The 57,671-nt window shown below is 68.2% G+C and carries 47 protein-coding genes and 1 other RNA gene (1 of these 48 running past the window's edge); 17 read left to right on the top strand and 31 right to left on the bottom strand.

Going from position 1 to position 57,671, the window contains the following annotated elements; genetic code table 11:
* From LW840_RS00240 to LW840_RS00220, 5 genes are all read right to left on the bottom strand, one after another.
* Positions 1-291: the 5' portion of a metalloregulator ArsR/SmtB family transcription factor gene (locus LW840_RS00240; RefSeq protein ID WP_291276213.1), read on the bottom strand. Its footprint begins 33 nt before the window's first position; the window shows 291 of its 324 coding nt (coding positions 1-291); the start codon lies at positions 289-291; its stop codon lies beyond the left edge, outside the window.
* A 238-nt stretch (positions 292-529) separates the two neighbouring features.
* The gene (locus tag LW840_RS00235) at positions 530-2,080 is read right to left on the bottom strand and encodes a sigma-54 dependent transcriptional regulator (protein ID WP_291276212.1); all 1,551 of its coding nucleotides are present in this window, start codon (positions 2,078-2,080) and stop codon (positions 530-532) included.
* A gap of 369 nt (positions 2,081-2,449) precedes the next feature.
* Positions 2,450-3,199 carry a response regulator gene (locus LW840_RS00230; RefSeq protein WP_291266157.1) on the bottom strand — a complete coding sequence of 250 codons (750 nt, stop codon included), beginning with the start codon at positions 3,197-3,199 and terminating at the stop codon, positions 2,450-2,452.
* The gene (locus LW840_RS00225; protein WP_291276211.1) at positions 3,196-5,733 is read right to left on the bottom strand and encodes an ATP-binding protein; all 2,538 of its coding nucleotides are present in this window, start codon (positions 5,731-5,733) and stop codon (positions 3,196-3,198) included. Before LW840_RS00225 ends, LW840_RS00230 begins: the two co-directional genes overlap by 4 nt.
* 100 nt (positions 5,734-5,833) lie before the next feature.
* Positions 5,834-6,448 carry a TIGR00730 family Rossman fold protein gene (locus LW840_RS00220; protein ID WP_291266155.1) on the bottom strand — a complete coding sequence of 205 codons (615 nt, stop codon included), beginning with the start codon at positions 6,446-6,448 and terminating at the stop codon, positions 5,834-5,836.
* A gap of 101 nt (positions 6,449-6,549) precedes the next feature.
* Between LW840_RS00220 and upp the strand changes: the two genes are divergently transcribed.
* Positions 6,550-7,206: a uracil phosphoribosyltransferase gene (upp, locus tag LW840_RS00215; RefSeq protein ID WP_291260896.1), complete on the top strand. Its 657-nt coding sequence runs from the start codon at positions 6,550-6,552 to the stop codon at positions 7,204-7,206.
* Positions 7,207-7,481: 275 nt separating this feature from the next.
* On the opposite strand, the gene LW840_RS00210 is transcribed toward upp, so the two are convergent.
* Positions 7,482-8,135: a DUF2225 domain-containing protein gene (locus LW840_RS00210; RefSeq protein ID WP_291268729.1), complete on the bottom strand. Its 654-nt coding sequence runs from the start codon at positions 8,133-8,135 to the stop codon at positions 7,482-7,484.
* A 268-nt stretch (positions 8,136-8,403) separates the two neighbouring features.
* On the opposite strand from LW840_RS00210, the gene LW840_RS00205 reads away from it, so the two are divergent.
* Positions 8,404-9,360 carry a hypothetical protein gene (locus tag LW840_RS00205; protein ID WP_291260894.1) on the top strand — a complete coding sequence of 319 codons (957 nt, stop codon included), beginning with the start codon at positions 8,404-8,406 and terminating at the stop codon, positions 9,358-9,360.
* A 219-nt stretch (positions 9,361-9,579) separates the two neighbouring features.
* On the opposite strand, the gene mnmE is transcribed toward LW840_RS00205, so the two are convergent.
* From mnmE to rpmH, 5 genes are all read right to left on the bottom strand, one after another.
* Positions 9,580-10,962, bottom strand: a complete 1,383-nt coding sequence (gene mnmE / locus LW840_RS00200) for a tRNA uridine-5-carboxymethylaminomethyl(34) synthesis GTPase MnmE (protein ID WP_291276210.1) — start codon at positions 10,960-10,962, stop codon at positions 9,580-9,582.
* Entirely contained in the window at positions 10,959-12,623 is a 1,665-nt protein-coding gene (gene yidC / locus LW840_RS00195; RefSeq protein ID WP_291276209.1) for a membrane protein insertase YidC, read from the bottom strand. Before yidC ends, mnmE begins: the two co-directional genes overlap by 4 nt.
* Before the next feature lie 84 nt (positions 12,624-12,707).
* Positions 12,708-12,920: a membrane protein insertion efficiency factor YidD gene (yidD, locus tag LW840_RS00190; RefSeq protein WP_291260891.1), complete on the bottom strand. Its 213-nt coding sequence runs from the start codon at positions 12,918-12,920 to the stop codon at positions 12,708-12,710.
* A 7-nt stretch (positions 12,921-12,927) separates the two neighbouring features.
* Complete coding sequence (rnpA, locus tag LW840_RS00185) at positions 12,928-13,296, bottom strand: ribonuclease P protein component (RefSeq protein WP_291260911.1); 369 nt, start codon at positions 13,294-13,296, stop codon at positions 12,928-12,930.
* On the bottom strand, positions 13,286-13,450 hold the full coding sequence (gene rpmH, locus LW840_RS00180) for a 50S ribosomal protein L34 (RefSeq protein WP_291260890.1): 165 nt from the start codon (positions 13,448-13,450) through the stop codon (positions 13,286-13,288). Before rpmH ends, rnpA begins: the two co-directional genes overlap by 11 nt.
* A 329-nt stretch (positions 13,451-13,779) precedes the next feature.
* On the opposite strand from rpmH, the gene dnaA reads away from it, so the two are divergent.
* Positions 13,780-15,198 carry a chromosomal replication initiator protein DnaA gene (gene dnaA / locus LW840_RS00175; RefSeq protein ID WP_291266151.1) on the top strand — a complete coding sequence of 473 codons (1,419 nt, stop codon included), beginning with the start codon at positions 13,780-13,782 and terminating at the stop codon, positions 15,196-15,198.
* A 233-nt stretch (positions 15,199-15,431) separates the two neighbouring features.
* A complete protein-coding gene (gene dnaN / locus LW840_RS00170; protein WP_291260888.1) occupies positions 15,432-16,544 on the top strand; it encodes a DNA polymerase III subunit beta in 1,113 nt (370 codons plus the stop codon).
* A gap of 167 nt (positions 16,545-16,711) precedes the next feature.
* Here the strand turns inward: dnaN and LW840_RS00165 are convergent, their stop codons facing one another.
* Both LW840_RS00165 and rnpB read right to left on the bottom strand, forming a co-directional pair.
* The gene (locus tag LW840_RS00165) at positions 16,712-17,611 is read right to left on the bottom strand and encodes a hypothetical protein (protein ID WP_291276208.1); all 900 of its coding nucleotides are present in this window, start codon (positions 17,609-17,611) and stop codon (positions 16,712-16,714) included.
* 28 nt (positions 17,612-17,639) lie between these two features.
* Positions 17,640-18,069: RNase P RNA component class A (rnpB, locus tag LW840_RS00160), an RNA gene on the bottom strand.
* Positions 18,070-18,297: 228 nt separating this feature from the next.
* Here rnpB and LW840_RS00155 point away from each other — a divergent pair.
* Positions 18,298-19,242, top strand: a complete 945-nt coding sequence (locus LW840_RS00155) for a helix-turn-helix domain-containing protein (protein ID WP_291276207.1) — start codon at positions 18,298-18,300, stop codon at positions 19,240-19,242.
* On the opposite strand, the gene LW840_RS00150 is transcribed toward LW840_RS00155, so the two are convergent.
* The 3 genes from LW840_RS00150 to LW840_RS00140 are packed head-to-tail and all read right to left on the bottom strand — an operon-like array spanning position 19,215 to position 22,511.
* Positions 19,215-20,912, bottom strand: coding sequence for a methyl-accepting chemotaxis protein (locus tag LW840_RS00150; protein WP_291260885.1), 1,698 nt, complete (start codon positions 20,910-20,912; stop codon positions 19,215-19,217). The two genes, LW840_RS00155 and LW840_RS00150, sit on opposite strands and share 28 nt — an antisense overlap.
* Before the next feature lie 55 nt (positions 20,913-20,967).
* Entirely contained in the window at positions 20,968-21,567 is a 600-nt protein-coding gene (gene pyrE, locus LW840_RS00145) for an orotate phosphoribosyltransferase (protein WP_291276206.1), read from the bottom strand.
* Positions 21,564-22,511 carry a serine/threonine-protein kinase gene (locus LW840_RS00140; RefSeq protein WP_291260883.1) on the bottom strand — a complete coding sequence of 316 codons (948 nt, stop codon included), beginning with the start codon at positions 22,509-22,511 and terminating at the stop codon, positions 21,564-21,566. The genes pyrE and LW840_RS00140 overlap by 4 nt, the downstream gene beginning before the upstream one ends.
* Before the next feature lie 81 nt (positions 22,512-22,592).
* On the opposite strand from LW840_RS00140, the gene LW840_RS00135 reads away from it, so the two are divergent.
* Genes LW840_RS00135 through LW840_RS00125 form a run of 3 tightly spaced genes read left to right on the top strand, consistent with a single transcriptional unit; the run spans position 22,593 to position 27,364 of the window.
* On the top strand, positions 22,593-24,002 hold the full coding sequence (locus tag LW840_RS00135; RefSeq protein WP_291260882.1) for a GWxTD domain-containing protein: 1,410 nt from the start codon (positions 22,593-22,595) through the stop codon (positions 24,000-24,002).
* A gap of 26 nt (positions 24,003-24,028) precedes the next feature.
* On the top strand, positions 24,029-26,974 hold the full coding sequence (polA, locus tag LW840_RS00130; protein WP_291276205.1) for a DNA polymerase I: 2,946 nt from the start codon (positions 24,029-24,031) through the stop codon (positions 26,972-26,974).
* Between the two features lie 12 nt (positions 26,975-26,986).
* Entirely contained in the window at positions 26,987-27,364 is a 378-nt protein-coding gene (locus LW840_RS00125) for a hypothetical protein (RefSeq protein ID WP_291268977.1), read from the top strand.
* Between the two features lie 21 nt (positions 27,365-27,385).
* On the opposite strand, the gene LW840_RS00120 is transcribed toward LW840_RS00125, so the two are convergent.
* Entirely contained in the window at positions 27,386-28,753 is a 1,368-nt protein-coding gene (locus LW840_RS00120; protein WP_291268645.1) for an MFS transporter, read from the bottom strand.
* Positions 28,754-28,864: 111 nt separating this feature from the next.
* Between LW840_RS00120 and LW840_RS00115 the strand changes: the two genes are divergently transcribed.
* Entirely contained in the window at positions 28,865-29,830 is a 966-nt protein-coding gene (locus LW840_RS00115) for a hypothetical protein (protein WP_291276204.1), read from the top strand.
* A gap of 42 nt (positions 29,831-29,872) precedes the next feature.
* On the opposite strand, the gene LW840_RS00110 is transcribed toward LW840_RS00115, so the two are convergent.
* Positions 29,873-30,211 carry a helix-turn-helix domain-containing protein gene (locus tag LW840_RS00110; RefSeq protein WP_291260877.1) on the bottom strand — a complete coding sequence of 113 codons (339 nt, stop codon included), beginning with the start codon at positions 30,209-30,211 and terminating at the stop codon, positions 29,873-29,875.
* A gap of 121 nt (positions 30,212-30,332) precedes the next feature.
* On the opposite strand from LW840_RS00110, the gene LW840_RS00105 reads away from it, so the two are divergent.
* The 6 genes from LW840_RS00105 to LW840_RS00080 all read left to right on the top strand — a co-directional run bounded on the left by LW840_RS00105 (position 30,333) and on the right by LW840_RS00080 (position 40,828).
* On the top strand, positions 30,333-31,079 hold the full coding sequence (locus LW840_RS00105) for a type 1 glutamine amidotransferase domain-containing protein (RefSeq protein ID WP_291268647.1): 747 nt from the start codon (positions 30,333-30,335) through the stop codon (positions 31,077-31,079).
* 233 nt (positions 31,080-31,312) lie between these two features.
* Positions 31,313-33,670, top strand: a complete 2,358-nt coding sequence (locus tag LW840_RS00100) for a Tex family protein (protein WP_291268648.1) — start codon at positions 31,313-31,315, stop codon at positions 33,668-33,670.
* Positions 33,671-33,735: 65 nt separating this feature from the next.
* Complete coding sequence (locus tag LW840_RS00095; RefSeq protein ID WP_291268649.1) at positions 33,736-37,038, top strand: DEAD/DEAH box helicase; 3,303 nt, start codon at positions 33,736-33,738, stop codon at positions 37,036-37,038.
* A 94-nt stretch (positions 37,039-37,132) separates the two neighbouring features.
* Positions 37,133-37,648 carry a hypothetical protein gene (locus LW840_RS00090; protein WP_291268650.1) on the top strand — a complete coding sequence of 172 codons (516 nt, stop codon included), beginning with the start codon at positions 37,133-37,135 and terminating at the stop codon, positions 37,646-37,648.
* A 190-nt stretch (positions 37,649-37,838) separates the two neighbouring features.
* Positions 37,839-39,479, top strand: a complete 1,641-nt coding sequence (locus LW840_RS00085) for a TldD/PmbA family protein (protein WP_291260872.1) — start codon at positions 37,839-37,841, stop codon at positions 39,477-39,479.
* On the top strand, positions 39,479-40,828 hold the full coding sequence (locus LW840_RS00080; RefSeq protein WP_291276203.1) for a TldD/PmbA family protein: 1,350 nt from the start codon (positions 39,479-39,481) through the stop codon (positions 40,826-40,828). Before LW840_RS00085 ends, LW840_RS00080 begins: the two co-directional genes overlap by 1 nt.
* Before the next feature lie 181 nt (positions 40,829-41,009).
* On the opposite strand, the gene LW840_RS00075 is transcribed toward LW840_RS00080, so the two are convergent.
* From LW840_RS00075 to mnmG, 10 genes are all read right to left on the bottom strand, one after another.
* A complete protein-coding gene (locus LW840_RS00075) occupies positions 41,010-42,320 on the bottom strand; it encodes a dipeptidase (protein WP_291276202.1) in 1,311 nt (436 codons plus the stop codon).
* Positions 42,321-42,601: 281 nt separating this feature from the next.
* A complete protein-coding gene (locus LW840_RS00070; protein WP_291260869.1) occupies positions 42,602-43,525 on the bottom strand; it encodes an ABC transporter permease in 924 nt (307 codons plus the stop codon).
* The gene (locus LW840_RS00065) at positions 43,525-44,568 is read right to left on the bottom strand and encodes an ABC transporter permease (RefSeq protein ID WP_291260868.1); all 1,044 of its coding nucleotides are present in this window, start codon (positions 44,566-44,568) and stop codon (positions 43,525-43,527) included. The genes LW840_RS00070 and LW840_RS00065 overlap by 1 nt, the downstream gene beginning before the upstream one ends.
* Positions 44,568-46,106, bottom strand: a complete 1,539-nt coding sequence (locus LW840_RS00060; protein ID WP_291276201.1) for an ATP-binding cassette domain-containing protein — start codon at positions 46,104-46,106, stop codon at positions 44,568-44,570. The genes LW840_RS00065 and LW840_RS00060 overlap by 1 nt, the downstream gene beginning before the upstream one ends.
* 83 nt (positions 46,107-46,189) lie before the next feature.
* Positions 46,190-47,026 (bottom strand): Nif3-like dinuclear metal center hexameric protein, encoded by an 837-nt coding sequence (locus LW840_RS00055; RefSeq protein ID WP_291260866.1) that lies wholly within the window; start codon positions 47,024-47,026, stop codon positions 46,190-46,192.
* Between the two features lie 3 nt (positions 47,027-47,029).
* Positions 47,030-48,103, bottom strand: coding sequence for a BMP family protein (locus LW840_RS00050; RefSeq protein ID WP_291276200.1), 1,074 nt, complete (start codon positions 48,101-48,103; stop codon positions 47,030-47,032).
* Between the two features lie 43 nt (positions 48,104-48,146).
* Positions 48,147-49,151 carry a ParB/RepB/Spo0J family partition protein gene (locus tag LW840_RS00045; protein WP_291276199.1) on the bottom strand — a complete coding sequence of 335 codons (1,005 nt, stop codon included), beginning with the start codon at positions 49,149-49,151 and terminating at the stop codon, positions 48,147-48,149.
* Positions 49,148-49,972 carry an AAA family ATPase gene (locus LW840_RS00040; protein ID WP_291267370.1) on the bottom strand — a complete coding sequence of 275 codons (825 nt, stop codon included), beginning with the start codon at positions 49,970-49,972 and terminating at the stop codon, positions 49,148-49,150. Before LW840_RS00040 ends, LW840_RS00045 begins: the two co-directional genes overlap by 4 nt.
* Positions 49,973-50,610: 638 nt before the next feature.
* A complete protein-coding gene (locus LW840_RS00035) occupies positions 50,611-51,339 on the bottom strand; it encodes an SIMPL domain-containing protein (RefSeq protein ID WP_291267028.1) in 729 nt (242 codons plus the stop codon).
* 354 nt (positions 51,340-51,693) lie between these two features.
* Entirely contained in the window at positions 51,694-53,661 is a 1,968-nt protein-coding gene (gene mnmG, locus LW840_RS00030) for a tRNA uridine-5-carboxymethylaminomethyl(34) synthesis enzyme MnmG (RefSeq protein ID WP_291276198.1), read from the bottom strand.
* A 120-nt stretch (positions 53,662-53,781) separates the two neighbouring features.
* Between mnmG and LW840_RS00025 the strand changes: the two genes are divergently transcribed.
* Positions 53,782-54,072: a hypothetical protein gene (locus LW840_RS00025; protein ID WP_291267030.1), complete on the top strand. Its 291-nt coding sequence runs from the start codon at positions 53,782-53,784 to the stop codon at positions 54,070-54,072.
* On the opposite strand, the gene LW840_RS00020 is transcribed toward LW840_RS00025, so the two are convergent.
* The 3 genes from LW840_RS00020 to LW840_RS00010 form a co-directional block, all read right to left on the bottom strand.
* Positions 53,997-54,365: a hypothetical protein gene (locus LW840_RS00020; protein ID WP_291267031.1), complete on the bottom strand. Its 369-nt coding sequence runs from the start codon at positions 54,363-54,365 to the stop codon at positions 53,997-53,999. The two genes, LW840_RS00025 and LW840_RS00020, sit on opposite strands and share 76 nt — an antisense overlap.
* Positions 54,366-54,376: 11 nt before the next feature.
* Positions 54,377-54,949, bottom strand: coding sequence for a hypothetical protein (locus LW840_RS00015; protein WP_291270049.1), 573 nt, complete (start codon positions 54,947-54,949; stop codon positions 54,377-54,379).
* 187 nt (positions 54,950-55,136) lie between these two features.
* Complete coding sequence (locus LW840_RS00010) at positions 55,137-56,180, bottom strand: hydrolase (protein ID WP_291267033.1); 1,044 nt, start codon at positions 56,178-56,180, stop codon at positions 55,137-55,139.
* A gap of 82 nt (positions 56,181-56,262) precedes the next feature.
* Here LW840_RS00010 and LW840_RS00005 point away from each other — a divergent pair, with 82 nt between their 5' ends.
* Positions 56,263-57,519 carry a dicarboxylate/amino acid:cation symporter gene (locus LW840_RS00005; RefSeq protein WP_291267034.1) on the top strand — a complete coding sequence of 419 codons (1,257 nt, stop codon included), beginning with the start codon at positions 56,263-56,265 and terminating at the stop codon, positions 57,517-57,519.
* Positions 57,520-57,671: the final 152 nt, after the last annotated feature.

Below are 57,671 nucleotides of genomic sequence, written 5' to 3'. Positions count from 1 at the left end.
ACGGACCCGGGCGCACATCAGGGCGCACAGCTTCGCCACCTGGCGGTCGGCTATCGCGTAGTGCACGAACAGCCCGCGCTTGCGCCGGCGCACGAACCCGAGCGTGTGCAGCAGCTGCAGGTGCTTGGACACATTGGCCTGGCCGAGCCGTGTGGACAGGACCAGCTCGTTCACGGTGTGCTCCCGCTGCATGAGCGCGCGCAGCAGCTGCAACCGGGCCGGTTCCGCGAGTGCCTTGAAACGTTCGGCCACCAAAGGGATGACTGCATCGAGCAGTGCATGCCGACCCATCACATCCTCGGCGTTATTCACATTAGCCGCCTCAAGGCGGTACCGCCGGCCACTGTTGGCCGTGGCGCAATCTATCCCCGCGGTGCCGCCGACGGGCAAGGTGGCGTGGACCGGCGTGTCGCGTGATGGCCTCCCCTGCCTGCGGTGACGCCGCCGGAAGAGGACCATGCCGCCCGATCGGCGTGATGACGTGGTGGGACGCGGGCGGGCGCGCAGATGGCGCCTCCCGCGGCACCACCTAGCGCTCGCGGTGTACTTCCCCGTTTCGCAGGTCGCGGCGCGCCAGCAGCTTCTGCAACGACTGCCGGTGCAACCCGAGCGCCCGGGCCGTGCGCGCGATGTTGCCGCCGTTGCGGGCCAGCGCGGCCGTCAGGAACGCGCGATCGAATTCGCGCAGCGCGCGCTCGCGCGCCTCCACGAACGGCAGCTCGGCCGACTGCTCGAGCAGCGTCAGGGGCATCAGCGGGCGGGGGATGCTGTTGGCGAGACTGGCCGGCAAGTCGCACACGGCGATCTCCGCGCCGTCGCACATGACGATCGCGCCTTCGATCACGTTGCGCAGTTCGCGTACGTTCCCCGGCCAGTCGTACGACATCAGGAGGTCGCGTGCATCCTCACCGATGGCCCGGGCGGGCAGGTGGTGGCGTGCCGCGAAGACATGCAGGAAGTGATTCGCGAGCAGGGGAATGTCGTCCTTGCGGTCGCGCAGTGGCGGGAGCGCCAGCGAGATCACCTTGAGCCGGTACAGCAGGTCTTCGCGGAACCGCCCATCCACCACCATGTCATCAAGCGGCCGGTTCGTGGCCGCCACGACGCGCACGTCCACGTGCGTCGATCGGGTGCCTCCCACGCGCATCACCTCGCCGTTCTCCAGCGCGCGCAGCACTTTCGCCTGTGCGAGCGGGCCGAGGTCGCCGATCTCGTCGAGAAAGAGCGTCCCTCCGTGCGCGGCTTCGAAGAGGCCGCCGCGATCCTTCACGGCTCCCGTGAAGGCACCGCGCGTGTGGCCGAACAGCTCGCTCTCCACGAGCTCCGACGGCAGCGCCGAGCAGTTGAGCGCTACGAAGGGCTTGTTGCGCCGGCCACTTTCGTCGTGGAGCGCGCGCGCGACGAGCTCCTTGCCCGTCCCGCTCTCGCCCGTCACCAGCACCGTCACGTCGGTGCGCCCCACGCGCGAGATCAGGCGAAAAACGTCCCGCATGATCGGCGTGGTGCCATACATGCCGCGGAACATCGGCGCCGCCTGCGGCGCGCCCGGCACCGGTACCGCCGCCTCGCGAACCAGCGCCATTGTGCCCAGCCGCCGGAGAAAGGCCACGGCCTCGTGTGCATCGACCGGTCGCGCCAGGTAGTCACTCGCCCCGTGCTCGGAGGCCTGCTGCGGTGCCGAGGACAGCCCGGGCACCGCGAGGAGCGCCGTGAGCACCTCGGGGTGACGGTCGTGCATGGCGTCGAGCAGCGCGAAGCCGCCGTTATCGGCCAGCTGCTGGTCGCAGACCACCAGATCCACCTGCGCGCGGGCGACCATGTCCACTACGCCGGGCGCACCGGACGCCCTCAACACTTCGGTACCCTCGCCTTCGAACGCGGTGCGCAGCGCATCCTGCGCCGCACTGTCCGGGGAGACGACGAGGATGCGCAGGATGCGCCGGGAAGCCGCGGCCGCGGTGGCGGCGGCAGGCGAGGTGTCGTGATCGCGGCCACCGACGTGACGCGAGGGGCCGGGGATGGCGCGGGCGAGAGCGTGTGACGCGGCGATCTCGTTGCGGTACAGAGCGACGTGGCTCATGTGCGGACCTGGTGAGATGCTGACAAGCGTCGGGCATCGTGAGGGGACTGCGGCAAATCACATGGGAAAAACAGAAAAGGCGCGGTGCCGGCGCTCGGAGAGCGGGGGCTGCGCGCCTTCGACTGACCGGGACCCGAGTCCCGTCCGCCAAGGTGGGATCAGCGAGTGATCCCTATGTGGGTGGTGCCTGTACTTCCCGACCAACGGCGACCCGCACACTGCGGCGTGCACCGTTACGTCCGGCAATAGGAAGGTTGCGCAGCTGGACCGGCCCCGCAAGAGGGGTTTCCGTGTGGAACATCACGCGGCGCACCCAATGTGGATTGCGTGTGCATAACGACACCGCGAGGTGTTCTGCGCCGGAACGCCTCACACATGCTTCAGCAACAGTTCGAGACGCTGCCGCAAGTCCCCCAGCGTCTTCGACTTGAATGCCCCCTTGGTTTCCTCCAGCACGGTGATCGTCTCTTCCACGGCCGCCTGCAGCTGTGCACCGCGCGGACAGTTGATGAGTTGGCAGGGATGCGCCTCGGAGGTGGATGTGCCGGCAAGCGCCCGCCCGAGCTGTTCCAGGTCGGTGAGTGACCCCATCACGTTGCGAAGGGTGAGCGCCAGGAACGTGTCCACGCCGGCGCGAGGCTCGCTCATGGGCCGCACCGGCAGTGCAGACGACACGCGCGACTCTGCGGGTTCGATCTGCTCCCGATAGGCGCGCAGCCGCGTCTCGGCGCTCTGCATGGCCTGATACGAGCGGAAGCGCGCGACGGCGCCCGAGACCCGCTTGAGCAGATCCGGGAAGTGCACCGGCTTCACGAGATAGGCCGCCACGGGCAGCTCGATCGAGGCCACCGCCGAGCGCACACTGGGGAACCCCGTGATGATGATGATGGGCAGCCCGCCACTCATGTGGGCCACCTGCTGCACCAGGTCAAGGTCGGCATTGCCCGGCATCTCGAGATCCGTGATGAGGAGGTCGTAGGGCGCCGCCGCGATCGCCTGCAGCGCCCCTTCGGCGTCCTCCACCGTATCCACGTGAAACCCCTCACCCCGCAGCAATTCGGCCGTCGAGGTGAGAAAGGTGGGTTCATCGTCGGCAATCAGAATGCGACCACGACTCATCGCAGCGCTCCAGTGTCCAGGGGAGTCATGGGCAAACGCACCTCGAATTCCGTACCGCCGCCCGCGCGATCGTGCACGGCGATGGTGCCGCCGACCGCCAGAACGGACTGACGCACGAGTGCCAGTCCGATTCCCATACCAGCGGTCTTCACGGTTCGATCCTTGGTGCTGAAGAAGGGGTCGAAGATGCGGTCGCGGATGGCAGGCGGCACACCCGGCCCTTCGTCGGCCACGCGCAGGACGCAGCTCTCCCCCTCCTGCACCGCGCAGACGGTCACGGTGCCGTGGGCGGGCGACACCTCCACGGCATTCTGCACCAGGTTGTACAGTGTCTGCCGAAGCAGCGCATCGGGGACCGGCACGAGTGATGGCGCCTGCGACACGTCCATTTTGATGTGCACGGGCCGGCCGCGGTTCACCTGTTCGAGAAAGCTCACCGCGTCGCTGACCGCGAGAATGACGGAGGATTGCGTCGCGGTGGACTGATCAGGGCGGTAGGTCTCGTACAATTGCCGCGTCACCGCGGCAATGCGGGCGATCTCGCGTTCGATCGCCCCCACGAACCGGTAGTGGGGGTGGGTCTCGGGAATCGACCCGCGAAGAAGCAGAAAGGCGTTCTGGATGCCGGCCAGGGGATTGTTGATCTCGTGCGCCACGCGCGCGGCGAGCCGCCCCATGGTCGTGAGCGCACTGATCTCGCGCAACGACTCCTCAGCGCGCTTGCGAATGGTGAGGTCGCGCCCTTCGGCAATCACGCGGTGAGCACCCGTGTTGCTGTCGTTCAGCGGCTTGAGCGAAAAGTCCATCGTGACGGCGCGTTCGCGACCCGCGGTCAGCTCCACCTCGAAGCGCTGGATCTCGCCACCGCAGGCGCGCCCGAAGCGTTCCTGCACCCGCTCCGCCGTATCGGCGTCGCCATCCCACCAGGGCGCGTGCCAGAACGGGACCCCCGCCAGCTGCGCCGGCGGCATTGCCGCGAGCTCACCCGCAGCCCGATTGGCCTCCAGCACCATGCCATTGGCATCGAGCAGGAGCTGCACCTGAAAGGCCGTGTCGAACACGGTACGAAAGCGCTGGCTCTCCTCGAAGCGCTGCAGCCAGATGCGCCGGTGGAGCCACAGGGTGGTCGTGAGCAGCATCGACACCGTGAGGCCGAGCGCCAGGACCACTTCCGGCAGGGGCGAGTGCGGCGCGTCCACCGGCTCGACAATGTCGATCGCGAGGGCGCGCGCGCCGATCTGCAGCGGCGCCGTGAAACGCGGCCCGGCAGTCGCGGTGCGCCCCACCTCGAACAGCGTTGTATCGGCCGCGCGTACGCGCACCCACACATCACGCGCCACCTCGTTCACGAATGGCCGCACGAGCGCCACGTCGTCGAGCAATCCCACCACCGCCGTGGTGCCGCGAAAGGCGGAGGGCACGGGCACCCACAGGGCCAGCGGCCATGGTCCGGGGGAGAGTGTGGTGCTGTACCGCCGGACAGGCGTCTCCCCGCGCAACTGTTGCGATCGCACGTGGGTGCGCACGGCATCCAGCACGCGCGACGGCAGGGTGTCGGCCGACGTCGAGCGCAGCACGGTCCCGGCGGAGTCCACCCACAGGATATGCCGCAATCCTTCGGTGCCCTCCACCATGCGCCGCAGCCCCGCGTGCCACATCGCGTCGTCCACCGTGCGCAGTTCACCCAGATAGGCGGCCGCGCTCGCGAGAGTCCGCTCAATGGAGCGGTACTGGCGCTGCAGCCCCCGGTCCACCGCCTGGGCGGTGATGGCGCTGCGGTCGCGCACCTGGGCCTGCTCGCGCGCAACCAGCACCTGCCAGAGTACGAGTACCACCAACGCCGAAGACACGCCCACCAGCGCCGGCAGCCAGCGCGGCGGGGCGTGGCCACCGCTTTCGCGTTGCGGGAGACGTTCCAGCAGCGCCACACCCAGCGCAAGCGCTGCCAGCAACCCATGCAGCGAGCCCGCCAGCGGTTCCAAGCCGGTGTCGATCAACAACCCGGCCAGCTGCGCCAGAAACAGCACGCCGGCCAAGGCCACCTGTGATGACGCCAGGGCGCCGGCAAGCAGTGCGGCCTGTTCACCGGGGCGGGCACCGGTGAGCAGCAGCATCCCCGCTGCGTACAGCAGAAAGAGAATGCCGATCGAAATGGGGATGCTCCCCACCGCCACGTCGACACCATCGGGCTGTCGCTGCAGCACCAGCCCGTCCAGCGGCGTGGGCACGCCACGCATGACGAGCGCGATCGTGATCACCGAGAGGACCACGCACAACACCGCGAGCACACGCGCGATCTTCCGGCGGCCGGCGAGCAGGGCCAGCATGGCACCAGCCGCGGCGGGGATGAGCGCCACGCCGCCTACGCGGGCGGGAGCGAAGGTGGAGAGCGGATGCACCAGCCAGTGGACGCCGAGGATCCATCCCAGCAGCCCCGGCACCACGAGCAGCAGCGCCGTGTACGCCAGCCAGCGCGAAAGCGGCACCAGGCGCGATCCCGTCAGCAACCACTCCGTGGAGCGAGACGCGTGCATGCCCTCGATTCTCGGCGTTCGGCCATGGCAACGCTAGGTGCAGCCCGCGGGCTGCGCACGGCGTGGCCTCAGTCGCGCGGCGCGGCGCGGCGGCGCGGCCTCATGTATCGCGGATACTCAACCAGCGCCGTACGTGGGGGGGGTCAAAGGAGGTCAGGCGATCGAGCAGGTGGGCCGGATCGTCGTGGCGCACGAGCCACTCCGCGGGCGCCCCGCGCAGAAAGCCCTCCTGGTCGAGACGCGCGACCAGCGACAGCAACGGCTCCCAGAACTGGCGCGTGTCGAGCAGCCCCAGCGGCTTGCGGTGCACCCCCAGCGTGGCCCACGTCCACGTTTCGAACAGCTCCTCGAGGGTGCCGAGACCACCGGGCATGGCGATGAAGGCATCGGCGAGCTCCGCAATCAGTGCCTTGCGCTCATGCATCGAATCCACCACCTGCAGCGAGGTGATGCCGCGGTGCGCGACTTCACGTTCGACCAGACCGTGCGGCATGACGCCGATGACCTCGCCACCCGCCGCCATGGCCGCATCGGCCAAGGCACCCATGAGCCCGGTCCGACCGCCGCCGTATACCACGGCGATCCCGCGGTTGGCCAGCAGTGTTCCCAAGGCGCGGGCGGCGTGCACGTAGTCGGGGTGGGCCCCCTCGTTCGAGGCGCAGTAGACGGCGACGCGCTGGAGCGTCGTGTGGGGCGTGGCGGCAGCAGTCGTCATGCCAGAAGTGTAGCGCGTGCAACGCCGCCGCACCGCTGCCGTCGCGGCGCCCCCCTCGGCCAGCCGCTCGCGCTTCGCGTCGTTTCCGGTCATTATCGGATATGGCTCATTCCCAAAACGGCATCGACTTCCCGACGCTCCGCATCGTCGACCACCCGCTGGTGCGCCACAAGATCACGCTGCTGCGCGATCGCGCGACCTCCACCAAGCAGTTCAAGGAGCTGGTGGACGAGATCGCCATGCTCATGGCGTACGAGGCGACCCGGGATCTTCTGCTGGAGCCCACCACCGTGGACACGCCACTCGAACCCACCAGCGGCTGGACGGTACGCGGCAAGAAGCTCACGCTGGTGCCCATTCTGCGCGCCGGACTGGGCATGGTGGAGGGGATCCTGCGCCTCATCCCCTCCGCCCGCGTTGGGCACATCGGGCTCTACCGGGACCACGATACGCTCGAGCCGGTGGACTACTACTTCAAGGTGCCGGGCGACGTGTCGGAGCGTGATTTCCTGCTGCTCGACCCCATGCTGGCCACGGGAGGCAGTGCCGCCGCCGCCGTGTCCTCGCTCAAGCGCGCCGGCGCCACGCGCATTCGCTTCCTGTGTCTCGTGGCCGCTCCGGAGGGCGTGCACCGCCTGGCGGCGGCGCACCCCGACGTGCCCGTCCTCACCGCATCGCTCGACCGGGAGCTCAACGAGTTCGGCTACATCCTGCCGGGGCTGGGCGACGCCGGGGACCGGCTGTTCGGGACGCGGTAGGCGGCCGGACGGCGGTCGGGGTCGACGGCAGCGCGCAGACGGCAGGAACGACAGCGCGCAGACAGCAGGCATGTGGTAGAACAATGCGGGAGCCAGCGCGGCGCGCGGCTCCCGATGTCCACCGGCATAGGAAATCGGGCGCCCTGCGAAGCAGTGGCGCCCGTTTGGTTTCTCCGAACCCCTGCCGTCTGCGCGCTGTGGTTCCTGCCGTCTGCCGTCTGTGGTTCCACTTTCAGCGGTTCCACCACCCATCCCGCACCGCACCAGATCCGCCGCTACGTGAACCACTCCCGCGGCTGCCGCTTCTGCTGTTCGGCCACCTGCAGCACCCACCCCTGTGCCGTCGGTTCCGTCACTTCGTGCGCCACCCGGTTGAACCACTGCTCCGCCTGGGCGTCGTCCCCGACGCGGCGCCACAGTTCCCCCACCAGATAGGTGATCACCGCGCGCTCGTTGGGGGGCATGCCGTCGAACATCGCCAGGGCGTCGGCAAAGGCCCACGCCGCATGGCGACGGAAGTACCGCTCCGCTTCCGTGTCCCCCTCGTCCACGCAGCACCAGGCCGCACGCAGGTAGAGGTCTGCCAGATAGCGCGGCTCATTTCCTTGCCACGCCGCCACCTTGGCCGCATGCTCGTACTTGAGCGACCCCGAGGGCAACGACGCGCGCAGCGCCGGTGTCAGCTCCCTCGACACCCGCTCCTTGAGCAGGGTGCTCGGCACCACGTCGTCCTTGAAGTCGCGCGCCACACCGGCGTAGCCGCAGTGGGTGCAGAGATGCACGAAGTACGGCAGCGGCTGCATCCCGGCCGCGCGCTCGTGAAAGTCGGTGCGTTTGCCGCCCAACCCATTGGTGGCCACGACGGTCTGCGAACGGAAGGCCACGGCGCAGACGGGGCAGGTCAGTTCGATAAGGTGGAGCGTGGTCATGGTGACATCGGAAGCCCGGGGATGTCGCAGAGTCTCGGCATGAACCGTCACCGAGTTGAACCAGGCGACGCCGGTTCTCCACATTCCATGTCGATGGTCTCTTGTTGTGACATTGGGGGCGGGCTAACTTCCCGCCTTCCATGGCGTGCGTGGACGCTTCCCACCTCCGCGTCTCGTTCGGCGAGCGATAGGTGTCTCGCGCCGGGGTTCGTCCCCGCGCGTCGACACACGGTCACGATCGCGCCGGCTTCCCGACCCCGGGTCGTTGATGTTGATCAATCTCGTTCCTGATTTTCTCGCGGTTCTTGAAGCCGAAGACCGTTTCGCGGCCTACCTCGAGTACTTCGAGCGACACCGCGAACTGCTGACCGCCTATTGGGACAATTACGTCCTCGAGCCGTCTGGTCCCCACTTCGAGGAGGTCGTGCGCAACACCGTCGCCGCCGACCGCAGCGACCTGCACGCGCTGCTCGCCACGGCCGATCTCGTGACGCTGGCGCGGCACACCGAAGACAAGGTGCGCATGCTGCTCGACGTCGACGTGCCGTATGACATCGTGCTCATGGTGGGCGTGGGGGCGGCCAACGCCGGCGAGCTGGTGGTGAACGGCCGCGGCATCGCGTTCGTCTGCCTCGAGCACTTCACCGGCATTGCCAACCCCGATACGCAGGGGCTGGGCCTCGATCCCGAGCTCATTCCGCTCTGGCTGGCGCACGAAATCACGCACGTGATCCGCTACACCTCCCCCACGAGCCGCAGCAGCATGCGTGACCTCGTGCGCGACGCCGGTGGCTACTACTCATACTGGGAAACGGGACGGCAGGCCTCCCTGCGCGAACTGCTCGTGAACGAGGGACTCGCGGTGCAGGTGTCCCGCGCGGTCAGCCCGGGACATGCGGCGTGGGAGTACTTCGGCTTCGGCCGGCGGCAGTACGCGCGCGTGCGCGAAGTGGAGCCGGTGCTCACCCGTGCCGCCACGCTCGACTTCGAGCGTGCGGCCTTGGGATTGCGGTTGCGCTACCTGTCCGGTGGCATGAGCGACGAGGCCCGCACCCTCGAGCGCACCGTGCTCCCCGAACGCGCCGGCTACTTCCTCGGCGCCCGCATGGTGGACGCCGCCATTCAGGGGCGCGGCTTTGCCTGGTCGGTGCGCGCGAGCGCGCACGAAATCGCGGCCGCGGCCGAACCGATCACCGAGCGGCCGCGCCTTACGGTGGTCAGCTGAGCGCTGAGCGCTCAGAGTTGAGTCGGAGAGTTGAGAGGCTGAAACGGCTCAGAGTTGAGCCCGGATCGCAATGCGAGTTGAGCTGGCTAGCGGTGAGAGTCGATGAACGACGCTCAACTTCTCACTGCTAGAACCCTCGTGCTCACCGCGATCCGAGCTCAAGTCTCCGCCTCAGCCTCGCAACTCTCCACCTGAGATCTCAGACCTCAGTTCTCGAGATCACTTCCCGATACAGAAGTCGCGGAAGACCCGGTCCAGCACGTCTTCCGTGTCCACCGTCCCGATGAGCTCCGCGAGCGCCTCGCGCGCCGCGAGCAGATGCACCGCCGCCACGGGCGCGGGGAGCGCACCATGGTTCCACGCCGCCTGAAAGGCCGCCACTTCGTGGTGCGCGACCGTGAGCCCCGCACGATGGCGCTCCCGGGTAATGATGACGGCGTCGGTGTCCCCCGGTGTGTGTGCCTGTGCGGCCATATCGATGCGCGGCAAGAGCGCGGCAAGTCCGTCGCCCGCTTCCGCGCTGACCGGCACCGCGTCGCCGTCACCCGTCCCGTCGATGGCCGTGCGCAGGTCGCTCTTGGTGAGCACCGGCACCACCACGGCGGTCGTGCGCTCACGCACGACCTGCTGCGTATGCACGAGATCTTCCATGCTGGCCCCGCACGCCAGCACCACCTGGGCCTGGGCGAGATAGCGTCCGCTCACCTCGATCCCCAGCCGTTCCACCTCGTCCTCGGTGTCGCGCAGCCCTGCGGTATCCACCAGGCGGAGCGGCAGGTGCCCGCTTCCCCGGTCCAGCAGCGCCTCGATCGCGTCACGCGTCGTGCCCGGCACCGCCGTCACGATTGCGCGCGACTCGCCGAGCAGCGCATTGAACAGGCTCGATTTGCCGGCGTTGGGCGGCCCCGCGATGACCACGAGGGCGCCGTCGCGCACCATCGCGCCGCGTGGCGCGGTGCGCAGCAGCGCCTCCAGGGCCTCGCCGAGGGCCCGCGCCGCCGCCGCCACCCGTTCCGGCGCGATGGGGCCGTCATCTTCCTCGGGGAAATCGATGTCGTAGGCCAGCAGCGCCTCGAGGTGAATCACCTCGTTGCGCAATGCCTGCAGGCGGCGCGAGAGCCCGCCGTCGAGCTGGGCGAGCGCCTGTCGCTGCATGGCCTGCGTGCGCGCCTCGATCAGGTCGGCCACGGCCTCCGCCTGCAGCAGGTCCATGCGGCCCCGCAGCACCGCGCGACGGGAGAACTCCCCGGGCCGGGCCGCGCGCGCGCCGTGACGGATGCAGGCGCCCATCACGACGGCCGGCGAGACCGCCCCGCCGTGCGTCCCGATTTCCACCACATCCTCGCCGGTGAACGAGTGCGGGGCGGGAAAGGCGGTCACGAGCGCCTGCTCCAGCGGTGCCCCGGTGTCCGGGTCGGCCAACTTCACCAGCTGCGCGCGGCGGGGGTCGACGGCGCCGCCCGTGACCCCGCCGAATGCGCCGAGAGCGCGCGCAATGTCGATGGCGCGCGCTCCCGAAAGACGAACCATGGCCACCGCGCCACGCCCGGAGGCGGTCGCCAGCGCGACGATCGTGTCGTCGTCGCCGGGCAGCAGCGTCATCCCTTCACCAGCGGCTTGGAACGCTCCTGCGCAATGAGCCACTGCTGCGGCAGCGACGCGAGGTTCTGGATGAAGTAGTACAGGTTGAGTCCCGACGCCATGCTGAAGAAGAACACCAGCATGATCCCCGGCATGAGGTACATCATCATCTTCTGCTGCTCATTCGACTTCGTGCCGCGCATGCCGATCCAGGACATGAGCATGGTGGTGGCCGCCACGAGCACGGGAATGATGTAGTACGGGTCCTTCACCGAGATGTCCGGGAACCAGAGGAACGGCACACCGCGGAACTCGATGGTGTTCTGGAACACGAAGAAGAGCGCAAAGAACACCGGCAGCGGGATGAGCATGGGCAGGCACCCCGAAAGGGAGCTGAAGGGGCTCATGCCATGTTCCTTGTACAGCTCCATCATGGCCTGCTGCAGCTTCTGCGGCTCGTTCTTGTAGCGGGTCTGGATGGCCTGCAGTTCGGGCTGGATGCGCTGCATCTGCATGCTGCTGCGCATGGCCTTCTGGTTGAGCGGCCAGAGAATGATGCGGATGGCCACGCCGAAGATCACGAGAATCCAGCCGTACGACAGCCCGAGCGTGCTCTTCATCCACAGGAGGAGGCGAATGACGATGGTGGCGAAGGGCTGCACGATCCCCTGGATCCAGCCGCCGTAGGGGTTGGACGTTTCGAATTCGCGCCCCAGCGCCACCAGCCGCTTGAACTCCTGCGGGCCCACATACACTTCGAAGGCCGCGTTGCCGGCCTTGAGCGGGGTGACCAGTGTGGCCTGCCCGCGTACCGCCTCATCGTTGATGCGGGGCCCACCGGTCACGTTGATCTCGGCGAACGGGGTGCCCCCCTTGGGGGCGAGCACGCCCACGATGAAATACTTGTTCTTCGCGACGCCCCAGGAAATGGGACCGGCCTCGATTTCGCGCTCACCCGGGTCGACGGAACGGAAGGCGATCCCCTCGGCGCCCGCGAGCTCCGGCTTGTACGCGTACGCCAGATGTGAATGGTCTTCGGTGGTGTCCGACTCGGAGCTGCGGAACCCCGTGGGGAGGTCCACCAGCAGGTAGCTGTTTTCTGGCACCCCCGCCACCGCCGCCGCGACGTTGACGCGATAGCTGTCGGGAAGGAAGGAGTAACGGATCGACACCAGCCGTCCCGCCAGATCCGCGTCGTACGTGATGACGGTGCTGTTGCCGTCTGCCGACTGCGTGGAACGGAACGTCTGCGTGGTGAGGTCGATCGTGTCGCCGGGCACGACGAGGCGATACCCCAGCATGCGCTCGTTGGGGAGCGCGAGTTCCACGGTACCGCTGCGGGTGCGTCCCCCGTTCGACAGTGCCTGAAACTGCGTCAGCGAGGCGCCGATGAGCGCAGCGCCCTTGCTCGTGGTGCGGTAGTCGGCCACGGCAGTGTTCACCACGGCGGTATCGACCGGCAGCACGACCGCCGGTTCGGCCGGCACCGCCGGCGCGCCCATCGCGTCGCCGGCCACGGCACCACTCACGCTCGGCGCGCTGCTGTCGGACACGGTCTGCGCCGAATCCGCCGTGGCCTTCCGGGCGCCCGGGACCGGCGTGGGCGTGGGGAAGAGGTACGGCGTGACGAGCAGCACGGCCGCCATGAGCACGACAGCCAGAACGATACGACGTGGTTCCATGGGAAATTGAGAGTAACGCTGGAGTGACCCTGTCCGGTTGGCCCGACGGCGAATCCCGGGGGGAGAGTGCGGCAAGCGATCGCGTCAGGGCACCGGGTCGAATCCGCCCGGCCGGAACGGATGGCAGCGGCCAATGCGGCGCAACGCCATCCACCCCCCGCGCCACGCGCCATGTTTTTCCAGCGCTTCGATGGCGTAGGCGGAACAGGAAGGATAATAGCGGCACGCCCCACCGAAGATGGGCGAGAGGGCGACCTGGTAGCCGCGCACGAGCAGGATGAAGAGCTGCCGTACCACGCCCGGTTTACCCGACCCGCTTGAGCAGCTGGCGGATGGCCTGCTCCAACTCTCCGCCGAGGGTGGCAAGGTCACGGTCGTAGGCCGAGGGGAAGACGCGCACGACCACATCGAGTGGGGGGTGCTGCTGGAGGAGGTGGAGCATGTGCCGCCGTACGAGCTCCCGGAGGCGGCGTTTCACCAGGTTCCGCGCCACCCCGGAGTGCTTGTACTTGGGCACGACGAACCCGACGCGCGAGAACGCGTGAAGGGAAGCGGTGGCGCGCACGTCCAGTGACGCGGTGCGCACTCGCTTCCCTTCGTGACGAACTCGTTCGAGGTCGGTGCCGCGCGTCAGCCGAAGCGGACGCGGGAACGCCTGTGACTCAGGCGCCAGCGTACTTGGACGGGAGCTGGACGGTGAGCTGCTTGCGCCCCTTCTTGCGGCGACGAGCGAGGACGGCGCGCCCCCACTTCGTCTCCATGCGCGCACGGAAGCCGTGCTTACGGATGCGACGCGTGTTGCGCGGACGATAAGTGGGCTTGCCCATGGCGAACTCTACGAAGAACGAGGGAAAACGAGCCGGAATGCCGGCGCAACGTCAGTATGGTGGACCGGACAGGCGCCTCGCGCCATCCCGTCGAGCCTCAGAATGTACCCGGGCCGGTGGTGAGGGTCAAGGGGCGTGCGCGCCGGAATTTCCCTTCTAAACTGGCTCGGGACAACGAGTTGAGCATCCACCGGGAGACTTGCTTGCCAACACGTATTGGCGCGCCCGCGCCGGCCAACTCACGCCCGTTGTGCCAATTGACTTATCCACAATAAACGGGGTACCTTCGCCGCCCGCGTCGCTTCCGTTCGCCACCGCTCGAGTCGCCCATGTCGCTATCGCCTGCCGAAACCTGGGATCGCCTGCGCCAACGGGCGCGGCAGGTGCTTCCGGAGCAGACGTACCGCACCTGGCTCGAGCCCACCGACGCCATTGCCGTCGAAGGCGACACGCTCGTCATTGGCGCCCCGGACCAGTTCTCCGCCGACTGGAACGACTCGAAGCACGCCGACCTGCTCGCGACGTTCGCCCCCGTCGCGCTCGGCCACCCCATCAAAATCCGCTTCAAGGTGCACGAGGAGCGGGTGGGGCGGGTCCAGATGGACATGTTCGTGGCGCCTCCTCCGGCCCCGATTGTCGCGCCACCAGTGGCGCAGCAATCGCGCATGTCTACGCCACTCAATCCGCGGTACACCTTCGACCAGTTCGTCATCGGCAAGTCGAACGATGTCGCCGCTGCCGCCGCCCAGGCCGCCGCCCAGGCGCCCGGCAAGGTCTACAACCCCCTCTTCATCTACGGCGAGACCGGGCTCGGCAAGACCCACCTCATGCAGGGCATCGCCCACGAACAGCGGCGGCGGACCCCCTCCCTGCGCATCGCCTACGTCGGCACCGAGCAGTTCACCAACGAATTCATCGGCGCCATCCAGACCGGCCAGATGGGCGACTTCCGCCGCCGCTTCCGCGAAATCGACCTGCTGCTGGTGGACGACGTGCAGTTCCTGAAGGGCAAGGAGAGCACCCAGGAGGAGTTCTTCCACACCTTCAATGCCATCTACGAGGCCGGACGACAAATCGTGCTGACCTCCGATCGGCCCCCGAAGGAGATCCCCGGCCTCGAGTCGCGCCTCGTGTCGCGTTTCGAGTGGGGGATGGTCGCCAACGTCGACTCGCCCGACTTCGAACATCGCATCGCCATCCTCAAGAAGAAGGCGAGCCTCGATCACCTCGAGCTCACCATCCCCGATGAGGTCATCGAGTTCATCGCGCAGCATGTGAAGTCGTCCGTCCGCGAGCTCGAGGGTTCCATCATCAAGCTGCTCGCCTACGCGTCGCTCAAGCACCGCGACATCTCCGTGGACCTGGCGCGGGAGGCGCTGCGCGACAAGCTGCGCGGCGCCACGCACTCCGACTTCCCCGACGTTCCGCCCACCACCATCACCGTCGCCACCATTCAGCAGGTCGTGGCCCGCGAGTGGGGCGTAACGCCGGATGGCCTGCGCTCCAAGACACGCACCAAGCAGCTCACCGTGCCGCGGCAGATTGCCATGTATCTGTGCCGGGAGCTGCTGGCCTTGCAGCTGGTGGAGATCGGCAACGCCTTCGGGGGTCGCGATCACTCCACGGTCATCCACTCCCTGGAACGCGTCGCCGAGGATATGGGCGCGGAGACCGGGTTTGCCGAGCGTGTGCTGAAGGTGCGCACCATGTTGGAAACCCTGCGGACAACCGGTCAGCTGGGCTCCTGAATCCCCGCCGCTCCACACGCCCCCACATTGGCCCACCCCCCCACTGTGTGCCGCCGGGGAGTACCTCCGGCACCCCACAGGATGTCCACATGAGGTGGTATGGCGGAAGTGACTGAAAACGCGTAGGTTGCAGCGTTTGTAAACAAGCCCACACCCCCTGCTGCTACTGCTGTTTTTCTATCTAAGTCTGTTTTTAAACAGCAGGTACCCGCAGTCCTTCCACAATTCCGGGCATGAAGTTCACGATCTCGCGTGAGAAGCTGCAGGAAGGCCTTCAGGCCGTGACCGCTGCCGTACCGGCCAAGACCACCTTGCCGGTATTGGCCAATTTGCTCGTCGAGACCACCGATCGCGGCATTCGGTTCTCGGCGACCGATCTCGACATCGCCGTCAGCACGGAAGTCAGTGCCGATGTCGAAACGCCCGGCGCCATCACCATTCCCGCCAAGAAGCTCAGCGAGATTGCCCGCGAGCTCCCCCCGTCGCCGGTGAAGATCGCGACCAGCGGCGAGCAGCGGGTAACCCTCGAGTGCGGCCGATCCAAATTCAAGCTGCTCGGATTGCCGCGCGACGAGTTCCCGACGTTCCCCAGCGTGCGCTTCAACGACTCGTGGCGGGTCAAGTCGGGGGAGCTGCAGAAGCTCATCGCCCACACGGCCTTCGCCGTGAGCACCGAGGAGTCCCGCCCCATTCTGAACGGCGTGCTCTGGGAGCTGCGTGAGGAGCGCATGCGCATGGTGGCCACCAATGGCCATCGGCTCGCCAAGATGGAGCTGCCCGTCGAAGCCAGCAGTGCGCCGCCGGGCGATCTCATCGTGCCGCCCAAGGCGCTCGAACAGATCCGTCGCCTCTTCCCCGCCGAAGAAGAGCTCGAGATCGCGCGCGGCGACAATCACCTGGGCTTCCGCTCGCCGTTCACGTCCGTGTTCACGCGGCTGGTGGAAGGCCCGTATCCCAACTACGAGCAGGTCATCCCGAAGGACAACGATCGCTACGCCCTCGCCGACAAGGCCGCGCTCACGCAGGCACTCAAGCGCATGAGCGTCATTGCCAGCGATCAGACGCACCGCATCAAGATGTCCTTCAACACCGGCATGCTGAAGTTCAGCGTGACCACGCCCGATCTTGGCGAAGCCAGCGACGAGCTCCCGGTCAACTACACGGGCGATCAGCTCGATATCGGCTTCAACGCCACGTACCTGCTCGAGATCCTGCGCTTCATGCCCACCGAACAGGTGCGTCTGACGTTCAAGGCCCCCGAGCGCGCGGCCACGATCGAGCCCGAAGGCTGGGACGATCCGGCCAAGTACCTGTGCCTGGTGATGCCGCTGCGGTTGATGGACTGATTGGATGGTGGGCGCGCCGGGGGCGCGCGTGGGGTGACAAGGGAGGGGGCAGGCGGAAGGCATTCAGGGAGCAGGGGCAAGAACTTCCCCCATCCTCCTGACCACCTTCCCCCTGCCCCCTCGCCTGTCATGAACGGCCGGCCCACCGGCCGGCCGCTCCGCAATGCTCAGCGCGCCCGCACCGCCGAGAACTCCGTGCGTTGCACGATCTGCTGGCTGCGCGGGGCGCTGCCCGGCAGTCGCTCGGTGGCCTGCAAGGTCAGTGTCATCGTGCCCTCCAGGCGCTCCAGGGTGCCCCGCAGCGCATGAACGCGGGCGCGCTGGGCTCCGACCCCGGTGCCCGTCAGTTCGAGCGTCCTGAAGGCCGTGCCCCCCTTCCCCTGATACCGCGCGGCAAGGTCTCGGCGTACCACGAGCACCTCGTCGGTCAGCTCTTCCAGCTGGGAGAGTACTGTTGTATGCACTACTATGGGGACACCACTGCGACAGGTAAGCGTCACCACGCTGTCTCGCCACCGATCTCCAAGGGCAACACCGTTCGGGACCCGCACGAGAAGATCGCGTGCCACTGCCGCGGCGCTCGCTTCCGGACGATCGCACTCATTGGCCAATGGGGGACGCGTGGAGACCCGTACCGCGCCACTGTCGAGCGTCGCGTCCAGCAGGATGAGCCCCGGTAGCACCGGAGCCGGAGCCGTGGCCGGGCGACGGCTGTCCAGCTCGGTGCGCACCGTGAAGGAATCCACCTGGCCACTGGCCCGCAGAGCGCCGTGCGGCTGCCGCTCCGCCGACCAGGAAACGACGGCATCGCTGTCAATGCGCTGCTCCCCGCCGTCACCGGTAACGGTGACCCGCGCGGAGGATTGCACGCGCCAGGTGGTGCTGACGAGCCGCGCCGGAAGCGCTACGCGCAGCGGGGCCGGCACCGCTGCCGGGAGCGCTGGCGCGGCTGCGCCGGAAACCGGGGTTGCCGCGGTGGATACACGCCCGCCGCCCCCACCGCAGGCGGTGAGCAACAGCGCCGACGCCATCGCGCGGCGCGCCGTTCCGATGAGCGCAGAACCCAAGACCCAAAACCCGAAACAGGAGTTGAACGGATACCGCCGGCCTGTAAGCCGGGTTCTGTCGGTACACCGAGGTGCACCGGACGGTCATTCCTCTCGGCGTGCCGTCACCGGCACGCTCCAGCAGCCTACCCGCGGTTCGCCGAGTCTGCCCGAAGGCAGGTCGACGGGGTCGAGGCGAGCCGCCTCTCACCGCCTATTTGGCCTTGCTCCGGCCGGGGTTTGCCGTGCCACGACTGTTGCCAGCCGCGCGGTGGGCTCTTACCCCACCCTTTCACCCTTACCGCCTTCTTGCGAAGACGGCGGTTTGCTTTCTGTTGCACTGTCCGTCACGCACCGCTCGCGCCATGCGTGCCCAGGCGTTACCTGGCGACCTGCTCTGTGGAGCCCGGACTTTCCTCGGAATCGTGGCGTGACCATGAAGGCCCGTTCCCCGATTTCGCGACCGTCCGGCCGACGATATCCGTTCCTGCGCAATATAGCGGTTTCGCGCGCGCAATCGCCGCCCCGTGCCTCGCCGGATCGTGTCACGGCGTCATCAATTTCACGCGGTAGGCGCCCACCATCACGCGTGACGGTGACACCCGAATGACGCGCGCGGCTACCGTGCTGGCCATCCCCGCTCACCGACCGCCTGCGCACATGAGCGCGCGCGGCGCGATCCCGCCCCCCATCGTTCGAGAGTGGTCATGTCCACGAGCAATCCGGCCCGCCAACGCGGCGCATCCGCCGTCGTCACCTTCGTCACGCCATCGGAACAACAACGCGTCGACGCTCTCACGAACGGGAGCTGTGTGGCGATGCACCGCGACACCCTCGATCAGGTGCTGCACGACCTGCGAACACATTCCGTGTCCGCGGTCATCGTGTCGGTGTCGCGCTATCAGCAGCAGTACGCGCCCTCCATGGCGCGCCTGGTGCGGGAGTTTCCGCGTGTGCCCGCCGTGGCCCTGCTCACCGGCAACGAAGCCCGCAGCTCGGCCGCCCTCCTCTCGCTCGGCCAACATGGGGTGCGCACCCTCGTCGATGCGCGCGATCCGGCCGGATGGCGCACCCTGCGGACGTTGGTCACCACCGAATACGTGCAGGACATCGACACCCGCGCCATCTCGGTGCTCCGGCGCGATCTGCAGGGGGCCGTGTCGGCCAGCGTACGCTTCTTCGACACGCTCTTCACCGTGCCGCGCAGCCTCACCACGGTGCAACAGCTGGCTCGGCACATGGGCGTCCTTCCCACCACGCTCATGAGCCGGTTCGTTCGCCACGGCATTCCCACACCCAAGCGCTACCTCGCGTCGGCCCGCATGGTACGCGCGGCCCACCTCCTCGAAAACCCGGGGTGCAGCATCACTCAGGCGGCGTACCTCATGGAGTACTCCTCGCCACAGAGCTTCTCCCGTCATCTCTCGGGGACCCTGCACATTGGTGCCGCCGAGTTTCGTCGTCGGCACACCGGTGAGAGCATGCTGGAGATGATGCGGGAACAGCTGGTGCTGCCGTATCTCGCCCAGCTGCGCGAGTTCGATCCCTTTGCGTCACCGCCGGCGTGGTTGTCGCGCCCGCCCGAGCCGCACACGGCCGCCGCGACCAGCGCCACCGCGCACCATCACACCAGCGGCGACTCCGCCGTGTGACGCAGCGCCAGCACCCGGAGCCGGGCCGCGGCCTGTGTGAGCTGCTGGGCACTGCGCGAGAGCTCCTCGATGCTGGCCCGCTGCGCGTCGGAACCATCGGCCGCGGCGCGCGCGCCGCTGGAGGCCCGCTGCGCCGACAGGTCGAGTGCATCGAAAGCCGTGGCCGCCGAGGCCGACAGCGTGGCCTGGGTCTGCGCCAGGGCGGCGACTTCGTCGCTCTGCTTCGTGATGCGGGTGATGCCGTCCACCATGCTCGACAGCGCCCGCGTGGCATCACGCGCAATGGTGCCGGCTCCCTGGACTTCGTGGGCGGTGGTATCCATGGCCTGCACGGCCGTGTCGATCTCGTCGCGCACGCGCTGCACGGTGGCGGCCACGCGTTTCGCGGCTTGGGCACTCTCCACGCTCAACGCGCGAATTTCGTCGGCGACGACCGCGAACCCCAACCCGTCCTCACCTGCGCGCGAGGCTTCGATGGCGGCGTTCAGGGCGAGCATGTTGGTCTGCCGCGCAATGCGGGAGACCGTATCCACGAACCGGCCCACCTGTTCGGAGGCCGGCTGCAGGGCCCGCACCGTGGCCGCCGTGGCCGTGACGTCACGGCCCACCCGCACCAGCGCCTGCGCCGCCCGCTCGATGGCCTCGCGGCTGGCCGCGACCACGTCATCCACTACGTGCGCGTCGGCGGCCGTGACATCTGCCGTGCGGCGCGCGGCGTCGGCGGTGCGGCGCGCCTCATGACCCGTACGCACGCCGTTGGCGGCGCGCGCCTGCTGCGTTTCCAATTCCTCGCGCAGGGCGTGCGCTCCGCCCGCCACCTCACCGGCGCGCCGCTGCAGCGTACTGGCCGCGCTGTACACCTGCGTGGCCACGGCCGCGAGTTCATCGGCTTCCCGTTGCACGGTTTCAATGAGGAGCTGCAACTCGTCGAGCATGCCGTTGAAGCTGCGCTCGAGAAAGCCCAGCTCGTCGGCGTGCCGGGCATCGGCGCGCACCGCGAGATCCCCGCGCTCCACCTGCGCCATGCGCTCGCGCGTTCGGCGCAACCGCGCAATGAGCCGCGACGGCATCTGAATGACCTGCTGCGCCATGACCACGAGCAATCCGGCGGCGAGCAGGATCTGCGGCACCGGAGTGGCGTTCTGCGGGATGGCCGCGTTGTGGGCAAGGCTCGCCGCGAGAAAGCCGATCACGGATGCGGCGGTGGTGACGTACCCCAGCGCCGGCCCCCGATCGAAGGAGTACGGCACGATGGCCAGCACGTACGCCAGCACGAGCACGGGGGCGCCGAACAGGAACACCACACTGCTGATCAGCGCGGCGTCGAAAACGGCAAAGACATACTTGAGCCACCGGCGGTAAAGCGCCGGCGAGCGCCCGAGCGCCGACAGCGCGCCATTGAGCGCGAGGGCGGTGGCGAACATGGCGGCCACGGTTGCCAAGGGCACACGCGCCAGCCCCACCTGCATGGCCGCCACCAGCACCACGGCAATGACCACCGTGCTCCACAGGCGCCGCTTGCCCGCCTGGCGGAAGGTGGCCAGGTCCTTGGCGCGCTCTTCCTCGAACAGCACGTTCGCCGGCAAGGCGAGGGCGCGCGTGCCGGCGAACGGCGTGGGAATGCGGTGCGAGGCGAGCGGGGTGGACCGGGACAGGGCAGAGGCGGTCATGACACCCGAAAGACGCGCGAGGGGGGATTCCGTCTCGCCCGGAAGACGCGGAGTGCTACCCTCTGATCAGCGGCGCCAGCTGCTCGGCCGTGACCAGGCTGATCACCGGCACCCCGGCCGTCGCTTCGATGGCCTCGCGCCCGCCTTCCTGGCGGTCAACCAGCGCCAGCACCCCGACCACCGCGCCGCCAGCCGCGCGCACGGCTTCGACGGCCTTGAGCGCCGAGCCCCCGGTGGTGATCACATCCTCCACCACGACCACGTGGTCGCCAGACTGAAACGGGCCCTCGATGAGTTTGCCGGTGCCATGCTGCTTGGCTTCCTTGCGCACGGTAAAGGCCCGAACCATTTCCCCGTCACCCCCTTCGGCCGCCAGGGCGCTGGCATGGGCGATGGCATACGCGATGGGATCGGCCCCCAGGGTCAACCCCCCCACCGAATCGACGGGCCAGCCGCTGTGGCGCAGCGTCGCCAGGCCGACGCGCCCAATGAGCAGCTGTCCCTCCGGATGCATGGCCGTCAGGCGGCAGTCCACGTACAGCGACGAGCGGCGCCCCGAGGCGAGTACGAAATCGCCCCGCTTGGCCGATCGTTCGGCCAGCAGGGCGACGAGCCGTTCGGAATACCGGGCGAGCGACGTGTCCGACGTGGTCAACGGCCGAACAGTCCCTTCATTTTCCCGAACAGCCCACCCTTGTCCTTGCCGGCGTCGGTGGTGGCTGCGGCGGCCGCCGCGCCGGAGCTGCTGGCCGTGGAGTTCGCGGCGTCGCTGAACGCCTCGCAGAAGGCCATGACCGACGGGTACCGCTCCGCCGGAGCCTTGGAAAGCGCCTTCATGACCACGGCCTCGACCGCCGCGGGAAAGGTGAGCGACGGCTTGGCCTTGTTGAGCGACACGGGCGGCTGCGTGAGCAGCTGCGAGAACAGCTCGCGCGGCGACTTGCCGGTGTAGGGCAGGCACCCCGACAGCAGGTAGTACGCAATGGTGGCCAGCGAATACTGGTCGGCAGCTGGTCCCACCAGCTCTCCGGACAGCGCCTCAGGGGCCACGTACATGAGCGTGCCCACGAAGAAGCCGGCGCGGGTGAGGCGCTGATCGGGGGCTGCCTCGGTATCGGCGGCAATGCCGAAGTCGAGCAGCTTGATCTGCCGGGTGGCCGGGTCGTACATGATGTTTTCCGGCTTCAGGTCGCGGTGCACGATACCCACGTCGTGGGCGGCCTGAACAGCACCACAGATCTGCGCCATGATCGCGGCGACTTCCTTGCAGGGAAGCGGACCGCTCTTTTCGGCGTACTTGTCGAGGATCTCCCCCCCCGCCCATTCGATGGCGAGATAGTAGCGATCGCTGTCCGACTGCCCGTAGTCTAGGGTACGCACGATGTTCGCGTGTTCTACCCGAGCACCGAACTGCGCCTCACGGAGAAAACGCGCCACGGCGGTCTTGTCGTGCTGCAACTTCTCCCGCAGCACCTTCAGGGCAACGGTACCATGCGTCGGATGATCGGCGCGGAAGACGGTTGCCGTCCCACCCTCACCAACTTTTCCGCGTACCGTGTACCCGGCCAATGTCGTCCCGACTAGCGTCTCGATAGCCACGGGGCGAACGTAACGCCGTCCAGCAGTCGCAGCAAGACAAGGCTCAGGAACGTGCCGCACCCTTCGTCCCATCAGCCACACATGTTACGCAAGCTGCTTCCACGTCCCGCCGCGGGGACGATCGCCGGTGCCGTCGCCGTTCTCCTCGCGCTCACGGGGTGTGCGAAGCCGCGTCCTACCGGAGCAGCCTCGGCCGTGCCGCCGGGCGCGCCGGGCGCGCCAGGTGTTCCCATCCCCGGTGCCCCGGCGGAGATGACCCGGCTGTACCGCGCCATGGGGTTGGTTGCCGGGGCCGGGACGATACCCTTTACCGCCTCCGTGTCGTTCCTCCGCGCCCCGTCGCCGGACAGTACGCTCACGCTGCTGGCGCTGTCGCTCCCCTCACGTTCGCTGGGCTTTGCGCGCGAGGGTGACCGGTACGCCGCCGCCTATGTGGCCCGCGTGCAGCTGCGACAGGGTGCCACGGTCGTGCGCACCATCGAAGCCACCGAACAGGTGCGCGTGCCCACCTTCCGCGAAACGTCTCGTACCGACGAAAGCATCATCTGGCAGCAGTTCCTGCGTCTGGCGCCGGGACGCTACACGATGACGGTCAGCGTCAAGGACGAGTCGAGCATCCGGAGCTCCAGCGAGGAGGTCTCGCTGCAGGTGCCCGCGTTGGCGCCGGACGGCCTGACCACCGCCATTCCCGTGTACGAGGCCATTCCCCGTCAGACGGTCGACTCGCTACCGCGTGTGCTGGCGCGTCCGCGCTCCACGCTGGTGTACGGTATCGACTCGCTGCTGGCGCTCTACATCGACGCGGTCGGCAGTACACCACCGGGCAGTGTGCGGGTGCGTGCCGTGGGTGACGCCGAGATCGTGGGACTCGACACCGTCGTGGAACTGCCGCAGCGCGGGGCGGGGCGCAGCACCACCATCGGGTTGCCGGTGAACCGCCTGGCCATCGGCATCAACACCATTCAGGTCACGGCCGCCGGCCGCACCGATACGGCGCGTACGCGCGTCCTGGTTACCCTCGGCGAAGATGTGCCCATAGGCACCTTCGACGAGATGCTCGCGTACCTGCGCTGGTTCACCACCCCCGATCAGCTCAGGGCGTTGCGGGATGCCGATCTCGCCGACCGGGCCACGGCCTGGACGACGTTTCTCAAGGCCACCGATCCGGTGCCGGGCACCGCTGAACACGAGGGGTTGCGTGATTACTTTGCCCGTATCCGCACCGCCAACCTCCGGTTTCGCGACGACGTCGGAGCCGGCTGGCAGTCGGATCGCGGCACCGCCTTCGTGGCGCTGGGCGATCCGGACAACATCATCGACACCGGGTTGCTCAATCCGAATGAGCGCGTCCGCCAGCAGATCTGGGAATACCGCGAGCTGCGCATCCAGCTCTTCTTCATCGACCAGACCGGTTTTGGCCGCTGGCGCCTCTCGCCACAGAGCCGCGGCGACCTCGACCTCGCCATTCGCCGCAAGCTCGGCGCGCGCTGAGCGCGCCCCCGCCGGCCGGGGGTGCCGTGGCTGACGTCACCCGCCCCCCGGCGCCTCGGCTCTTCCTCATCGACGGCTACGCGCTCATTTACCGCGCGTTCTTCGCGCTCCTGCAGCGTCCGCTCAGCACGAGTCGTGGTGAGAACACCAGCATTGCGTGGGGCGTGGCCAACTTCCTCAAGCGGCTGCTCACGACGCACCAGCCGGAGCTGCTGGCGTGGGTCCACGACAGCGGCGCCACCTTCCGCGACGCGCTGTACCCCGACTACAAGGCCACGCGCGAGAAGCTTGCCGACGACCTGCAGGCCGACTTCGATCAGGGGTTGGAGCGGGTGCTGCAGCTGCTGGCGGCCTACGACATTCCGGTGCTGACCGCCGAGGGGTTCGAAGCCGACGACGTGATCGGCACGATGGCCAAGAAGGGGGTCGAGGCCGGCTACCACGTGGTCATCGTGTCGGGCGACAAGGATTTTCAGCAGCTGGTGCGTCCCGGGGTGTGGCTGCTCAATCCCGGGCGAGGCGGGCCCGCCAGCGTTGAAGAGAGCTGGGTGGGCATGGAAAACGCGAGCGCGCGGCTGGGTGTGCCGCCGGAGCGGGTGATCGACTATCTCGCGCTCGTGGGCGACAGCAGCGACAACGTGCCGGGGGTGAAGGGGATCGGCGAGAAGGGCGCCATCGAACTCATCACGCAGTACGGCCCGCTGGAGAACATCCTCGCGCACGCCTCGGAGATCACGAAGAAGCGTCCGCGCGAGGCGCTGCTCCAGTACGAAGCCGAGGCGCGCCTGTCGAAACAGCTGGTCACCATTCGCTGTGATGTGCCCGTGGAGCTGGACCCGCAGCAGCTGCACGTGAACGCCCCCGACACCGCCGCGCTGCGGGCGCTGTATCTCGAGCTCGAGTTCACGAGCCTGCTGAAGGATGTGGGGGGAGTGGCCGTCGCGCCGCCGGCGGCGGCCACGACCACCGGCAGCGCGGAGGTGGCTGCCCCCGCGGCCCACGCCGGTGCGCGGCCCGTGGCAGCGCCGGTGCGGGAGAGCACGAGCGGCGTGCCGGTGCTGGCCGACGCGCGCTACGCCACGGTCGAGACGGTCGACGCGCTGACCAGGATGCTGCAGCGGGTGCGCGAGGTACCGTACATTGCCATCGATACCGAAACGGTGTGCGATCCGGATGCGCCCAATCCCGTGGATGCGATGCGTGCCACGCTCGTGGGGCTCTCCATTGCCGTCGCGCCGGGCGAGGGCTACTACCTGCCCTTCCGTCATCGCCGCGATGACGGCTCGGGCAACCTGGCGTTGCTCTCGGGCGATGCCGGAATCGCCGGGCGTCGCCTCAACGCCGGTGTGCCGGAGCCGGTGAATCTGCCACCCTTCGACAGTGCGCCCTGCGCGCCGCTGCGCGCCATGCTCGAAGACGCGGCGGTGAAGAAGATCGCGCAGAACGCCAAGTACGACATGCTCGTGCTGCGCGGCGCCGGCGTACGGCTGGCCGGACTCGAGTTCGATACGATGCTCGCCAGCTACCTGCTCGACCCCGGTCGTCGTTCACACGGGCTCGACCTGCTGGCGCTCGAGTATCTCGGGCACACCATGACCGCGTACGAGCAGCTGTGCGGCAAGGGGAAGCAGCAGCTGGGATTCGATGTGGTGCCGGTGGATGCCGCGCGCGACTACTCGTGCGAGGATGTCGACGTGACGATGCGGCTGCGGGCGCTGCTCCAGCCGCAGCTCGAGCAGCACGCCATGCTGCCGTTGCTGCGCGATATGGAGGTGCCGCTGGTGTCGGTGCTTGCCGACATGGAGTACGACGGCATCGCCATCGATCTGGCCTGGTTCGAATCGCTCAAGACGCGCTTCGCCGCCGAGCGCGCGCGGGTCGAGCAGGCGATCTATGCGGAGGCCGGCCACGAGTTCAACATCAACTCCAACCCGCAGTTGCGCACGGTGCTCTTCGAGGAGCTCGGCCTGCCGGTGAAGAAGAAGACGGCCACCGGCCCCAGTACCGACGCGAGCGTGCTGCAGGAGTTGGCCGAGGAAGGGCACGTGCTTCCCACGCTGCTCATGGAGTACCGTGAGATCTTCAAGTTGGAGGGCACGTACATCGACGCGTTGCCCCGGCTCGTGCATCCGCGCGACCACCGGTTGCACACGTCGTACAACCAGACCGTCGCGGCCACGGGGCGCCTCTCGAGCTCCGATCCCAACCTGCAGAACATTCCGAGCCGGCGTGAACTGGGGCGCGAGATTCGTCGCGGGTTCGTGCCGCGTACCGGGTGGCGCCTGCTCAGCGCGGACTATTCACAGATCGAGCTGCGCCTCCTCGCGCACCTCAGCGGTGATCCGGCGTTCGTCAGCGCCTTCCAGGCCGGCGGTGACATTCACAGGCAGACGGCCGCGATCATCTTTGGCATCCCGCTGACGGACGTCACGGGCGAGATGCGCGCGCGCGCGAAGACGATCAACTTCGCGACCATTTACGGCCAGGGGGCGCACGCGCTCTCCCGCCAGCTGCGCATCTCCAACGCCGAAGCGAAGGCATTCATCGATACCTACTTCGAGCGCTTTGCCGGGGTGAAGGCCTTCCTCGACCGGTGTGTGGTGGAGGCCAGGCAGAAGGGCTACGTCGAAACGCTCTTCAAGCGGCGTCGCTACATCCCCGAGCTCAAGGAGCGCAACTTCAACATCCGTGCCTTTGGGGAGCGCGTGGCCGCCAATGCCCCCATCCAGGGGTCGGCCGCCGATCTCATCAAGATCGCGATGATCCGGGTACACGCGGCGCTGGCGCGCGAGGGGTTTGCCGCCCGCATGCTGCTGCAGGTGCATGACGAACTGGTGTTCGAGCTGCCTCCCGAGGAAGAGGCGGCGTTGGCGGCGCTGGTGAAGCGGGAGATGGAGGGCGCGGCAGATCTGAACGTGCCGCTGCTCGTGGAGATGGGGAGTGGCACCGACTGGGTGACGGCCAAGTCCTGAGGGGGTGGAGGCATGCCCACGCTGCCGGCCATCGTGAATGACCCGGATTCCCACCGGCGCCACGCGCGCTTGCGGGCGTTGAATCTTTTCAGCGGGTGCCGGGAGTACGTCAAGCGTCGCGAGGGCATGATTCACGCCATGGACGGCGGCCTCTGGCTGCACCGGCATGTCTGGAAGGACACGCCGCTGGTGCATCTGGTGAGCACCGATCGCGCCCGTCTCGTGGCGTACGGCGCGGCCCTCGGTCTCAGTGTCGCGCGGCTCCAGTACAAGCCCCTCAAGGATCCGCGCACCGGCACGCGCCGTGACGCGTGGCACTGGGACCTGGGCGGCCCGGTCTATCCGCCGTACGACGAGCGATTGCTGGCAGTGGGCCAGGGAACCCGATAGGGCCCCGGCGTGTCCTGGCGCTCAGGCCGACAGGGTGTGCGCGTCGGCGTCGTGCGCCATGCGCTCCCCCTCGGCGATGTTCACCGTCATGAGCATGGCGCCGCCCACGACGAAGAAGGCGATCACCCACAGAATGGCGCTGCGCGAACTGCCCGTCGTGCTCACCGCGATGCCGAAGACCGCCGGCCCGAGGATGCCGCCGAACTTCTCGAACACACTGTAGAAGCCGAAGAACTCGCCGCTCTTGTGCTTGGGCACCATGCTGGCAAACAGCGAGCGGCTGAGCGCCTGGGTGCCGCCCTGTACCATGGCCACCATGCCGGCCAGCAGGTAGAACTCGGTGACCGTGTGAATCGTGTAGGCGTAGATGCAGATACCGGTGTACACCGCCAGCCCCAGCAGAATGGACAGCTTCGTGCCCAGTCGTGAGGCCAGCGTGCCGAACAGGAACGAGAACGGAATGCCCACGAACTGCACGATGAGAACGGCCGTGATGAGGTCCGACCGCGGCAGCCCCAACTCCTCACCGAAGACCGTGGCCATGCGCACGATCGTCTGGATGCCGTCGTTGTAGATGGTGAACGCCAGCATGGTGAGGAACGCCTGCTTGTAGAGACGCATTTCACCGAGCGTTTCGCGCAGCCGCGAGAACGCCACGACCACGGAATTGCCGGTCGGCGTTTCGTCGGTCTCGATGCGACGCGGCGGCTCGGGCACGCCGCGCAGCGTGGGAATGCTGAACAGCAACCACCACACTCCCACGCTCAGGAACGCCAGACGTGCTGGCAGCGTGGCCTCTGCCGGCGTGAGATCATCGCCGGCGGGAAGGCCGAAGAGCGCCGGATTGCTGATCCACGCCAGATTGATGGCCAGGAGCAGCCCGCCACCGATGTACCCCATGGCGTAGGCGCCGGTGCTGACGCGATCGATTTCGTCTTCGCGCGCGATGTGGGGCAACAGCGACTCGTAGAACGTCATGCTGCCCGTGGCGCCCGCGAGCGAGAGCACGAACAGCGTGGCGGCCAGGAACAGGTCCCCGTGCATGATGAAGAACATGCCCATGGTGCTGAACACGCCGAGCAGCATGAAGACGCTCAGGAAGCGTTTCTTGGCCGAGCGATAGTCGGCCATGGCACCGAGGACCGGCGACAGGACGGCGATGAGGAGGGCGCCTGCCGTGTTGGCCCACGAATACCAGGCGGTGGCCTCCGCCTTCGTCATGTCGGCGCCGGCGACCGAGATGAAGTAGATGGGAAACACGGCCGTCGTGATGACGGTCTGCATGGCCGACACGGCCCAGTCATACATGGCCCAGGCCCGCAATTCGGGGCGGTGCAGCCCGAGGGCGTTGAGCAGCCCCTTGGATCTGGCGATGGCGGGCGTGGTCACGGGTAGGTGGTTCGGGCGGTGAATGGGCCACGGAGATCGAGCCGGGTCGGTGGGTAATGCTCTGGGCCGGTATGGTCGCTGTCCAGTACATCCCGTGCCATACTTCTTCACATGCCCCGGCACCCTGTCTTTTTCCGCTGTGTCGCATGGCGTGCGTGCCTGGTCGGTCTGGCCCTCGTCGGCATGGCCTGCGATCGCCCCCGGTCGCCGGCCGGCGGCGATTCGGCGGCACCGGCCGAAAACGGCGTGCGTCCCGAGCCCGCCGCCCTCGAGGGCCGCGTGAGCGGTTGGGACATGGCGGCGGGCCCCTTCGTGGTGCTCCCCACCGTCGACGGCGGCATGGTGGCCGGGTCGCTGCTGCTCCCCGAGGCGGCGGACAGCAGCGTGGGGGATACCACCGGGGTGGGTGCGCTTGTCGGGGACGCGCGCGTCGAGCTCTTTTCGCGGGGCGGGCGGGTAAGTGACGCGCGCCTGGCCGTGGAACTGGCACCGCCGGGGGAGGCCGGGTGTTCGGCGTGGCCGGTGGCCCGCCTCGCCGTCGACGCCGGCGCCGCGGTGCCGCCGTGGACCGCCGCCTTCGCGGCCGGGCGCGTGACGCCCATTCCGCTCGATTCGATCGAAGGGCTGGCGCCGCGAGACTCGGCGCGACTCGCCGCCGATCTCACCCGCCTCGCCTCACGTCTCCCCGACGACACGAGTGCCACCTTCCGCGCGCTCCCCTTCGTGGTGTTGCGCGCGTGGCGCTCCCGCGGTGTCGACAGCACGTTCGTCGTGGCCCTGCTGGCCCGCCGCGTGAATCAGGAGGACGATCCCAAGGAGGAGCGCCTCGTGCTCGTGGTCGACGCGCTCGGCAACACTGCGGCCACGTGGCGCGTGGGGTGGCACGAGCGCGCCTCGGGCCACGAGGAGGAACTCGTGGTGGCCGAACCGCTGCTCGCGTTCCGCGCCACCGGTTCGCCGGATGTGCGGCTGCTGTTCGGCCGCGATGACGGCGTGGCGCTCGGTGCCGCCGTTCTCGCGCGGCGCGAAGGCGCGTGGCGCGTGCTGTGGGAGAGTGCGATTGCGGGGTGCGGCTGAGCGTCGAGAGGGACAGACCGGCGTCCCCGCCGGTCCGCTCGCTCACCGCTCCCGCTTTCTCCGGTAGGCCATTCCCCACGCCCGCAACGCCTCGATCGCCGGCAGCGCGGTGCGTCCGAGATCCGTGATCGCGTAGTCCACGTGGGGGGGCACCACGGGGTGCACGGTGCGCGTGAGCAATCCCGCCTGCTCGAGCTCGCGCAACTGCTGCGTGAGCATCTTGTGCGATACGCGCGTGAGGTCGCGGTGCAGTTCGTTGTAGCGCCACGTGCGCCGATTGAGACGCCAGAGTATGGGCATCTTCCATTTGCCGCCGATGGCGTGCAGGGCGAGCTCCACGGGACTCTGAAACACGAGCCCTTCGAATACGAACTCAGGCATCGATAACACTCTCAAAAGTGTAAGTATCACCCCAAAAAGTGCATACTGGTCCAGCGGGGAGTGATACCATACGCTGTGGTCGATCCGTTGTCGCTGTCAACTCCTCACCGACCACAGCCAGATGAGTGCCAACATCAATGTGTCGACCACGGCCCGCCCCAAGCGCGTGCTGATGCTCGCGGCCAATGCCGCCGTGTCCCCCGTGACGCAGTGGCCCGTGGGCTTCTGGTGGGCCGAACTCACCCATCCATTCTGGGAATTCACCGAAGCCGGATACTCCGTCGAGATCCGCAGTCCGCTTGGCGGCGCGTTGCAGGCCGACAGCTATTCCGATCCGGAGGACGCCAGCGGGTACTCGGCGCACGACCTGATTTCGCTGGGCTTCAAGAGGTCGCCGTCGCACGCCTCGCTGCTCGCGAACACCGCGTCGATCGAGGGCCTCGAGGTGGCGAACTACGACGCCCTGTTCGTGATCGGTGGGCAGTCGCCGATGATCACCTTCCGCGGCAACACCGCCCTCCAGGCACTGCTGGCCGAGAGCTACGAGGCCGGCAAGGTGGTGGCGGCCGTGTGCCATGGGACCTGCCTGCTGCTCGAGACGCGCCTGTCGAACGGCGAGCTCCTCGTGAAGGGGAAGACCTGGACGGGCTTCGCGAACAGCGAGGAGCAGTTCGCCGACAGTTTCGTGGGCATGCGTATCCAGCCGTTCTGGATCGAGGACGAGGCGCGCGCGATGGCCGATACCAACTTCGTGGTGGACCAGCGTTTCCGGTCGTTCGCGGTCCGCGATGGCCGACTCATCACCGGGCAGCAGCAGTACTCGGGCGCCGCGGCGGCGCGGCTCGTGATCGAAACGCTGGGGCGCTGAGCGGCGGTGCGCGCGGGGTAGGCGGGCCGGCTGCTGGCTGGCCCGCTTTGGTTGCAAGGGAGGGAGCAGGGGGGAAGAGGGTCAGGGTGAAGGTGGAAGGTGATCCTTCCCCCTGCCGCCTGAATCCTTTCCCCCTGCTCCCTCCCTTGTCATAAAGGCGCGTCGCCGACGCGCCTGACCGCATTAACGCAAGCCCTCCAAAACACAGTCCGGCGCACGTAGTATCCGCGCCTATGACTGCCCCGACCCTCGATACCCTCGCCCCCGTGCTCGTGGCACGCGTGGCGACCGAACTGTCGCTCAACGCGCAGCAGGTTCAGCGCACGCTCGCCCTCTTCGCTGAGGGCGCCACCCTGCCATTCATTGCCCGCTACCGCAAGGAGATGACCGGCGGGCTCGACGAGGTGCAGCTTCGCGATGTGCGTGAGCGCGCCGAGTACCTCCAGGAAATGGAGGATCGCCGCGCCGCCATCCTCAAGAGCGTCGACGAGCAGGGAAAGCTCGACGAGACGCTCAAGGCCGCCATCATGGCGGCAGACACGAAGCAGACGCTGGAAGACCTGTACCTGCCATTCAAGCCGAAGCGCCGCACCCGCGCCATGATTGCGCGTGAGCGTGGCCTCGCGCCATTGGCCGAGGCGCTGTGGGACGGAGGGCTCGATGATGCGGCCGCCCTCGTCAGGGCCGCCGAGTTCGTTCTTCCCGAGGTGGATGGCAAGCCCAGCGAGGTGCCCACCGCCGAGGCTGCGCTGCAGGGCGCGCGGGACATTCTTGCCGAGCAGATTGCCGAAGATGCGGTCATTCGCGGCTGGGTGCGCGAGGTCACGCGCGCCAAGGGCGTGGTGAAGAGCAGTGTGCTGGCCGAGAAGAAGAGCGACGAATCGAAATTCAAGGACTATTTCGACTTCGCCGAGTCGCTCGGCACCATTCCCAGTCATCGCATGCTTGCCATTCGCCGCGGCGAGACCGAAGGCGAACTGCTCTGGCGCATCGAAGCGCCCGTGGAGGAAATCAACGCACGGCTGCTCCGCGAGGTCGGTGCCGGCCGGCCGGCGCAGCAGCAGTTCACGCTCGTGTGCGCGGACGCGTACAAGCGGTTGCTGTCGCCGGCCATCGAGGTGGAGCTGCGCGTGGAGCTCAAGACGCGCGCCGACGACGAAGCGATCACCATCTTCGGACGCAACCTCGAACAGCTGTTGCTGGCCAGCCCGGCCGGCGAGAAGAAGACCATTGGTCTCGATCCGGGATTCCGCACCGGCGTGAAGGTGGCCGTGGTCAGCGCCACCGGGGCGCTCGTGCACACCGACACGCTGTATCTCCATCAGGAAGACCGCTTCGCTGGCGCCGTGCGGGCCATGGTCAACCGCTTCGCGCCGGAGCTCATTGCCATTGGCAACGGGACGGCCAGTCGCGAAACGGAAACGCTCACCAAGGCGGCGCTGCGTGAACTGGAGGCGCCGCGTCCGCAGGTGGTGGTGGTGAACGAAGCTGGCGCGTCGGTGTACAGCGCCAGCGACCTGGCGCGCCAGGAGTTCCCGGAGCTCGATGTGTCGCTGCGTGGCGCCGTGAGCATCGCGCGCCGTCTGCAGGATCCGCTCGCCGAACTGGTGAAGATCGACCCCAAGAGCATTGGCGTGGGGCAGTACCAGCACGATGTGAACCAGACGAAGCTCAAGCAGCGCCTCGACGAAACGGTCGAAAGCGCCGTGAATCGCGTGGGCGTGGAGGTGAACACCGCCTCGGCGGCGTTGCTCGGCTACGTGGCCGGTATCGGGCCGAGTCTCGCGCAGGCGATTGTCACGTTGCGTGACCGGAAGGGCGGCTTCACCTCGCGCAAGGATCTCACCGAGGTGCCGCGCCTGGGGGCGAAGGCGTTCGAACAGGCCGCCGGCTTCCTGCGCGTGCGCGGGGGGGCGCATCCGCTCGATGCGAGCGCGGTGCACCCCGAGCGCTACCCCCTGGTGGAGCGCATGGCGCAGGACCTGGGCGTGAACGTGGCCGAGTTCATTGGCAACGACGCCCTCGTGGACCGCATCGAGTTGCGGAAGTACGTGAGCGGCGATGTGGGGATGCCCACGCTCGTGGACATCGCGGCTGAGCTCAGGAAGCCGGGACGTGATCCGCGTGCGGCGTTCGAACCGCCGGCGTTCCGCGACGACATCCAGAAGCCCAGTGATCTGCTCCCGGGCATGGTGCTGGAAGGGGTGGTGACCAACATCGTGGCCTTCGGGGTGTTCGTGGACATCGGGGTGCACCAGGATGGACTCGTGCACGTGAGCCAGATTGCCGACCGCTACGTGAAGGATCCGAACGACGTGGTGAAGGTGGGCATGAAGGTGAAGGTCACGGTGCAGAGCGTGGATCTGCCGCGCAATCGCATTGCGCTGAGCATGCGCAGCGACGGCGGCATGGGTCCCAAGGGGGGCAGCACCGAGGGGGGGACCCGCCGCGATGTGGAACAGAACGCCCGCGAGAATCGGCCGCCGGGTCATGCCCAGCGCGCGCCACTCAAGGGTGGTTTCAAGCCCGCTGCGAAGCCCTTCGTCCCTACGAAGGGTGCCGTGGCGCCCAACGGCATCCGCTTCAAGTAAGGCAGGCTATCTTTGACGGTTGCCTGCTCTTGGCGGTATTGGCCGCCCCCTCCGTTCGGTATCGTGTGATTCATCCTCGCCTTGCTGCCCTGTTCCCCGCGCCCGTGGTCGAACGGGCGCGTGCGTACGTCGCTGCCGATCGTCTCCGGGTGCTGGAGATCGGCCCGGAGCATGTGGTGGCGGTGGTGCGCGGTACGTCGACCTACGAGACCACGATCACCGTGGCCGCGTCGGTGGTGACGCTCTCCTGTTCGTGTGCGGCGGCGGCGGGGCGTGGTGCCTGCAAGCACCAGTGGGCGTTGCTGCTGCGCCTCGACGAGGACGAGGCCCTGCCGGCGGCGTTGCGTGCCGATGCCCCCCCGCCGTCGGTGACGTTCGAAGCGGCGGCGCCCGTCAACGACGCCTACCTGGAGGCGCTCGAGCAGCAGGATGGGGGGGCGGTGCTGGAGCTCGGCGCGCCGCCGGCGGTGGAACCGTGGCGCGCGGCCTTGCGGCAGATTGCGGGGGCGCAGGCGCAGCGTGAGCTCTCCGCCAGTCGGCAGACGGCGCGATCGATCCCCACCGACCGGCGGATCGTGTACCTCGTGCATCTGACCGGGGCGCCGCAGGCCGATGGGGTACGCGTTGACGTGGCCACGCAGCGCCGCAACCGCGACGGGGTGTGGGATGCACCGCGGCACTTCGGCTTTGCCGCCGCGGCGTGGGTGGATGCGCCCGATCCGGCCGATCGCCTCATTGCCAACCTGTTGCTCGGGACCAGCGACACGGCGCCGGACGCCGCAATGCCCGCCAACGGCTTCGTCATTCCGCTGCGCGCCTTTCCCACCACCCTGCGGCTGCTCTGTGAAACGGGGCGCAGCATGGTGCGCAGCCTCAAGCCGTCGCTCGAGGGGCGCGTGCTGCGGTGGGATGACGGGGCGCCGTATACCGTGCAGCTGCGCGTCACGACCTCCGCCGCTCCAACGTCGGCGTCGCATTACGCCCTCACCGCGTCGCTGGTGCGCGACCGTCAGGAGCATGCGCTGCACGACGTGGACGTGCTGACCCCGTCGGGACTGATGCTCAAGGGCGATGCCCTGGCGCGGGTCGAATCGGGCGTGCTGCAACCGTTGTTGGCGCTGCTCTGGCGCGAGGGCGAGCTCGATCTGGGTGACGATCCCTCCGCCTTTCTCGAGCAGTACCACGGCACGCCCGGGCTGCCGGCGCTTGCGCTGCCCGATGGGACGGTGCACACCGAGTTCGACGTCACCCCCGCGCGCTACCTCACGGCGCGTGCGGATGCGCCCTGGTCGCGGCGGCCGTTCACCCGGCTCGCCGTGCGCTTTCGGTATGGCAACGCGTTCGCCGATGCCCACTCGTCCACGCCGTGGGTATTCGACGGCACCACGCGTACCCTCTACCGCCGTCGCCTGTCGCTCGAACGGGAAGCCGTGACGAAGGTGCGCGCTGCCGGGGCACAGGAGCTCTACTTCCCGGCGGAGCATCGCATGGGGCTGGCACTCCCCGGGCCGCAGGCCCCGACGGTGCTGGCGGCGCTCGTGCACGACGGGTGGCACGTGGAATACGAAGGGCAGCCGTTGGTCGCGGCCGGTCCGGTCACGGTGACGGGGCGCACCGGTGTCGATTGGTTCGATCTCGAAGGCCACGTGACGTTCGGATCGCATGTGGTGCCCCTGATGGAGGTCCTCGCCGCGCGCGCCAGCGGCGCCACGCAACTTCCCCTGCCCGATGGCGCCATCGGCGTCCTCCCGCGCGAATCGCTCAACGCCTGGCAGGCGCTGCAGGCCTTCGGAGAGCGGCGGGGCGGTGTGGTGCGCTTCAAGCGGGGGCAGCTGGCGCTCGTGGACATTCTTCTCGAGTCGCTGCCGGCCGTGGATGTGGACGCCCAACTGGCGGAGGCACGCACGAAGCTGCGCACCTTCCGCACCATCGGGACCGTCCCGGTGCCTGCCACGTTCGTGGGGGCGTTGCGCGGCTACCAGCATGAGGCCCTGGGCTGGTTCGCCTTCCTGCGGCAGTTCGGGCTGGGCGGCTGCCTGGCCGACGACATGGGGCTCGGCAAGACGGTGCAGGTGCTGGCGCTGCTCGAAGCCCGGCGGGTGGAACGCGCGGGGCTGTCGCTGCTGGTGGTTCCGCGCTCCCTCGTCTTCAACTGGATGCAGGAAGCGGCGCGCTTCACCCCACGGCTGCGGGTGGTGGACCTGAGTCATGGCGACCGCACCGATGTGGCGCTCGACGCGCTCGATGCCGATGTGGTGATCACCACCTACGGCACCCTGCGCCGCGACGTGGTGCAGCTGGGGCAGAAGCGCTTCGACTACGTGGTGCTCGACGAGGCACAGGCCATCAAGAACGCGGGCACGGCCACCGCGAAGGCGGCACGCGTGCTGCAAGCCGACCATCGGCTGGCCCTCACCGGGACGCCCATCGAAAACCGCATCGAAGAGCTGTGGAGTCTCTTCGAGTTCCTCAACCCGGGGATGCTGGGGGCGTCGTCGAAGTTCAGCTCGGCCGCGCGTCTGTTGGGGCCGGCCACGGCCGCCGCCGGCGTGTGGAGTACGCCCGAGGCGCCCGACGACCTGCTGACACGGGCGCTGCGTCCGGTCATCCTGCGGCGCACGAAGGCGCAGGTGGCCGCCGAGCTGCCGGCGCGCATCGAACAGACGTTGGAGGTGGAGCTGGAGCCCGAACAGCGCGCCTTCTACGAAGCGGTACGGGTGCGCTACGCCGAACAGCTCTTCGACCTCGTGGACCGCGAGGGGATGGCGCGCTCCCGCATGCACATCCTCGAGGGGCTCCTGCGGCTGCGGCAGGCGGCCTGTCACCCGGTGCTGGTGGACGCGAGCGGCACCACGTTGCCCAGCGCCAAGCTCGATGCGCTCATTCCGTCGCTGCAGGAGCTCACCGCCGAAGGGCACAAGGCGCTCGTCTTCTCGCAGTTCACGAGCTTCCTGGCCCTCGTGAAGACGCGCCTCGATGAGGCGGGGGTGCGCTACGAGTATCTGGACGGCCGGACGCGCGACCGTGGCGCGCGCGTGGCGCGCTTCCAGTCGGCCGAGGGCGCGCCGGTGTTTCTCATCAGCCTCAAGGCCGGGGGGCACGGACTCAACCTCACGGCCGCCGAGTACGTGTATCTGCTCGATCCCTGGTGGAATCCGGCGGTCGAGGCGCAGGCGATCGATCGCGCGCACCGTATCGGGCAGCTGCGTCATGTGCTGGCCACGCGCGTGGTGGCGCGCGATACGATCGAGTCCAAGATTCTGGAACTCCAGGCCAGCAAGCGGGCGCTGGCCGATGCCATTCTCGGCGAAGACAAGGGCGGGCTGGGAGCGATCGGGCGCGCCGAGCTGGAGCTGCTGTTCGGGTGAGCCGAGAGACCCGAGCGGTCGGAAGGAGAATCCAGGTTCCACGCTCCGGCGGTATTCTCAGACGGCACTCTTTCTCTCACGCCTCACCCTCCCCATGCCCAACGCTCACGATTACGGTGCACTCCTGCAGGTCATTCTCAGCGGCTACTCGCTGCCGCACGACGGCTACCATGGGGTGTACCACTGGGCGCGGGTGTGGGAGAACGGACTGCGCGTCGCCGAGTCACAGGGGGGCGATGCGGAGGTGGTGCGGCTGTTCGCGCTTTTTCATGACGCGCGGCGGGTGAACGAGCACCTCGACCCCGATCACGGGTTGCGTGGCGGCGACCTGGCGCATGCGCTGCGCGGCTCGCTGGTGCACCTCGACGACACGCGCTTCGAGTTGCTGTACGAGGCGTGCCGGTTGCACACCGACGGACACACGACCGGCGATGCAACCCTGCTGGCCTGTTGGGATGCGGACCGGCTGGACCTCGGGCGCGTGGGGATCACGCCCCGCGCGGAGCTGCTGTGCACCGACGCGGCGCGGGGGCTGATCCCGTGGGCGCAGGCGCGCGCGACGGCGGATGCGCGGGTGCACGAGGTGCTCGGGCTCTGGGGGCGGAGCTGAGAGCTGAGACCCCAAGCCTCAGCTGTCAATTCTCCGGCTGAGAGTTGGGCGCTCGGCTCTGAACGCGGCAGCAACGCTGCCGCGTTCTCAGGGTGTCGAAACGAAGCCGGTCTCCCGTTCGTACCTGTCGGCATGTCCCGCGGGCGCCCCGCCCGCTTTCCCACCAGTTTGGCGGAGTCCACTGTTCCTCATGACCTCCCGACGTGATTTTCTCCGGCAGGGCGGCACCGCACTTGGCGGCGCCTTGCTGGCCGGCAGCGGTTTGGCCGGTATTCCGCGGCTGCTGAGTGCCGCCCCGGCCCCCGATTGGCGCACCCTCGAGGCCTTCGAGGATATCGCGAATGTGCGCACCCTCATGGACGCGGCGCTCAATGCGGCCAAGATGGCCGGTGCCAGCTATGCCGACGTGCGCTGCAGCCGCCAGCGCCAGAACTTCGTGTTCACCCGTGAGCAGCAGATCCAGAACGTCGTGGACACCGATACGGTGGGCCTCGGCGTCCGCGCGCTGGTAGACGGGACGTGGGGCTTTTCGGCGACGCGCATCCTCACCATCGACGGCGCGGCCTCTGCGGCGCGTGAGGCGGTGGCCATTGCCAAGGCCAGCACGGTCGCGCGCGCGCATGGTGTGGAATGGCTGCCGACGCCCGCGGTGAAGGATGGCTACTGGAAAAGCGCCTTCACGCAGGATCCGTTCGACGTGCCCGTTGAGCAGAAGGCCGACCTGCTCATCACGGCCAACGCGAACGCCATGAAGGCCAAGAACGTGAAGTACGTCTTCAGCGGATTCTTCTTCGTGAAGGACGAACGCCACTACGCCAACACCGACGGCACGGTGACGAAGCAGGACGTGGTGCGCTCGTGGCCCACCATGCAGATCACCGCGGTGAGCAGCGACTTCACCGACTTCCAGAACCGCAGCAACATGGTGGCCCCCATGGCCCGCGGGTGGGAGTACGTGCTGTCGAACGACCTGGTGGGCAAGGCGCAGCAGTGGGGCGACGAGGCGGCGGCCAAGCTCACCGGCAAGCCGGTGGAGCAGGGGCGGTACGATCTCGTGCTCGACCCGCAGAATCTGTGGCTCACCATTCACGAGAGCATCGGGCACCCCACCGAGCTCGATCGCGCCATGGGTTACGAAGCCAACTACGCCGGCACCAGCTTCGTGGCGCCGCCGGAGAAGATGCTGGGGACGCTCAAGTACGGGCCGAGCCTCATGAACGTCCAGGGTGACCGTTCGCAGGAAGGCGGGCTCTCCACCATCGGGTGGGACGACGACGGCGTGAAGCCCGACGAGTTCCTCATCGTGAAGAACGGCGTGTTCAACGACTACCAGACCACGCGCGAACAGGCGCCGTGGCTGCGCTGGTGGTACGAGAAGCACGGTCGTCCGGTGCGCTCGCATGGCTGCTCGTATGCGCAGGGGTGGGACAACGTGCAGTTCCAGCGCATGCCCAACGTGTCGCTCATGCCCGGTGAGAAGGATCTCACCATGAACGATCTCATCGCCGCCACCGACCGCGGCATCCTCATTCAGGGCGACGGCTCCTTCTCCATCGACCAGCAGCGCTTCAACGCGCAGTTCGGTGGCCAGCTGTACCACGAGATCAAGGGGGGCAAGGTCGTGGGCGTGCTGAAGGATGTGGCCTACCAGATCCGCACGCCGGACTTCTGGAACAGCATGGACATGATCGGTGGCCCGCGCAGCTACGAACTGGGCGGCTCGTTCTTCGACGGCAAGGGGCAGCCCCCACAGGTGAACGCGGTCTCGCACGGCTCGCCGCCGGCGCGTTTCCGCAACGTGAACGTGATCAACACCGGGAGGAAGGCGTAATGCAAGCGGACAATGCCATCCTCACCCGCGAGCAGGCGCAGGCCATCGTGGAGAAGGCGATCAAGCGCTCCAAGGCCGACGCCATCGACGTGCAGGTGAACACGTACACGGCGGGGAACATCCGCTTCGCCGACAATCAGGTGAGTACCGCGGGCAGCACCACCGACGGACAGCTCGGGATTCAGAGCTTCTTCGGCGCCCGGCACGCCGTGGTGACCACCAACGACTTTTCCGACGACAGCATCGCGCGCGCCGTGGCCGAGAGTGAACGGCTGGCGCGTCTGGCCCCGGAAGATCCCGAGAACATGCCGCAGCTCGCGGCGCAGCAGTACACGCCGGTGAATGCGTGGTTCGACAGCACGGCGAATCTCTCGGCGGCGGATCGGGCGAAGGCCGCGCTGTCCGCGCTCGAGATCGCGCGCACGTCGGGCGATCTCAAGGCGGCCGGATATCTCGTGACCACCGCCGGTGCGCTGGCAATCGGCAACAGCACGGGCATGTTCGCCTACCACCGCAGCACCAATGCGAACTACACGCTCACGGTGCGTACCAGCGACGGCACGGGGAGTGGCTGGGCCGCGGCCGACAACGCCGACTGGGCACAGCTCGACGCGCGCCGGGTGGCGGAAACGGCGAGCGCCAAGGCAAAGCTGTCGCGCAATCCGGTGGCGATCGAGCCGGGACGGTACACGGTTATTCTCGAGCCGCAGGCCGTGGGCGACATCGTGCAGCTGATCAGTCAGTATGCCGATGCCCGCAGCGCCGACGAAGGGCGCAGCCCGTTCGTGAAGCAGGGCGGCGGCAACAAGGTGGGCGAGAAGATCATGGACGAACGCGTCACCCTCTTTTCCGATCCGAGCGATCCGCAGCTGCAGGGACGCCCGTGGGACTTCGAGGGCATGCCACTGGGTCGCCAGGTGTGGATCGAGAACGGTGTGCTCAAGCAGCTCATCTACTCGCGCTTCTGGGCCAGGAAGCAGGGCAAGACACCCACCGGTGGGCCCAGCACCTTCAAGATGGCGGGTGGCACGCAGAGCGTGGACGACCTCGTGAAGGGCACCACGCGCGGCATTCTCGTGACGCGTCTGTGGTATCTGCGCGAAGTGGACCCGCGCACCATTCTCTACACGGGGCTCACGCGCGACGGCACGTTCCTCATCGAGAACGGCAGGATCACCAAGAGCCTGCGCAATTTCCGCTTCAACGAGTCGCCGCTGTTCATGCTCAACAACCTCGAGGCCCTCGGTCGCGCCGAACGGGTGGCGGGCACCGAGCAAGGCGGAGACGTGGTGATGCCGAGCCTGAAGGTGCGGGATTTCAACTTCACGTCATTGAGCGAGGCGGTGTGAGCTGAGATCGCGGTTGGGGCGGGGGGCTGATGTCACATGTGGGGCGGGACGTTTCGAGTGTCGGGTTTCGGGTGGCGGGTGTACACCCGAAACCCGATACCCGAAACTCCCTGCCCCACACGCGATCATAGCCTTTCCGCCCCCCCACGCGATCTGGCCACCAATCCCGGCCAGGCGCGCCTTACTTCCCCGCCACCTTCTCCACCCGCTCCATCACCCGCAGCAGATTCCCGCCCCAGATCTTGGCGATCTCCTGCTCCGTGTAGCCGCGGCGCACGAGCTCGGCGGTCACGTTCAACGACTCGGACGCAGTGCGCCAGCCGTCCACACCCCCGCCACCGTCGAAGTCGCTGCTGATGCCCACGTGGTCGATGCCGATGCGCTTCACCACGTAATCGATGTGGTCCGCGAAGTCCTTCACCGTGGCCGCGGGATCGGCCGGGTAGCGACGGGCCGTGATGTCCTCCTGCTTGGCCAGGTACGCGTTGCGCCGGTCGTTGGGGAGCGCGTCCATGGCGCGCTGCACCTCTGCCCGATTGCCGGCGGCAATGCCGTACTCCTTGCGCAGCGCATCGATGGCCGCCGCCCGCTCGGCGTCACGCGTGGGGTTGCACTTCACGTAGCTGTTGAACGCCACCAGCTGAATCACGCCACCGTTCTTCTTGAGCGCGTCGAGCTGCTCGTCGTCCATGTTGCGGCTGTGCCCGCACAGCGCGCGGGCCCCCGAGTGTGACGCAATGATGGGCGCCGTGCTGAGCGCCACCGTCTGCAGCATGGACTGCTTGCTGGGGTGCGAGACGTCGATCATCATGCCCAGCCGGTTCATCTCGGCAATCACCTGCCGGCCCAACGGCGAGAGCCCGTTGTGCAGCCACACCCCGTCGCGCTCGCCGGTGTTGCTGTCGGAGAGCTGGCTGTGCCCGTTGTGCGCGAGGGACAGGTAGCGCCCCCCGCGCTCGTAGAACTTCTGCACATTGGAGAGGTCACTGCCAATGGGAAAGCCGTTCTCGATGCCGATGAAGATGACCCGCTTGCCGCTCTGGTGAATGCGGCGCGCGTCGGCCGCCGTGTAGGCAATCTCCGCGCGCGACGGCGCCAGCGTTTCGGTGAGCCGGTGAATGGCCTCGAACTTCTCGATCGCCTGCGCGTTGGCGCGCGCGTAGCCGGCGGCGTTGAGCGCCGTGTCCTGCCCCACGTACACGATGAGGAAGGCGCCCACGAGGCCACCTTCTTCCATCTTCACGAGATCCACCTGCGTGCGCGGCAGCCGCTGCGTGTAGTTGGGGCCGGTGGCGGTGAAGTTCGACGGGGCAATGTCCACATGGGTGTCGATGGACAGCACCTTCGCGTGAATGGCCTTGGCGGCGGCGAGCACCGCGGCCTCGTCGCGCGGCTTCGGCCCGGACTGGGCCGACAGGCTGGGGGTCAGGCACAGCACGGCCGCCAGCGGCAGTGCAGGAGCAAGCAGGCAGCGACGGGCGAACGCGGACATGGGCGTGGGGATGAACGGGAGGGGATGGAGCGACGGCCGCGGGACGGGGGGACGAGGCGGGGCAGGACCGTACGCAAGAATACGTCGCGCGCGCCGGAGGTGCTGTCAGGCACCTGGTGTGCACCACGGGACCGTTCCCTCCCCAGAGGGCACGCAGACGCATCCCGCTCAACACCGACAACCACAGCGACGGTCGCGATCCGGTGGTGCGGCAGGTCCTGGAGCGGGTCATCGTGGCCGGTTTCGCCGTACCCTCGACCCGCGGCGCTCATGTGGTCCTGCTACCGTTTCCCCAGCGCCGCCGGCGCGGCCGCCCGCCCGCTGGCGCCGGCCAGCACCAGCAGCGTGAGCAGGTACGGCAGGGCGAGAAAGAGCTGATATGGCACCCCCTGCCACCCCATGCTCTGGAAGAGCACCTGCAGGGAGTTGGCCGCACCAAAGAGCAGCGCCGCCGCGGCCACGCCAAGCGGGCGCCAGCGCCCAAGCACGACGATGGCGATGGCAATGAACCCACGCCCCGCACTCATCCCCTCCACGAACGTCCCTGCCTGCGCGAGCACCAGCGTGGCGCCGGCCAGCCCTGCCATGCCGCCCGCGAAGAGCACCGCCAGCGCCTGATAGCGGCGCGGCGTGATACCGGCGGCAATGGCCGCGTCGGGATACTCGCCAATGGCGCGCAGCGCGAGTCCCTGATGCGTGCGGGCCATGTACCACGCGAGCACGAAGGCCAGGAGCGTCACGACATACGTGGCGGCCGGCTGGGCGAACAGCGCGCCCCCCACCAGCGGAAGCTCCGCGAGGCCGGGAATGCGCACGACGCCGGCCGTGGGCGTGTCCAGCGCCACCCCGGCCGCGCCGAAGATGGAGCGGTACAGCGTGCCGGTGAGGCCGAGGGCGAACATGGTGATGGCCGTGCCCGTGATGATCTGGTCGGCGCGCAGCCCCACGGTGAAGAAGGCGAACAGCGCCGCCACCAGGAGCCCGGCCAAGGCCCCCACCGCGAAGCCGCCGCCCACACCCAGCACACCGGCCGCCACCGTGGCGCCCAGCGCGCCGGCGATGATCGACCCCTCGAGACCAATGTTGATGACACCGGCGCGCTCACTGATGCACTCCCCGAGCGCCGCAAACGCCAGCGGGGTGGCCGTGCGTACCGTGGCCTCGAGAAACCCGCCGCCAATCGCGAGCACGCTGCTCTCCTGCATCAGGTGGCCGCCTCTGCGCGCGCCGACAGTCGGCCCGACCAGCGATCGGCGCCCACGATGAGCAGAATCAGTACGGCTTCCACCACGCTCACCACCACACTCGGAACACCGGCATCACGCTGCATGGCGTTGGCGCCGGCCTCCAGCGCGCCGAAGAGCAGCGCGGTACCGAGCACCCCCACCGGGTGCAGTCGGGCCAGCAGCGCCACCGCAATGGCGGTGTAGCCGTACCCCGGCGAGAAGTTCTCGTAGAGGGCGTAGGTGATGCCGGTGTATTCCACCGCCCCTCCCAGACCAGCCAGCAGCCCGCTCAGCACGAACGCCCCGGCGATCGTGCGCCCCACGGCCACATCGCCGGCGCTGCGCGCAGCCGCTTCGTTCATCCCCACGGCGCGCACACGGAAGCCGCTCGCCGTCTGGCTCAGCCACCACCACGTGGCGAACGCCAGCAGCAGCAGCAGCAGCACACCCACATGCAGCCGTGTGCCCTCCAGCAGCACCGGCAGCTGCAGTGCGCTGGCCAGTGATGCCGACTGCGGATTGACGCGCGTGGGCTCCTGCAACGGTCCGCGTACCAGCCATCCGGTCAGGTACTGCGCCACGAAGTTGAGCATGATGGTGCTGATCACTTCCAGTACGCCGAAGCGCAGGCGCAGCAGGGCCGCCACGGCCGCCCATGCGGCGCCCGCCACGGCGCCCCCGGTCAGCAACAGCGGAATGCCGACCGCTGCCGGGGCCGACGCCAGCGGCACAGCCAGAGCCGCCGCCGCCGCCGCCCCCATGAGCAGCTGCCCTTCGGCGCCGATGTTCAGCATGCCGGCGCGGAAGGCGAGCGACACGGCCAGCCCCGCGAACCCCAGCGGGATCATGCGCACGATGGTGGCCGAGGTGATGGCGTAGGACGAGCCGAAGGCGCCCCGCACGAGGGCGGTCAGCGCGGGCCCCACGGCATGGCCGGTGGCCACGAGCAGGAGCGACAACAGCGCCAGGGCGGCCAGCAGCACGATCCCCAGCTGCGCGAGGGCGCGCGCGCTGCCGTGCATCAGCGCTCGCTCCCCAGCATGGCGCGTCCGGCGGCTTCACGCGTGCGTGCCACCTCGGTGAGCTGACCGGCATACATGACGACCACGCGGTCGGCGAGCAGGAGGACCTCGTCGAGATCGCTGCTGTACACCACCACGGCCGTGCCACCATCGCGGGCGGCGCGCAGCGCCGCCTGCACGGCGGCGGTGGCCTTGAAGTCGAGTCCACGCGAGGGATTCTCCACCACGAGCGCCTCCGGCTCGTCGGCGAGTTCACGTCCCAGCACGAACTTCTGCTGATTGCCGCCGCTGAGCGTGCGTGCCGGCACCGCGGCGTGCGGCGCACGCACATCGTGACGCGCCAGCAGGGCGCTCGTGTGGGCCCGCAGTGCCGCCCATGGCATGCGCCCACGCCGTGCGCCGGCGCCGCGCAGGGCGGCGTTCTCGAAGAGCGGTGCGTCGAGCAGCAGGGCATCGCGGTGACGGTCTTCCGGCACGAACCCCACGCGCGCCGGGCGCTGCACGCGTCCGGTGCTGGCCTCCATGCGGCCGGCGAGCACGCGCAGCAGTGGATGCTGGCCGGCGCCCTCCACCGCCGCCACGCCCACGATCTCGCCGGCACGCACGGTGAGGGTCACCTCGCGCAGCAGCAGCACGCCGCGCGCATCGCGCACCGTCACGCCGTCGAGCGCCAGCACCACGCGGCCCGTGGTCATCGGGGCGGGGCGGCTCGTGCGGACGGTGGCGGCAGCCGGGCGGTCGGCGGCCGTGCCGTCGGCGTGACCGGCGGTGCCGTGACCCGTCGCGGCGTCCCCGACCATGCCGTCCCCGACCATGCCGTCCCCGATCACGGCGTCCCCGATCATGGCGGCGGCCAGTGCCTCCTGTGAGCTGTCGGCGGCGCGCGTGGTGAGCACGGTCCGCCCGCGGTGCAGCACGGTCACGTCGTCGGCCACCGCGAGCGCGTCGCGCAGCTTGTGCGTGATGAGCACCACGGCGTTGCCCGCATCGGCGTAGCGCCGAACCCACGTCAGGAGCTCCGCGGCCTCGCCGGGGGCGAGGACGGCCGTGGGCTCATCGAGGATGAGGAGTTCGACGTCGCGGGCCAGCGCCTTCACGATTTCGCATCGCTGCTGCGCGCCAACCGGAAGCGCCCCCACGCGCGCGTCGGGGTCGAGCGTGAGCCCCGCCCGCATGGCCACCTCGCGCACGCGCGCCGCTGCCTGGGCGGGGTCGAACGCGCCATGCCCTCCCAGGGCGACATTCTCCGCGACCGTCATGGCCGGCACCAGCGTGAAATGCTGGTGCACCATGCCAATGCCCAGACGCAGCGCGGCCGCGGGGGACGCGAGCCGGTGCGGAGCCCCCTTCCAGCGCAGCACTCCCCGATCGGGCTGCAGCAGGCCGAAGGCGGCGCGCATGAGTGTGCTCTTGCCGGCGCCGTTCTCCCCCAGCAGCGCGTGCACCGTGCCCGGGCGAACGGTCAGCGACGCTCCGCGCAGGGCCTCCACGCGACCGAAGCGGTGCGACAGGCCGTCGAGCACCAGGAGCGGCGTCACGGACGCACCACGAGCGGATACGGGCGCCCCGCCAGCGCCCGGCCCGTGTTCCGGTGCCGCGCCGGCGGGCGCCCCGGATTGGCTCACGAACCGGTGGGGAGATGCAGGAACGTCCACGGCAGGCCGAAGCGCTGCTCGAGCCAGGCACCGAGTGCCTGCACACCCAGCGTCTCGGTGGCGTAGTGGCCGGCATACACCACACACAGATCGTGCTCGATGGCCTCCACCGTGGTGTGGTGCGGACCTTCCCCAACGATGAGCGTGTCGATGCCGCGTTCACGCGCCTCACGCAGCGTCTCGCTGTTCGCGCCACCACCGGTGCAGATCGCCCAGCGACGCGTGGTGCGACCGGCCGCCTCCACCGACGTCCGCACCGCGCCCCCATAGCGCGCGACAAAGGCTTCCACCCGCGCCACGAGCTCGGCGGTCGGCAGCTCGCCCTCGCCCATCACGCCCACATCGAACGTCTTGTAGCGGGCAAAGCCACCGCCCGGGGTGAGGTCGAGTGCGTGCGCCAGGCGCACGTTGTTGCCCAGCTCCGCGTGGCCGTCGAGCGGCAGGTGCGTGGCATACACGGCGATATCGGCGCCAAAGAGGGTGCGATACTTGTCGTAGGCCACGCCGGTCAGCGGCTGCGCCCCACCCCAGAAGAGCCCATGGTGCACGATGAGCAGGTTGGCGCCCCAGATCGCCGCTTCGGTGATCGCGGCACGTGACGCATCCACGGCCACGGCCACCTTGGTGACGGTGCCACGGTTGGCCACCTGCAACCCGTTCATGGCGCCGGCGTAATCGGGGAGCTCGGCGGTGCGCAATTCGTCGTCGAGCGCGCGCACGATGTCCCGCAGCGGGGCGTGGGCCCCAACGACACCGTTCCCGGTGGCCTGCGCCAGAATGCGGTCCCGCGATGGCGTGGACATGCCTCAGTTCTTGGGGGCGGGCGTGGCGATGGGCTTGGCGATGTCGGCGCCCATCGTGAGGTCCTTCATCGCGTGGAAGCGCCCTTCGCGGAGCAACACGCCCACGCTGTCCGCGGCTGCCTTGGCGGCGGCAGGGACACGGGAGGCGAGGGCCGGATTGAGCACCAGTCGCACCACGTCATCCTTCACGCCAAGGCTGATCACGCGCCCCTGGAAGGTGCCACCCTGCACCTCCCGCCCGATCCGCATGAACGCGCGGGGCAGGTCGATCACCACACTGCCGATGATCACGTCCGGGGCCACATCGTTCTGGTTGGCGTTGGTGCCGAAGGCATACACGCGCTTTTCCTTCGCCGCCTGAAAGATGCCCAACCCTGCGGCGTCGGCATTCTGAAAGATGATGTCCACGCCCCGCGCGATCTGCGCGAGCGCCTGTTCCTTGCCGGCGCTCACATCATCCCAGTTGCCGATGTACGACGTAATGACTTCAACCTGGGGATTGATCGCCTTCGCGCCACGGGCAAAGGCTTCGAAGCTGGCCTTCACCGGCGGGAGCTCGGTGCCGGCAATGAGCCCCAGCTTGTTGGTGGTGGTCATCGCGCCGGCAATCATTCCCGCCTGGTACGAGGCCTCCTCGAACAGGAAGGCGATGCCCGCCAGGTTGGGCCCCACCACCCGCCCCGAGGTCACGATGTAGCGGGTCTTGGGATACGAGGGCGCCACCCGCGACGCGGCGTCCTGGAACTCGAAGCCATGGCCCACCACCATGGCGTACCCCTGCGCCCCATACTGGCGGAAATTCTCCTCGAACTCGGCAGGGGTCTTGGTCTGGATATGCGAGATCTGCGCGCCCAACGAGTCGCGCAACATGGTGAGCCCCTCGTAGGCCCCGCCGTTCCACGACTTGTCGGAAATTGGCCCAGGCGTCAGCAGCGCCACCTTGAAGGGGACACCGGCGACAGCACTGTCGGCGCCACCAGCCCGCTCACCATCACCACGAGCGCAGCCCAGGCCAGCGGCCAGGAGGGCCAGCAGAGCCGCCGAGCGACCGAAGGAACGCGAAAGCGTCGCGATCATCGTGTGTATCCTGATAGTGGCGCGTTTATGGCGCCTGTGTGGTTCAATCCAGGGCGATTCCAAGCACTTCGAGCAGGCGCTCGAGGTCGTCGTTGGAATAGAAGGCGATGTGCACTTCGCCTTTGTCCTTCGCTGTCAACTGAATGGACACGCCCGTTTGCAGTTTCCGACGCAGGCGTTCCTCGATCTGCCGCACCACGGCGCCGGACGCCCCGGCGGGGGTGGCCGAGGCGTCCGGCTTCTTGCCGGCAGCGGGCGGTTTCGGGCGCCCGGCCTGTACCCGGCGCTCGACTTCCCGCACCGACCAACCGTTCGCCACGACCTCCCGTGCCATGTCGACGATGGCCCGCTCCGTGGCGAGGGGAAGCAGCGCACGCGCATGGCCGGCCGTGAGCTGCTTGTCCTGCAGCAGCCGCCGCACGCTCGCCGGGAGCTGTCGCAGGCGGAGGGCATTGGCCACCGTCGAGCGGTCCTTCCCCACCACGTCGGCGACTTCCTGATTGGTCAGCGCGAAGTCGTCGATGAGGCGCTGGTAGCCGTCGGCTTCTTCGATCGGATCGAGATCGGCCCGCTGCAGATTCTCGATCATTGCCAGCGTGGCCAGCATGCGGTCGTCGACGGGCTTCACCAGCGCCGGGATGTCCGTCCACCCCAGGCGGCTGGCCGCCCGGTAGCGCCGCTCGCCGGCGATCAGCTCGTAGCCGCTGCCGCCAGGCGCCGGACGCACGGTGATGGGCTGCAGGAGCCCGTTGGTGCGCAGACTGTTTTCGAGGTCGGCCAATTCATCCGGGCGAAACTCCTTTCTCGGCTGGAAGGGATTGGGGCGAATCTCGGACAGCTTGAGGGTGCGCAGGGTGCCGGCCGCGTTGGTGTCGGTTGCCGGCGCCGGCGCCACGGATGACGCCCCGGCGGCTGCCGTGGCGGCGGGGTCCGGCGCACCGGCCCCGGTTGGGCCGGCACTCGGGGCCGGCGCTGTCTTGGCAGGCTCTCGACGGGCGAGGAGGGCATCGAGTCCGCGCCCCAGCCGGCGCGGTGGTTCCGGGGTCACGGGGCGCCCTCCACGGGGAGATCGGCGGCCACGGTGTTCCTGGGGGGTGTGGGATGGGCGGCGCGTTCGATCAGCTCTCGCGCCACGGCCATATACGCCTGTGCGCCCACCGAGGCCACGTCGTACACCACAATGGGCTTGCCAAAACTGGGCGCTTCGGCCAGCCGAATGTTGCGCGGCACGACCGTGGTGAGTACCAGGTCGCCGAAATGGGCGCGCGCGTCGGCCGCCACCTGCTTCGACAGGTTGAGGCGCGGGTCGAACATGGTGAGCAGCACGGCGTCGAGGGCCAACGCGGGATTGAGCGAATCCTGCACGCGCTGCACCGTCTCCATCAGCTGGGACAGTCCCTCGAGCGCGTAGTATTCGCACTGCAGGGGGATGAGCAGGGCGTCCGCCGCTACCAGCATGTTGAGGGTGATCAGCCCCAGACTGGGTGGGCAGTCGATGAGGATGAAGTCGTAGCGGTCCCGCACCGCAGCCAACGCCTGACGCATGCGGGTGACGCGATCGTCGGCATCGACGAGCTCCACCTCCACCGCGGCCAGGTCCGGTGTCGTGGGAAGCACGTCGAGATGACGGAACTGCACCCCACGGACCAGCGCCTCATCGATGGATGCTTCGCCGAGCAGCACGTCGTACGTGTTGGCGGCGAAGTCGTCGCGGCTGATGCCGCAGCCGGAGGTGGCGTTCCCCTGCGGGTCGGCGTCGATGAGCAGCGTGCGCTGCTCCGCGACCGCGAGGGAGGCGGCGAGGTTCACGGCGGTCGTCGTCTTGCCGACTCCGCCTTTCTGGTTGGCGATGGCGAGGATGCGTCCCACAGGGATGGCTGAGAGGGGGGTTCGCGGGAGGCGAAGTATAGGAGGATCCGGTGCGGCTCACCATGGTGCGCGACGAAATTCCAGCCGCCCCCCCGCCGTTTACGGGTTTCACGTGAAACGCGACCGGTTGGCCTGGCTCGGCGTTGGCTAGCGGGTGGGGAACCCGCGCTGTGGAACTGATCGGGGGAGAATCGGGGAAGGGGAGATGATTGGGTGTCCGGTGAGCCTTCCGCGGCACGCCTGTCGCGGCAACTCCGAGCACGGCGGCCACCGTCCTCCCTTTCCCCGGTTCTCCGGTTCTCCCCACCTCAGTTCGGCGTCACCGGCGGGGGGAAATGATCGGGGGAGAATCGGGGAAACAGAGAAACTGGGGGCCCTTGAACCTTCCGCGGCAAACCTGTTGCAGCAGAGCTGTTGCAGCGAATGTGGTCACGGCGGCCACCGTCCTCCCTTTCCCCGGTTCTCCGGTTCTCCCCACATCAGTTCGGCGCCATCGGCGGGGGAACTCATCGGGGGAGCAACGAAGAAGCCCGCGGATTCCCTGTTGCAGGGGCAGGTCCGCGGGCTTCCTCCGCTGGCAGAGCGAAAAGATCACGGTGTTTCACGTGAAACAGTTGCTCACATGCCCTGCGGGAGCCTCAGGGGCTCTTGGCAAAGCGCCAGCGCGTGCCCACGCTCACGCTGATGGTATTGGTGCCCGAGGCAATCGGTGCGGGCGCGTCGGCGGCTTCAGCTTTCATCGCCATGGCCACCATGCCGCGCGGCTCCGGACGCTCGAATTCGTTGATCGTGAGCTCGATGAGCTCGACGATCATGCCGCCGGCGGCCCGGGCGGCTACGTCCGCCTGGCGGCGAGCAGACGTCACGGCATCGGTAAGCGCCATATCCTGTGCCTTTGCGCGGTCTTTCACGATGAAGTCGAGCCCCGCCACCCGATTGGCGCCGCTCGACAGCCCGGCGTCAATGATCGGGCCCGCCAGCTCGAGGCGGTCGGTCTCCACCTGCACGATGTTCGTGACCTGGTAGCCGTCGATCACCACCCGCTGCAGCTTCTCGTCGTACCGCTGCACCGGGTTCACGGTGTAGTTGAGCGTCTGAATGTTCGCGTCGGGAATACCCAGCTTGCGAATGGCCGCGAGAATGGCGGCCTGCTTCCGGTTGTTCTCCTGCGCGGCCAGCTGGGATGTGCGTGCCTGCGTCTCCATCCCCACCTGCACGCGCGCCCGATCGGGGGCGACCTGCACTTCACCACGTCCGGAAACGAAGATCGTCGGAAGCTGCGGGGCCTGCCCCTGCTGGGCCTCGCCGGTACGGGCGAGCGCCAGGCTCATTGCTACGGCGCCAAGCGCCACGGGCAACAGCCCCATCGTCCGCACTCCTCGCAGCGCACTGCTTACAGTCCCCTCGGGTCGCACTCGGCGCGTGTCCATCGTCTCTCCCGGCCTGTCGGCCAATGTCGTGGTACGAAATCCTACCCCCGCTCAGCGCGTTGGGTCATCACGGTTCGCGGATCCGTTTATGGCGTTATACTGTCTGTATACGCGCCAGAACTGCGCCAGTACCGATCGTTGACACTAATCACACCCTCAGAGGTGATTCGGGGGCGCACGATTTTCAAAACGAGAGAAACGGCCTTCGTGAGCGCCAGCCTACACCTCCCTCCATCTCCACCCGCATTCCACTGCTGCGCCGAGGCGGCCCCCAGACAGTTCGGCGCCCTACTATATTGATGCGCGGGCGCGCCGCAGTTCGAGCAGCAGGTTCTGCAAATCCGCCGGACTGATCCCGGGGATGGCGCTGGCCTGGGCCAAGGTGGCCGGACGAAGCCGGCTCAGCTTCTGCCGCGCCTCTATTGAGATGGTCAGCAGCGCCTCGTAATTCCAATGCTCGGGGAGCCGAACGGCTCCCTGCGCTTCCAGCCGTACTGCCCGCGCCCGCTCCTTCTCGAAGTAGCCGGCGTATTTGATCTCGAGCTCGGCGCCCACCACGGCATCGCTGGGCAGGTCACCTCCAATCCCGGCGGCGCCGAAGAGCGCCTGGAGCGATACATCCTGGCGCTTGGCCAGTTCGGCGGCGCGTACCGCGTGCAGCAGTGGCCGTGACCCGACCGCCTCCAGCACCGGGTCGGCGATCTCGGGGGGCATGCTGGTGTGCTCGGCCAGCCGGAGTGCGTCGCGTACGGCGCCAAGTCGCGCGGCCATCACCTCGCGTTCGTCGTCGCTGAGCAGCCCTTCGCGTTCGGCGATGGGCCCGAGCCGTGCCAGCGCATTGTCCTGGCGCACGGTGAGGCGGAACTCGCTGCGTGAGGTGAACAGCCGATAGGGCTCGTCCACGCCGCGCGTGACCAGATCGTTCACCAGCACGGCGAGGTAACTCGTCTCGCGTCCCAGCACGAGCGGCTCGCGAGCCTGCGTGCAGCGCGCGGCGTTGATCCCCGCGATCGTCCCCTGGCCGGCCGCCTCTTCGTACCCCGTCGTGCCATTCACCTGGCCGGCGAAGTACAGGCCGCGAATGGCCCGCGAGGCGAGTGAGGCATCGAGCTGCGTGGGTGGGTAGTAGTCGTACTCGATCGCGTAACCGGCGCGCGTCATGCGCACCTGCTCGAGTCCCGCCACCGTGCGCATCACCTCGAGCTGTACCGGCGCGGGCAAGCTCGTGGAGAGCCCGTTCACGTACAGCTCCGTGGTGTCGTGTCCCTCCGGCTCGAGAAAGAGCTGATGGCGATGCTTGTCGGGGAACTTCACCACCTTGTCTTCGACACTCGGGCAATAGCGCGGCCCGCGCGAGGCGATGGCGCCGCCGTACATCGCCGACTCCGCAATGTGGTCGGCAATGAGTTGCGTGCCGTGGCCCTCGAGCCACGTGATCCAGCAGGGCATCTGCACGGGGTGCCGTGTGCGTCCGCCGCGTTCGTCGGCTGTGATGCGCGGGGTGGTCCAGAAGTGCGACCACGAATAATCGAACGCGTCGATCTCGCTGTCCTGCTGTTCGAGCGTGTCGTAGCGTACGCTGCGCCCGTCGATGCGTGGCGGTGTGCCCGTCTTGAAGCGTGCGGTTTCGAGTCCCACCGCGTCGAGCTGTTCCCCCAGCATCACACTGGGCGCTTCGCCGGCTCGGCCGCCGCTGATGCGCGTGTCGGTACCGATGTGCATGGTGCCGCGTCCGAAGGTGCCGGTGGTGAGCACCACTGCGCGAGCGCCGAAGCGCCGACCTTCGGCGGTTTCCACGCCGGCAACGCGACGGTCGCCGTCGTGAGCGCTCTCGTCGAAGAGCAGGCGCGCAACCATACCCTGCATGGTGAGCAGGTTGGGCTGTGCTTCGAGGAGCGTCCGCACCGCGCGGCGATACAGACCACGATCACACTGTGCGCGCGGCGCCCACACGGCGGGGCCCTTGCCGCGGTTGAGCATGCGAAACTGTACCGACGCCAGGTCGGTGGCCCGCGCCATGATCCCCCCCAGGGCATCGACCTCGCGGACCACGGTGCCCTTGGCAATGCCGCCAATGGCCGGGTTGCAGGAGAGCTGGCCGATCTGCTCGAGCGCTCCGGTAATGAGGGCCACCTGCGCCCCGCATCGCGCGGCGGCCATGGCGGCCTCGGTGCCCGCATGTCCGCCCCCGACGACGATGACATCAAAGGACGCCTCGAGGGAGGCGCTGGTGGGGGAGGGGATGCGGTCGGCAGACATGCGTCAAGATACAAGGGAGGGGGCAGGACGCCGGGAGCAGCAAGCGGGGAGCAGGCCAAAGGGGATCGGCTTCCCGCTCCCTGCCTCCTGTTCCCGGCGTCCTGCCTTGTACCTTTCCGCATGCCCATCACCATCTCGCACACCGCGCCCACGCTGCTCATCACGAAGAGCGCGTTCGAGCGCGTCGGTCTGACGCGCGCGTCGTTCGACGAGGCGCTCAATCTCACGGACGACGAGTTTCGCGTGGAGGGCGGCCTCATTGCCATCGGGCCGCTGGTCGGCGAAGACACCCTCACCGACCTCATTGCCCAGCTCGAAGAGCACGGCCTCGTGTACTACGACGACTTCTTCGAGTTGAGCGGCAACTGGCCGGCGTGGCTGCGGCTTTTCGCCATGGACGCGGGGAGCTGACGCGCAAAGGGGCGCCAGCGGGGGCGGTGCTGTGCCATCCAGGCATCGCTGCGCCGATGCAGCCCGGCCCAGCCACAGCCAATACACCAGCTGTGACGGAAGCGCACCCCCAGCAGGCGGCGCCACCCCTTGCGCTCCAGGGACAGCGTGTCGCTGTCGCACATGGGGCAATTCTCGCCCTCGGGGAGCATCACGAAGTAGATCTTCGTGAGCAGCATGAACATGCTCAGCTGGAGCGCCGAGATGACGGCAATGAAGATCCAGGCATCGGTCCAGCTCCAGCGTCCAGGCATGGGACTCTCCTCTAGAGTCGTTGCTCCACGGTGGCCCACAGTTCGGCGAACGCCACGCCATCTTCCACGCGGTCGATCACCACATCGGTGCCCAGCGGGAGCGCCGACCCATCGAGTGAACGCACCGGCAGGACGCACTGGTGCCCGTCGAGCTCATAGATGAGTTCGCCAGTTCCGTTTCCGTCTGCATCGCGGGTGACACGGGCGAGCGTCCCCTGCAGCAGATACCGCGGGTCGGGTTCGTCGGCGCGGGCGCTCGGAATCGCCCAGCGGGCGATGAGCAGCGACTGCAGGGAAAAGGCTGCGCTGCCGGCCGCGAGGGCGGCGAGCAGCGCGCCCCACCAGGGCCAGCCGAGGGAGCGGTCTACGAGATAGCCGGTGAGACCGAACCCGAAGGCGAGCGCCGCGAGTGATGCCCGGTTGGCTACCGGCGACGGCTCCGAGGCCGGGTCATACTCACTGCGGCGCTCGTGCGGCGCGACCGTGGGGGCCACCGGGCGCTCGGTGCCGTGCAGCATGGCGGAGACGCCGAGCACGAGGCCGGAGACGAAAAGCACGAGCGAAACGACAGCGACAGCGGACACGATAACGAAAGGCTACAAGACGATGGGCAGGCGAAACAATTGGTGAAGTAAACCGAGGACACCCAAAACCCAAGACTCCGAAAGTACTTACAGAACAGCTCGTCGGAGCCCACTGAGGCGCGGAGACACGGGGACAACGATCAGTTCTCCGTGTCTTCGTTGCTCCGTGTACTCCGGCGAGCAGTTTCTACGGTGCCCGCGGATCAACGGGTCCGTTCCGTTGATCGAAGCGGGACGCGAGGAATTCCGCCGCCCGCCACTCGCCGTAGTACCACGGCTTCCACGGGCGCGTGTAGCTGGTGAAGCCCACGTGACCGCCGCGGTCGGGGAACTCGATCTCTACCGTGTGCACCCCACGCACCTGTTCGCGCACCCGGTCGAGCACCGCCGGGGGCAGAAAGGGGTCGTCCACCGCGCTGAGCAGCAGCGTGGGACGCCGGATGCCGTGCAGAAACGGCAGCGAACTGGCGCGCGCATAGTAGTCGGCCGCGTCGCGGAAGCCGTGCAGCGGCGCGGTGAAGGCGTCGTCGAACTCCCACAGCGTGCGCGCGCGAGCCACCGTGCGCAGCGATGCCAGCTCGGGGTGGCGGTCGATCTTGGCGAGCGCCTTGGGGATGAGCGACTTGAGAAAGAACTTCTCATACACCGCGCCGAAGCCGCGGCCGATGTGCCGCGACGCGGCCGCCAGGTCGAAGGGCACCGACATGGCCACCGCCCCCCGCACCTGCGGCGGCAGGTCGTCGCCACACTCGCCCAGCAGCTTGCAGAGTACGTTGCCGCCCAGGCTCACCCCCATGAGCCCCAGCGGTGCGGTGGGGAACGCGCGCATCAGCTGCTCCACCACCCACCGGGGATCGCTGGTTTCCCCCGAGTGGTAGCTGCGCGGCAGGCGGTTCGGTTCGGAACCACAGGTACGAAAGAGCAGCAGATCGGCGGCCCAGCCGCGAGCGCGGGCCTCGCGGAACATGGCCCGGGCGTAATGCGAGTGCGCCCCGCCCTCGAGGCCGTGGAACAGCAGCAGCCGAGGACTGTCGGCACCGTGCGCACCCTCCTGGCGCACCAGCTCCACGAAATCGCCATCGGGCGTGTCCCACCGCTCCGTGTGCAGCGCCAGACGCGGCTCTCGGCGGCCCAGACGGCCCCAGAGCGTGGCGCTGTGCGGATCGGGAAGCCACCAAGCCGGGCGATACGCCCTTGGCGGAGGGGTGAGAGATCGGGTCGACGGGCCCATGAACGGGGAATCTAAGTGTTACACTAGGCCAGCCGTTTCCGGCCCCCGCCCCCGCCCCCCGCCCCTCGCGCCCCCTCCCCGCGTGCTCAACAGAATCGTCCGCAACCTGACCTTTCAGGTGCTCGTTGCCGTCTCGCTGGGCATCATCCTCGGGGTGGTGGCACCGGACTTCGCCAAGTCGCTCAAGCCCATCGGCGACACGTTCATCAACCTCGTGAAGATGGTGATCACCCCGATCATCTTCCTCACCATCGTGCACGGCATTGCCAGCATGGCCGACCTGTCCAAGCTGGGGCGCGTGGGCGGCAAGGCGCTGCTCTACTTCGAGATCGTCTCCACCTTCGCTCTCGCCATCGGCCTGGTGGTGGTGAACGTGACCCAGCCGGGCGCCGGACTCGACATCAGCGCGCTCGCCAAGGGCGACGTGAGCAAGTTCGTGAAGGCAGGCGAGCAGCAGAGCATGCTGGAGTTCTTCCTGCACATCGTGCCCAGCAACATCTTCGCCGCCTTTGCCAGCGGTGACCTGCTGCCGGTGGTGTTCTTCGCCATTCTGTTTGGCGTGGCTCTCACGGCCGTGGGCGACGCGGGGCGCGACATTGCCGATCTGCTGGTGCGCCTGCAGGCGGTGTTCTTCCGCATCGTGGCCATGGTCATGGTGATTGCGCCCATCGGTGCCTTCGGCGCCATGGCCTACACCGTGGGGGCCTTCGGGCTCAAGACCCTGCTACCCCTCGGGCGGCTGATGCTCGACGTGTATCTCACGATGGCGCTCTTCATCTTCCTCGTGCTCGGGGGCATCTGCCGGCTGTACGGTTTCCGGCTGTTGCGCTTCATTCGCTACATCAAGGACGAAATCCTGCTGGTGTTGGGCACCTCCAGCAGTGAGGCCGCGCTCCCGCGCATGCTGCAGAAACTCGAGGCGTACGGCTGTGCCAAGCCGGTGGTGGGGTTGGTGATTCCCACGGGCTACTCGTTCAACCTCGACGGCACGAGCATCTACCTGTCGATGGCGTCGATCTTCATTGCCCAGGTGTACGGCATCGACCTGTCGGTCGGCGAGCAACTCACGCTGCTTGGCATTCTCATGCTCACCAGCAAGGGCGCTGCCGGCGTGACCGGGTCGGGGTTCATCGTGCTGGCCAGCACACTCGCCGCCACGCGTACCGTGCCGGTGGAGGGGGTGGCGCTGCTGCTGGGCGTGGACCGGTTCATGAGCGAGGCACGCGCCATCACGAATCTCATCGGCAACGGCGTGGCCACGCTGGTGGTGTCACGCAGCGAGGGCGCGTTCGATGATGCGAAGCGGGCGGTGGCGGAGGGGGGGGCGGAGACGGTGTAACGGCGTGAACGGCAGACGGCAGACGGCAGGAACCACAGCACGCAGTGAGCAGGAATTCGGAAGAACAACACGGGAGCCAGCGCTGCGCGCGGCTCCCGATATCCACCCGCCAAGGAAATCGGGCGCCCCGCGAAGCGGTGGCGCCCGTTTTT

The organism is Gemmatimonas sp., assembly GCF_021298855.1.
Lineage (GTDB): Bacteria > Gemmatimonadota > Gemmatimonadetes > Gemmatimonadales > Gemmatimonadaceae > Gemmatimonas.
Note: the sequence above shows the minus strand (reverse complement) of the source record. Positions and strands in the feature narration are given on the sequence as shown.

Coding starts and splice junctions, on each gene's coding strand:
- LW840_RS00235 (WP_291276212.1), bottom strand. CDS start 2,080: ATGAGCCACGTCGCTCTGTACCGCAACGAGATCGCCGCGTCACACGCT.
- LW840_RS00230 (WP_291266157.1), bottom strand. CDS start 3,199: ATGAGTCGTGGTCGCATTCTGATTGCCGACGATGAACCCACCTTTCTC.
- LW840_RS00225 (WP_291276211.1), bottom strand. CDS start 5,733: ATGCACGCGTCTCGCTCCACGGAGTGGTTGCTGACGGGATCGCGCCTG.
- LW840_RS00220 (WP_291266155.1), bottom strand. CDS start 6,448: ATGACGACTGCTGCCGCCACGCCCCACACGACGCTCCAGCGCGTCGCC.
- upp (WP_291260896.1), top strand. CDS start 6,550: ATGGCTCATTCCCAAAACGGCATCGACTTCCCGACGCTCCGCATCGTC.
- LW840_RS00210 (WP_291268729.1), bottom strand. CDS start 8,135: ATGACCACGCTCCACCTTATCGAACTGACCTGCCCCGTCTGCGCCGTG.
- LW840_RS00205 (WP_291260894.1), top strand. CDS start 8,404: ATGTTGATCAATCTCGTTCCTGATTTTCTCGCGGTTCTTGAAGCCGAA.
- mnmE (WP_291276210.1), bottom strand. CDS start 10,962: ATGACGCTGCTGCCCGGCGACGACGACACGATCGTCGCGCTGGCGACC.
- yidC (WP_291276209.1), bottom strand. CDS start 12,623: ATGGAACCACGTCGTATCGTTCTGGCTGTCGTGCTCATGGCGGCCGTG.
- rpmH (WP_291260890.1), bottom strand. CDS start 13,450: ATGGGCAAGCCCACTTATCGTCCGCGCAACACGCGTCGCATCCGTAAG.
- dnaA (WP_291266151.1), top strand. CDS start 13,780: ATGTCGCTATCGCCTGCCGAAACCTGGGATCGCCTGCGCCAACGGGCG.
- dnaN (WP_291260888.1), top strand. CDS start 15,432: ATGAAGTTCACGATCTCGCGTGAGAAGCTGCAGGAAGGCCTTCAGGCC.
- LW840_RS00155 (WP_291276207.1), top strand. CDS start 18,298: ATGTCCACGAGCAATCCGGCCCGCCAACGCGGCGCATCCGCCGTCGTC.
- LW840_RS00150 (WP_291260885.1), bottom strand. CDS start 20,912: ATGACCGCCTCTGCCCTGTCCCGGTCCACCCCGCTCGCCTCGCACCGC.
- LW840_RS00135 (WP_291260882.1), top strand. CDS start 22,593: ATGTTACGCAAGCTGCTTCCACGTCCCGCCGCGGGGACGATCGCCGGT.
- LW840_RS00125 (WP_291268977.1), top strand. CDS start 26,987: ATGCCCACGCTGCCGGCCATCGTGAATGACCCGGATTCCCACCGGCGC.
- LW840_RS00115 (WP_291276204.1), top strand. CDS start 28,865: ATGCCCCGGCACCCTGTCTTTTTCCGCTGTGTCGCATGGCGTGCGTGC.
- LW840_RS00110 (WP_291260877.1), bottom strand. CDS start 30,211: ATGCCTGAGTTCGTATTCGAAGGGCTCGTGTTTCAGAGTCCCGTGGAG.
- LW840_RS00105 (WP_291268647.1), top strand. CDS start 30,333: ATGAGTGCCAACATCAATGTGTCGACCACGGCCCGCCCCAAGCGCGTG.
- LW840_RS00100 (WP_291268648.1), top strand. CDS start 31,313: ATGACTGCCCCGACCCTCGATACCCTCGCCCCCGTGCTCGTGGCACGC.
- LW840_RS00090 (WP_291268650.1), top strand. CDS start 37,133: ATGCCCAACGCTCACGATTACGGTGCACTCCTGCAGGTCATTCTCAGC.
- LW840_RS00085 (WP_291260872.1), top strand. CDS start 37,839: ATGACCTCCCGACGTGATTTTCTCCGGCAGGGCGGCACCGCACTTGGC.
- LW840_RS00080 (WP_291276203.1), top strand. CDS start 39,479: ATGCAAGCGGACAATGCCATCCTCACCCGCGAGCAGGCGCAGGCCATC.
- LW840_RS00075 (WP_291276202.1), bottom strand. CDS start 42,320: ATGTCCGCGTTCGCCCGTCGCTGCCTGCTTGCTCCTGCACTGCCGCTG.
- LW840_RS00070 (WP_291260869.1), bottom strand. CDS start 43,525: ATGCAGGAGAGCAGCGTGCTCGCGATTGGCGGCGGGTTTCTCGAGGCC.
- LW840_RS00065 (WP_291260868.1), bottom strand. CDS start 44,568: ATGCACGGCAGCGCGCGCGCCCTCGCGCAGCTGGGGATCGTGCTGCTG.
- LW840_RS00055 (WP_291260866.1), bottom strand. CDS start 47,026: ATGTCCACGCCATCGCGGGACCGCATTCTGGCGCAGGCCACCGGGAAC.
- LW840_RS00050 (WP_291276200.1), bottom strand. CDS start 48,103: ATGATCGCGACGCTTTCGCGTTCCTTCGGTCGCTCGGCGGCTCTGCTG.
- LW840_RS00035 (WP_291267028.1), bottom strand. CDS start 51,339: ATGGGGCTGTTGCCCGTGGCGCTTGGCGCCGTAGCAATGAGCCTGGCG.
- mnmG (WP_291276198.1), bottom strand. CDS start 53,661: ATGTCTGCCGACCGCATCCCCTCCCCCACCAGCGCCTCCCTCGAGGCG.
- LW840_RS00025 (WP_291267030.1), top strand. CDS start 53,782: ATGCCCATCACCATCTCGCACACCGCGCCCACGCTGCTCATCACGAAG.
- LW840_RS00020 (WP_291267031.1), bottom strand. CDS start 54,365: ATGCCTGGACGCTGGAGCTGGACCGATGCCTGGATCTTCATTGCCGTC.
- LW840_RS00010 (WP_291267033.1), bottom strand. CDS start 56,180: ATGGGCCCGTCGACCCGATCTCTCACCCCTCCGCCAAGGGCGTATCGC.